Annotated in this window: 46 protein-coding genes (2 of these 46 only partly in view); 27 read left to right on the top strand and 19 right to left on the bottom strand. The window is 72.2% G+C overall.

Going from position 1 to position 57,671, the window contains the following annotated elements:
* The 5 genes from dgoD to IF28_RS0113850 all read left to right on the top strand — a co-directional run.
* Window positions 1–1,048, top strand: partial view of a galactonate dehydratase gene (dgoD, locus tag IF28_RS0113870; protein ID WP_030218807.1) — the 3' portion only. The gene continues 98 nt to the left of window position 1, outside the view; 1,048 of the gene's 1,146 nt are visible here — the last part of the coding sequence; its start codon lies beyond the left edge, outside the window; it ends in the stop codon at window positions 1,046–1,048.
* Window positions 1,042–1,869, top strand: coding sequence for a hypothetical protein (locus IF28_RS0113865; protein WP_030218804.1), 828 nt, complete (start codon window positions 1,042–1,044; stop codon window positions 1,867–1,869). Before dgoD ends, IF28_RS0113865 begins: the two co-directional genes overlap by 7 nt.
* 26 nt (window positions 1,870–1,895) lie before the next feature.
* Entirely contained in the window at window positions 1,896–2,528 is a 633-nt protein-coding gene (locus tag IF28_RS0113860) for a bifunctional 4-hydroxy-2-oxoglutarate aldolase/2-dehydro-3-deoxy-phosphogluconate aldolase (protein ID WP_030218801.1), read from the top strand.
* 76 nt (window positions 2,529–2,604) lie between these two features.
* A complete protein-coding gene (locus tag IF28_RS0113855; protein WP_037893196.1) occupies window positions 2,605–3,486 on the top strand; it encodes an SMP-30/gluconolactonase/LRE family protein in 882 nt (293 codons plus the stop codon).
* The gene (locus tag IF28_RS0113850; protein WP_030218797.1) at window positions 3,483–4,466 is read left to right on the top strand and encodes a sugar kinase; all 984 of its coding nucleotides are present in this window, start codon (window positions 3,483–3,485) and stop codon (window positions 4,464–4,466) included. Before IF28_RS0113855 ends, IF28_RS0113850 begins: the two co-directional genes overlap by 4 nt.
* Before the next feature lie 6 nt (window positions 4,467–4,472).
* Here the strand turns inward: IF28_RS0113850 and IF28_RS0113845 are convergent, their stop codons facing one another.
* Both IF28_RS0113845 and mgrA read right to left on the bottom strand, forming a co-directional pair.
* Window positions 4,473–4,955 carry an MSMEG_6728 family protein gene (locus IF28_RS0113845; protein ID WP_030218795.1) on the bottom strand — a complete coding sequence of 161 codons (483 nt, stop codon included), beginning with the start codon at window positions 4,953–4,955 and terminating at the stop codon, window positions 4,473–4,475.
* Between the two features lie 54 nt (window positions 4,956–5,009).
* A complete protein-coding gene (gene mgrA, locus IF28_RS0113840) occupies window positions 5,010–6,053 on the bottom strand; it encodes an L-glyceraldehyde 3-phosphate reductase (protein WP_030218793.1) in 1,044 nt (347 codons plus the stop codon).
* A 226-nt stretch (window positions 6,054–6,279) separates the two neighbouring features.
* On the opposite strand from mgrA, the gene IF28_RS0113835 reads away from it, so the two are divergent.
* A complete protein-coding gene (locus IF28_RS0113835) occupies window positions 6,280–6,828 on the top strand; it encodes a snapalysin family zinc-dependent metalloprotease (protein WP_030218789.1) in 549 nt (182 codons plus the stop codon).
* Between the two features lie 209 nt (window positions 6,829–7,037).
* Here IF28_RS0113835 and IF28_RS0113830 read toward each other — a convergent pair whose 3' ends face one another.
* The 4 genes from IF28_RS0113830 to IF28_RS0113815 all read right to left on the bottom strand — a co-directional run bounded on the left by IF28_RS0113830 (window position 7,038) and on the right by IF28_RS0113815 (window position 11,597).
* On the bottom strand, window positions 7,038–8,360 hold the full coding sequence (locus IF28_RS0113830; protein WP_030218786.1) for a lipase family protein: 1,323 nt from the start codon (window positions 8,358–8,360) through the stop codon (window positions 7,038–7,040).
* Between the two features lie 165 nt (window positions 8,361–8,525).
* A complete protein-coding gene (locus tag IF28_RS0113825; RefSeq protein ID WP_030218783.1) occupies window positions 8,526–9,701 on the bottom strand; it encodes a S1 family peptidase in 1,176 nt (391 codons plus the stop codon).
* Window positions 9,702–9,841: 140 nt separating this feature from the next.
* Complete coding sequence (locus IF28_RS0113820; protein WP_030218780.1) at window positions 9,842–10,891, bottom strand: hypothetical protein; 1,050 nt, start codon at window positions 10,889–10,891, stop codon at window positions 9,842–9,844.
* Between the two features lie 43 nt (window positions 10,892–10,934).
* Entirely contained in the window at window positions 10,935–11,597 is a 663-nt protein-coding gene (locus IF28_RS0113815; protein WP_199808990.1) for a TetR/AcrR family transcriptional regulator, read from the bottom strand.
* Window positions 11,598–11,889: 292 nt separating this feature from the next.
* Here IF28_RS0113815 and IF28_RS0113810 point away from each other — a divergent pair, with 292 nt between their 5' ends.
* Both IF28_RS0113810 and IF28_RS0113805 read left to right on the top strand, forming a co-directional pair.
* Window positions 11,890–13,716, top strand: a complete 1,827-nt coding sequence (locus IF28_RS0113810) for an RICIN domain-containing protein (protein WP_030218775.1) — start codon at window positions 11,890–11,892, stop codon at window positions 13,714–13,716.
* Between the two features lie 61 nt (window positions 13,717–13,777).
* A complete protein-coding gene (locus IF28_RS0113805; RefSeq protein WP_199808989.1) occupies window positions 13,778–14,344 on the top strand; it encodes a DUF2269 family protein in 567 nt (188 codons plus the stop codon).
* Window positions 14,345–14,367: 23 nt separating this feature from the next.
* Here the strand turns inward: IF28_RS0113805 and htpG are convergent, their stop codons facing one another.
* The gene (gene htpG / locus IF28_RS0113800; protein ID WP_030218768.1) at window positions 14,368–16,269 is read right to left on the bottom strand and encodes a molecular chaperone HtpG; all 1,902 of its coding nucleotides are present in this window, start codon (window positions 16,267–16,269) and stop codon (window positions 14,368–14,370) included.
* Between the two features lie 201 nt (window positions 16,270–16,470).
* Here htpG and IF28_RS0113795 point away from each other — a divergent pair, with 201 nt between their 5' ends.
* A complete protein-coding gene (locus IF28_RS0113795) occupies window positions 16,471–16,914 on the top strand; it encodes an ATP-binding protein (protein WP_030218765.1) in 444 nt (147 codons plus the stop codon).
* A 33-nt stretch (window positions 16,915–16,947) separates the two neighbouring features.
* Here IF28_RS0113795 and IF28_RS0113790 read toward each other — a convergent pair whose 3' ends face one another.
* Both IF28_RS0113790 and IF28_RS0113785 read right to left on the bottom strand, forming a co-directional pair.
* Window positions 16,948–19,614, bottom strand: coding sequence for a SpoIIE family protein phosphatase/ATP-binding protein (locus IF28_RS0113790; protein ID WP_030218761.1), 2,667 nt, complete (start codon window positions 19,612–19,614; stop codon window positions 16,948–16,950).
* A gap of 167 nt (window positions 19,615–19,781) precedes the next feature.
* Window positions 19,782–20,603: a phosphotransferase family protein gene (locus IF28_RS0113785; protein WP_051713742.1), complete on the bottom strand. Its 822-nt coding sequence runs from the start codon at window positions 20,601–20,603 to the stop codon at window positions 19,782–19,784.
* An 87-nt stretch (window positions 20,604–20,690) separates the two neighbouring features.
* On the opposite strand from IF28_RS0113785, the gene msrA reads away from it, so the two are divergent.
* Window positions 20,691–21,203, top strand: a complete 513-nt coding sequence (msrA, locus tag IF28_RS0113780) for a peptide-methionine (S)-S-oxide reductase MsrA (RefSeq protein WP_030218755.1) — start codon at window positions 20,691–20,693, stop codon at window positions 21,201–21,203.
* Window positions 21,204–21,273: 70 nt separating this feature from the next.
* On the opposite strand, the gene IF28_RS0113775 is transcribed toward msrA, so the two are convergent.
* Window positions 21,274–21,747, bottom strand: coding sequence for a carboxymuconolactone decarboxylase family protein (locus tag IF28_RS0113775; RefSeq protein ID WP_030218752.1), 474 nt, complete (start codon window positions 21,745–21,747; stop codon window positions 21,274–21,276).
* Window positions 21,748–21,923: 176 nt separating this feature from the next.
* Here IF28_RS0113775 and IF28_RS0113770 point away from each other — a divergent pair, with 176 nt between their 5' ends.
* On the top strand, window positions 21,924–22,148 hold the full coding sequence (locus IF28_RS0113770; protein ID WP_030218749.1) for a hypothetical protein: 225 nt from the start codon (window positions 21,924–21,926) through the stop codon (window positions 22,146–22,148).
* A gap of 24 nt (window positions 22,149–22,172) precedes the next feature.
* On the opposite strand, the gene IF28_RS0113765 is transcribed toward IF28_RS0113770, so the two are convergent.
* Window positions 22,173–24,752, bottom strand: a complete 2,580-nt coding sequence (locus tag IF28_RS0113765) for a discoidin domain-containing protein (protein WP_234325152.1) — start codon at window positions 24,750–24,752, stop codon at window positions 22,173–22,175.
* A 453-nt stretch (window positions 24,753–25,205) separates the two neighbouring features.
* Between IF28_RS0113765 and IF28_RS0113760 the strand changes: the two genes are divergently transcribed.
* The 8 genes from IF28_RS0113760 to IF28_RS0113725 all read left to right on the top strand — a co-directional run bounded on the left by IF28_RS0113760 (window position 25,206) and on the right by IF28_RS0113725 (window position 37,112).
* On the top strand, window positions 25,206–27,479 hold the full coding sequence (locus tag IF28_RS0113760) for a catalase (protein WP_030218743.1): 2,274 nt from the start codon (window positions 25,206–25,208) through the stop codon (window positions 27,477–27,479).
* Window positions 27,480–27,673: 194 nt separating this feature from the next.
* Window positions 27,674–28,855: a spore photoproduct lyase family protein gene (locus IF28_RS0113755; protein ID WP_030218740.1), complete on the top strand. Its 1,182-nt coding sequence runs from the start codon at window positions 27,674–27,676 to the stop codon at window positions 28,853–28,855.
* A 79-nt stretch (window positions 28,856–28,934) separates the two neighbouring features.
* Entirely contained in the window at window positions 28,935–29,789 is an 855-nt protein-coding gene (locus tag IF28_RS0113750) for an ABC transporter ATP-binding protein (RefSeq protein WP_078621139.1), read from the top strand.
* On the top strand, window positions 29,786–30,772 hold the full coding sequence (locus tag IF28_RS0113745; protein ID WP_030218734.1) for an iron-siderophore ABC transporter substrate-binding protein: 987 nt from the start codon (window positions 29,786–29,788) through the stop codon (window positions 30,770–30,772). Before IF28_RS0113750 ends, IF28_RS0113745 begins: the two co-directional genes overlap by 4 nt.
* A gap of 4 nt (window positions 30,773–30,776) precedes the next feature.
* Window positions 30,777–32,843 carry an iron ABC transporter permease gene (locus tag IF28_RS0113740; RefSeq protein WP_030218731.1) on the top strand — a complete coding sequence of 689 codons (2,067 nt, stop codon included), beginning with the start codon at window positions 30,777–30,779 and terminating at the stop codon, window positions 32,841–32,843.
* Window positions 32,844–33,070: 227 nt separating this feature from the next.
* Window positions 33,071–34,432, top strand: a complete 1,362-nt coding sequence (locus tag IF28_RS0113735; protein WP_030218728.1) for a hypothetical protein — start codon at window positions 33,071–33,073, stop codon at window positions 34,430–34,432.
* Window positions 34,433–34,617: 185 nt separating this feature from the next.
* Window positions 34,618–35,841 carry an AAA family ATPase gene (locus IF28_RS0113730; protein ID WP_030218727.1) on the top strand — a complete coding sequence of 408 codons (1,224 nt, stop codon included), beginning with the start codon at window positions 34,618–34,620 and terminating at the stop codon, window positions 35,839–35,841.
* Window positions 35,838–37,112 (top strand): DUF2201 family putative metallopeptidase, encoded by a 1,275-nt coding sequence (locus IF28_RS0113725; protein WP_030218725.1) that lies wholly within the window; start codon window positions 35,838–35,840, stop codon window positions 37,110–37,112. The genes IF28_RS0113730 and IF28_RS0113725 overlap by 4 nt, the downstream gene beginning before the upstream one ends.
* A gap of 17 nt (window positions 37,113–37,129) precedes the next feature.
* Here IF28_RS0113725 and IF28_RS0113720 read toward each other — a convergent pair whose 3' ends face one another.
* From IF28_RS0113720 to IF28_RS0113695, 6 genes are all read right to left on the bottom strand, one after another.
* The gene (locus IF28_RS0113720) at window positions 37,130–37,723 is read right to left on the bottom strand and encodes a sugar O-acetyltransferase (RefSeq protein WP_051713749.1); all 594 of its coding nucleotides are present in this window, start codon (window positions 37,721–37,723) and stop codon (window positions 37,130–37,132) included.
* Between the two features lie 121 nt (window positions 37,724–37,844).
* A complete protein-coding gene (locus IF28_RS0113715; RefSeq protein ID WP_030218720.1) occupies window positions 37,845–39,887 on the bottom strand; it encodes an RICIN domain-containing protein in 2,043 nt (680 codons plus the stop codon).
* 125 nt (window positions 39,888–40,012) lie between these two features.
* Complete coding sequence (locus IF28_RS0113710; RefSeq protein ID WP_030218716.1) at window positions 40,013–42,055, bottom strand: beta-galactosidase; 2,043 nt, start codon at window positions 42,053–42,055, stop codon at window positions 40,013–40,015.
* Between the two features lie 59 nt (window positions 42,056–42,114).
* On the bottom strand, window positions 42,115–43,452 hold the full coding sequence (locus IF28_RS0113705; protein WP_030218715.1) for an ABC transporter substrate-binding protein: 1,338 nt from the start codon (window positions 43,450–43,452) through the stop codon (window positions 42,115–42,117).
* Window positions 43,453–43,541: 89 nt separating this feature from the next.
* Window positions 43,542–44,483 carry a carbohydrate ABC transporter permease gene (locus IF28_RS0113700; RefSeq protein ID WP_030218712.1) on the bottom strand — a complete coding sequence of 314 codons (942 nt, stop codon included), beginning with the start codon at window positions 44,481–44,483 and terminating at the stop codon, window positions 43,542–43,544.
* Between the two features lie 4 nt (window positions 44,484–44,487).
* The gene (locus tag IF28_RS0113695; protein WP_030218709.1) at window positions 44,488–45,414 is read right to left on the bottom strand and encodes a carbohydrate ABC transporter permease; all 927 of its coding nucleotides are present in this window, start codon (window positions 45,412–45,414) and stop codon (window positions 44,488–44,490) included.
* 322 nt (window positions 45,415–45,736) lie between these two features.
* On the opposite strand from IF28_RS0113695, the gene IF28_RS0113690 reads away from it, so the two are divergent.
* From IF28_RS0113690 to IF28_RS0113670, 5 genes are all read left to right on the top strand, one after another.
* Window positions 45,737–46,723 (top strand): LacI family DNA-binding transcriptional regulator, encoded by a 987-nt coding sequence (locus IF28_RS0113690; RefSeq protein WP_030218707.1) that lies wholly within the window; start codon window positions 45,737–45,739, stop codon window positions 46,721–46,723.
* Between the two features lie 97 nt (window positions 46,724–46,820).
* Window positions 46,821–47,612, top strand: coding sequence for an SAM-dependent methyltransferase (locus IF28_RS0113685; RefSeq protein ID WP_030218704.1), 792 nt, complete (start codon window positions 46,821–46,823; stop codon window positions 47,610–47,612).
* A gap of 68 nt (window positions 47,613–47,680) precedes the next feature.
* Window positions 47,681–49,276, top strand: coding sequence for an MFS transporter (locus tag IF28_RS0113680; protein ID WP_051713741.1), 1,596 nt, complete (start codon window positions 47,681–47,683; stop codon window positions 49,274–49,276).
* A gap of 139 nt (window positions 49,277–49,415) precedes the next feature.
* A complete protein-coding gene (locus tag IF28_RS0113675) occupies window positions 49,416–50,177 on the top strand; it encodes a sulfite exporter TauE/SafE family protein (protein WP_030218701.1) in 762 nt (253 codons plus the stop codon).
* A gap of 103 nt (window positions 50,178–50,280) precedes the next feature.
* Entirely contained in the window at window positions 50,281–51,312 is a 1,032-nt protein-coding gene (locus IF28_RS0113670; protein WP_030218698.1) for a glycoside hydrolase family 5 protein, read from the top strand.
* Between the two features lie 36 nt (window positions 51,313–51,348).
* Here the strand turns inward: IF28_RS0113670 and IF28_RS0113665 are convergent, their stop codons facing one another.
* The gene (locus tag IF28_RS0113665) at window positions 51,349–52,143 is read right to left on the bottom strand and encodes an SDR family NAD(P)-dependent oxidoreductase (protein ID WP_030218695.1); all 795 of its coding nucleotides are present in this window, start codon (window positions 52,141–52,143) and stop codon (window positions 51,349–51,351) included.
* 132 nt (window positions 52,144–52,275) lie between these two features.
* On the opposite strand from IF28_RS0113665, the gene ppk2 reads away from it, so the two are divergent.
* Window positions 52,276–53,241 carry a polyphosphate kinase 2 gene (ppk2, locus tag IF28_RS0113660; RefSeq protein WP_030218692.1) on the top strand — a complete coding sequence of 322 codons (966 nt, stop codon included), beginning with the start codon at window positions 52,276–52,278 and terminating at the stop codon, window positions 53,239–53,241.
* A 412-nt stretch (window positions 53,242–53,653) separates the two neighbouring features.
* On the opposite strand, the gene yicI is transcribed toward ppk2, so the two are convergent.
* Complete coding sequence (gene yicI / locus IF28_RS0113655; RefSeq protein ID WP_030218689.1) at window positions 53,654–55,924, bottom strand: alpha-xylosidase; 2,271 nt, start codon at window positions 55,922–55,924, stop codon at window positions 53,654–53,656.
* 294 nt (window positions 55,925–56,218) lie between these two features.
* On the opposite strand from yicI, the gene IF28_RS0113650 reads away from it, so the two are divergent.
* Together IF28_RS0113650 and IF28_RS0113645 are read left to right on the top strand one after the other, a co-directional pair.
* Entirely contained in the window at window positions 56,219–57,478 is a 1,260-nt protein-coding gene (locus tag IF28_RS0113650) for an ABC transporter substrate-binding protein (protein ID WP_030218686.1), read from the top strand.
* Window positions 57,479–57,488: 10 nt separating this feature from the next.
* Window positions 57,489–57,671, top strand: the 5' end (the start) of a protein-coding gene (locus tag IF28_RS0113645) for a carbohydrate ABC transporter permease (protein WP_030218684.1). 771 nt of this gene lie beyond the right edge of the window; 183 of the gene's 954 nt are visible here — the first part of the coding sequence; it begins with the start codon at window positions 57,489–57,491; the stop codon falls past the right edge of the window.

Raw genomic sequence — 57,671 nt, 5'->3', positions numbered from 1 at the left:
CGTCGAGGGCCGTGCCGAGGTGGTGCGCGGCGCCGTCGAGGTGCTCTCCGAACTCCTGGTCGGCCAGGACCCGTTGCGCATCGAGGACCACTGGCAGGTGCTCACCAGGGGCGGCTTCTACCGGGGCGGCCCCGTGCTCTCCAGCGCCGTCGCCGGACTCGACCAGGCCCTGTGGGACATCGCCGGACAGGCCTACGGCGCCCCCGTGCACGCCCTGCTCGGCGGCCCCGTACGGGACACCGTCCGGGTGTACGCCTGGGTCGGCGGCGACGAACCGAGCCGGCTGCGCGAGCAGATCACCGCCCAGGTCGAGGCCGGTTTCACGGCGGTGAAGATGAACGCGGCCGGCGCCACCTCTCCCGTCGCCACCGCCGCCGAGACCGCCGCCGTCGTCGCCCGGGTGGCCGCCGCCCGCGAGGTCCTGGGCCCGGACCGGGACGTCGCCGTCGACTTCCACGGCCGCTTCACCGCGGCGTCCGCCCGCCGGGTCCTCGGCGAACTCGCCCCGCTGCACCCACTGTTCGTGGAGGAACCCGTCGTCCCGGAGCAGAGCCATCTGCTGCCCGGACTGGTCACCACGAGCCCGGTGCCGCTCGCCACCGGTGAACGCCTGTACTCGCGCGCCGAGTTCCTGCCCGTACTCACCGCCGGGGTCGCCGTCGCGCAGCCCGATCTGTCCCACGCGGGCGGCATCTCCGAGGTGCGCCGCATCGCCTCCCTCGCGGAGACGTTCGGCGCGCTGCTCGCCCCGCACTGCCCGCTCGGCCCGATCGCCCTCGCGGCCAGTCTCCAGATCGCCTTCGCGACACCGAACTTCCTCATCCAGGAGCAGAGCCGCGGCATCCACTACAACAAGGACACCGACCTGCTGTCCTACGTCGTCGACCCCGAGCCCTTCCGGTTCGTGGACGGACACGCGCGACGCGGCGACCGGCCCGGTCTCGGCATCACCGTCGACGAGGCCGCCGTACGTGCCGCCGACCGCACCGGGCACGCCTGGCGCAACCCGGTGTGGCGGCACCCTGACGGCTCCTTCGCCGAATGGTGAGCGTGCCGCCCCCGCGGATCGTCACCGACCCGGCGCACGGCGGCCGTTGGACCTCGCTGACCGCGGGCGGACGGGAGTGGCTCTGGCACCGGGAGGCGCCCGAACGGGCCGAAGCCGCCCTGGGCGACGCGTTCGTGGACGCCGGCGGACTGGAGGAGTGCGTGCCCACCGTCCGGGGCACACCCGACCACGGCGACGCCTGGGCGCGGCGCTGGCACCGGGACGGCGACGTGGAACGCGTGGACTGCGACCGCTTCGGCCTGGCCCGCGTCATCCGGGTCACCGGTGAGGCCGCCGAGGTCCACTACACTCTCACCGCCGATCCGGGCTTCCGCTTCGTCTGGGCGGCCCACGCGCTGCTCGACCTCTCACCGGACGCGGTGCTGCGTCTGGCCCACGGGGCACGCACCCGCCTCCACCCCGAGGCGGCACCACTGCTGGACCGCCCCTGGCCCACGGACGCGCCCTGGGCCGAGGGCGTCTGGCCCGAACCCCTCGGACTGCGCCTCGACCGGTTCGGACCCGACGACGGCACCGCTGTCGGCGCCGTCGTCGACACCGGCCACGCCTGCGTCCACGACGGCCCCGCGGACCGGCTGGCCCTGTCCGTCGAGGCCGACGGGCAGCCGGTGTCCGTCGCCCTGTGGCGCAACCTCGGCGGCTTCCCCGCGGACCGCCCCTACCGCAGTACGGGCGTCGAACCGATGCTCGGGCGGGTCTTCGGGCTCGCCGACGCGGGCCCGGACGACGCCGCGCGCGTACCCGCGTCGGGCGAGGTCCACTGGCGGCTCACGCTGACCGCCCACTGCCGCTGCCCCTGAGCACTTCCAGGAAGGAACCCCCAGTCGTGGATCTCCAGGCCGCACTGGCCGCCCACCGTCTCGTCGCCATCGTGCGCGGCACCGACGCCGACGCCGCCCTGCGCACCGTGCTGACGCTGGCCGACGAGGGCGTCGAACTCATCGAGGTGTCGCTCACCGGGACGGACGCCCTGTCCGTCATCGCACGCGCCCGCGCCGCCCTCGGCCCCGGCCGGCCGCTCGGCGCGGGCACCGTCCTCACCGCCGGCGACGCCCGCGCCGCCCACGACGCGGGGGCGGACTTCGCCGTCACCCCGGCGCTCGGAGAGGGCGTGAGCGCCGCGCTCGAGCTCGGACTGCCGGTGCTGGCCGGGGTGTTCACCCCGACCGAGATCGTCGCCGCGAGGTCCCTCGGCGCCACCGCCCTGAAGCTGTTCCCCGCCGCACAGGCCGGGGGACCGGCCTATGTGAAGGCGCTGCGCGCCCCCTTCCCGCACGAGCCGCTCGTCCCGGTCGGCGGCGTCGACGAACAGGCCGCCCGCGCCTACCTCACGGCCGGCGCGACCGCCGTGGGCGTCGGCTCCCCCCTCGTCGGGGACGCGGCCGACGGCGGCAGCCTCACCGCCCTGCGCGCACGGGCGCACGCGTTCACCACGGCCGTACGGGAGGCGGCGCGATGACCACCGGACTCCGCCCCACCCGCCCCGACCCCGGCCCCCGCGCCGCGCCGTTCGTATCCGTACCGGAGGCCGCACGATGACGCGCACGACCACCGACGAGCTCCTTCCCACCCGCCCCGACCGTCTCGAACTCGGCGAGGGCATCCGCTTCACCGGCGGCCGGCTGGTCCTCGTCGACCTCCTCGCCGGGCGTCTCCTCGCCGCCCCCGACGATCCCGCCGCGCCCCTGGAGACCCTGCTCCGGCTGCCCGTGCCGCTGGGTGCCGTGGCGCCCGTGGAAGGGCGGCCCGGGCACTGGATCGCCGCGGCCGGCACCGGCGTCTGCCTGCTCGCCCCCGACGGCACCACCGACCGGCTTGCGTGCCCGGAGGGCGACGGCATGCGGATGAACGACGCCTGCGCCGACCCGTCCGGCCGCTTCTGGGCGGGCAGCATGGGCTACGACGCCGCCGACGGCGCCGGTTCGCTGTACCGGGTCGACCGCGACGGCACGGTCCACCGGGTCCTGGACGGCATCACCGTGCCCAACGGGCCGGCCTTCACCCCCGACGGCCGCCACATGTACCTCGCCGACAGCGCGCGCGGGATCGTCCGCCGCTACCCGGTCGACCCCGCGACGGCCGCGCTCGGCACCCCCGAGCCGTTCCTCACCGTGGACGACGGCAGCCCCGACGGCATGACCGTCGACGAGGAGGGCGCGGTGTGGATCGCCGTCTGGGGCACCGGCACCGTCCGCCGCCACCTCCCCGACGGCCGCCTCGACCGCGTCCTGCGCCTCCCCGCGGGGCAGCCGGCCGGCGTGTGCCTCGCGGGCGACGTACTGCACATCACCTCGGCCCGTGTGGGCCTCGACCGTCCCGGCCCGTACGACGGCGCCCTCTTCAGCACCCGCGTCGATGTACCGGGCGCACCCGCCGCCCCCTACCGGCCGTCGGCCTCCGCAGCGGAGGCGGTATGACCCCCGCTCTCCCGCCCGCCGGGGGCCGTGTGGTCTGTGTCGGCGAGACGATGGCGGCCCTCGCCCCCGACCCGCCCGCACCACTGGAGCACGCCGGACGGCTGCGGCTCGCGGTGGCCGGTGCCGAGTCCAACGTGGCCATGTACCTGGCCGACCACGGCATCCCCGCCGTATGGCTCTCCGCCCTCGGCGACGACCCCCTCGGCCGCCGCGTCCGTGCCGCGGTCTCCGCCGCCGGCGTCGACGTGTCGTACGTCCACACCGATCCCCACCGCCCCACCGGACTGATGCTGAAGGACCCCGGCCCCGACGGCACCCGCGTCCACTACCACCGGGCCTGCTCGGCCGCCTCGGCGCTCGGCCCCGGCCTGCTGGACCGGGAACCCGTGACCTCGGCCCGGCTGCTGCACTTCACCGGCATCACCCCCGCCCTGTCCGCGTCCTGCCGCGCCCTGGTCACCCGGGCCCTCGGAACACCGGCCGGCGCCCGCCCGTACGCGATCGGCTTCGACGTGAACCACCGGGCCGCGCTCTGGCCCGAGGGAACCGCCGCCCCCCTGCTCCGGGAGCTGGCGGACCGCGCGGACATCGTCTTCGTCGGCCTCGACGAGGCACAGGACCTGTGGGGCGCGGACCTCACCACCGAGGACGTACGGACGCTGCTGCCCGGCCCCCGCGTCCTCGTCGTCAAGGACGGCGCCCGCGCCGCGACCGCCCTCACCCGCGACGGCACGCACACGGTGCCCGCACTGCGGACGACGGTGGTGGAACCCGTGGGCGCCGGTGACGCCTTCGCGGCCGGATTCCTCGCGGGGCTGCTCCGGGGCACGACGGTGACGCGCGCGCTGCGCCTCGGACACCTCACCGCGGTCTCCGCCCTCCAGGTGACGGGCGACCACGGACCGCTGCCCGGCGCGGGGGAGAGGGAACGGCTGCTGGGACTCCCGGAGGGGGAGTGGGCGGCACTCGCCACCGGGTGAGTGCCGTCAGCCGCCGACCGCCTCCGGATCGCGGTCGGACGACGGCCACACATACGGCAGATCGTCCGGCTCCCCGGCGAAGACCTCGCCGTAGGCCTCCGGATCCTTGTGGACCAGCGCCGAACGATGACTGCGGTGCATCGCGTCGTCGCCCAGCCACGGCGGCAGCTCACCGGCTTCGGCCAGCTCCTCCTGGCCGCGCACCGGCGCCCCCGGCCGCACTTTGGCGAGGTCGGCGACCAGCGTGGCGGCGCAGCTGTCCTGATGGCCCCGGTCCCGCCAGACCCGGCAGACCTCTAGGCCGTACCGCACCAGGGCCTCCTCGTAGCCGGTCCACATGCGCACCGCCGGATGCCGGCGCCACCCGTACCCCGGGACGATCAGACCGCGCAGCACCTGGATCGCCTCGACCCGCTGCTTGCCGAGCCGGCGCCGGTCGAGGACCAGCGCCGACTCGCGGAAACCGGGATACGGCAGAAAGGTCTGCATGGGACACCCCGGTTCCCCCGTTCCCGGCGACGCACACCCGCGGCCCGCGCACGCTCAGCCCATCGTGCCCAGACGCGCCTCGCGCCACAGGTCGACGCCGCTCTCGGTGGCGTGCTCGTCGATCTCGGCCAGCTCCTCGGCGGCGAAGTCGAGGTTCTCCAGCGCGGCGACGTTCTGCTCCAGCTGCTCCGTGCGGGACGCGCCGATGACCAGCGAGGTCACCCGCGGATCGCGCAGCGCCCAGGCCAGCGCCATCTGCGCGAGCGTCTGCCCGCGCCGGGCCGCGATGGCGTTCAGGGCCCGCAGGCGGCGCAGCATCCCGTCCGTCAGCCAGCCGGTGTCGAACGACGTGCCCGCCGCCGCCCGCGAGTCCCGCGGCACGCCGTCCAGGTAGCGCCCGGTCAGCATCCCCTGCGCGAGCGCGGTGAAGCCGATGACCCCGAAGCCCTCCTCCTGCGCCACGTCCAGCAGACCGTCCGTCTCGATCCAGCGGTTCAGCATGTTGTACGACGGCTGGTGGATCAGCAGCGGCGTCCCGAGGTCCCGCAGGACGGCCACGGCTTCCCGGCTGCGCTCGGCGTCGTACGAGGAGATGCCGACGTAGAGCGCCTTGCCCTGCCGTACCGCCGTGTCGAGGGCGCCCATCGTCTCCTCCAGCGGAGTGGTGGCGTCCAGGCGGTGCGAGTAGAAGATGTCGACGTAGTCCAGGCCCGTCCGCCGCAGGGACTGGTCCAGCGACGCCAGCATGTACTTGCGCGAGCCGCCCCCCTGGCCGTACGGGCCGGGCCACATGTCCCAGCCGGCCTTGGTGGAGACCACCAGCTCGTCCCGGTACGGCGCCAGATCCCCGCGCATCAGCCGGCCGAAGTTGACCTCGGCGGCGCCGTACGGCGGGCCGTAGTTGTTCGCCAGATCATGGTGGGTGATGCCCAGGTCGAAGGCGCGCAGGGCGATCTCGCGCTGCGTCTCGAACGGCCTGTCGTCGCCGAAGTTGTGCCAGTAGCCCAGGGACAGCAGCGGGAGGTCGAGTCCCGAGCGGCCGGTGCGCCGGTAGCGCATGGTGCCGTCGTAGCGCTCGGGGCGGGCGATGTGGTTCATCGGCAGGTCTCCGGTGGTGCGAGCGGGGGTGTCCCGTGCGATGGTGTGGATTCCTTGCCACAGTGCCCCCGCGTGATCGGGAAGTCCAACCGATCTCCTCCATGGCATTCAGCAGTACGGCTTCTGAATCGGCGGGCGGCCGCGACGACGGAATGGAGTCCGTGCCGGCGGGCAGGCGGAAGCGGCGGCATGAGTACCGCGCGCTCCCCCCACAAGGAGGTCGACCATGAGAGTCCGTACGCTGACCGGCGGCCTGGCCGCGGTTCTCGTCCTGGCCGGACCGTTGCTGAACGGTCCCGCCGAGGCCGTCCCGTCCGCCGGCACCGCCCCGCGCCAGGTGGCCGTCGACGTGCTCACCTACGACGCGAGCCGCGCCGGCGAGTTCAAGGCCGCGGTGGACCGGGGCGCGGCGATCTGGAACGAGAGCGTCGAGTCCGTCGAACTGCGTCCGGCCGGCTCGGGGGAGTCCGCCGACGTCCGGATCGTGGCGGACGACGGCTGGCCGCGCTCCGTCCCCTCCTCGCAGGGCGGCGGAACGGTCTACCTCGGGCGCGAGGCCATGGACCAGGGCTACTACGCGATCCGCGTCGCGGCCCACGAGCTCGGCCACATGCTGGGCCTGCCGGACCGCAAGCCCGGTCCCTGCTCCGACCTGATGTCGGGTGCCAGCGCCGGCCTCTCGTGCACCAACCCCTACCCGAGCGCCGCGGAGAAGGCGCAGGTCGAGAGGAACTTCGAGGGAGCCCCCGCCGGGGCACTCCTGGGACGGTCGTGACCCGATGTGACTCCTGGGGCGATCGCCGCTATGGTTGACCCAGGTCAAGGCGACGGGAACTCCCGGAGTCCGACCGTGCGTTGGTGGTCCAAGGAAAGACGCCCCGCTTCCTGCGGGGAGATGCAGGTGCAAGGCCTGCCCGGCGCTCCTCTCGCACGAGCCCCGTCCCGGTCATCCGGGACGGGGTTCGCGGCGTTCCCGGTGGCGTTTCAGGGCTGGACCGGCATGGTGCGGCAGTTCGACACCGCCGGTTCGCCCTTCAGCCGGTCCGTCAGCCACGCCACCGCGTCGCCCTGGTCGGTGAGGAGCGGCGCCAGGTGGTTCGTCAGCAGCTTGTCACCCAGGTTGGGCAGCCGTACCGCCTTGTAGGTGACGTCACCGCCCTTGGCGCACCAGTCCACCGCCAACTGCCGTGCCTGCGCGTGCGGGACGATGTCGTCCCGCACGCCGGTGACCAGCCGGACCGGCCCGGTCGGCCGCGTCGTGCCGAGACGCTGCTCGTCGAGTACGGCCTGGGCGGCGGGTTCCCCGGCGATGACCGCCGCGATGGACTCGCCGCTCTTCGTCCACTTGGTGCTCTTGGTGAAGCCGTAGCCGAGGATCGCGTCGCCCACGCAGGTGGTGGAGATGTCCTCGAGGGCGGCCCGCCCGGTGGCGTTGATGTTCTCCTCGACGACCGCGCGCAGTTCCGGCTCCGCCTGGGCGAAGCCGTTGATCGACCAGCCCAGCGCGCCGGCCAGGGCGCTGCCCTCGATGCCCTTCATCACCTCGGTCAGATCGGCGGGTGGCGCCCCGCTGTAGGTGCCGACGAGCGGGACCTCGGGCGCGTAGGCGCGCTGCAGCTCGGCCGCTGCGGCACTGGCGCCGCCGCCCTGGCTGTAGCCGTACATGGCCACCCGGGACGCCCCGGTCACGGAAGCGCCCGGTACCCCGTGCGCGGCGCGGGCGGCGTCGAGCATGGCGTGCCCCTCGTCCACACGGTTGACGTAGGTGTGGAGCCGGTCGGTCGCGCCGAGTCCGACGTAGTCGGTGACGACGACGGCCGCCCCGGTGGCCAGGAGCCGGTAGACCGCCAGATCCTCGTACCCCAGCGACACCGTCCGCCCGTTGAAGGTGAGCGGGTGCTGCAGGGCGAGGGAGGGCGCACACTGGTCGCCCTGCCCCATGGTCCCCGAGCCGACGACCACCAGCGGCCGGGGTCCGTCGCCCTTCCAGCGGGCGGACGGCTCGATGTAGGCGCCGGTGACGGCGACCGGCTGCCCGTTCGAGTCGGTGGACGTGTACATCAGGCGGGTCGCCGTGCCGGGCAGGGTACGGCCGTCCAGGCCCGGCAGGCTCAGCCCCAGCGGCAGTGGCTCGTGGCGGACCAGCACACCGTTGCCCGCGGGCAGTTCGGCAGGCGGCGTGTAGAAGGCGGGGATGGTGACGCCCCGCGACACCACGGGGTCGCTCGCGGCGGCGGACGGCGCCGACACGCACACACAGGCGGTGGTGGCGACGACGGTGGTCAGCACGGTGCTGATACGGCTCACGGCTCACTCCTCGCTCTGCTCCAGGAAGGTGAACCGGAAACTAGCAGCGCTTACTTACCGCCGGTAACCCATGAATAAGTTACGTCAGGGTAACTTTTGTGGGCGCGCACGCGAGAGCGGGCCCCGCCGGTTGTCCGGCGGGGCCCGCTCCCGGTCGTCGGCCCGTCAGGCCGTGTGCAACGTCAGCCCGTAACGGTTGAGGATCTCGTTGATGGGCTGGAACCAGGTCTCGCCCCCGCCGGAGCAGTTGCCCCAGCCGCCGGAGGTGACGCCCTGCGCCTGGTCACCGCTGATGAACGAGCCGCCCGAGTCGCCCGGCTCGGCGCAGACGCTGGTCTTCGTCATCTGATGGACCGCGCCCTGGCTGTAGTTGACCGTCTCGTTCTTGGCCAGCACATTGCCGCAGTGCCAGTGGGTCGTGGAACCGGAGCGGCAGATCGAGGCGCCGACGGGAGCCGCCGCCGAGCCGCGCACCAGCTGGTCCGACACCGTGCCCCAGCCGAGCACCACCGGCACGGTCCACCAGCCGCTGCCCACGTTCACCCAGGCGTAGTCGTTGTCAGGGAACGAGGAGCCCTGGAAGTTGCCGATGTACGAGCCGTCCCAGCCCCTGACCTGCTGCCCGGCCCCGCCGCAGTGCCCGGCGGTGACGAATCCGCCGTGCACCGAGAAGCCGATGGAACAGCGGACGTTGCCGGTGTAGTACGGGTCGCCGCCGACCGTTCCGGCGGCGAAGGTCTCGGCCTGCGCCGCCACGGTCCGCACGGTGACCGGGCCGGCCTCGCGGGCCTTGTCCACGAAGGCGCGGACATCGTTGTCAGCCCGCTCGCCCGTGACCACGTTCACGACGACCGTGTTGGCGGTCGGGTCGACGGCCCAGCTGCTCACGCCCGAGGGCGCGTCGAGGCGGTCGATCCGGGACTTGGCGGCGTCGAGCTGCCGGGCCGTGTGCTCGACGGTGCGGACGGCGGCGCCGGACGCGCGCAGGGACCGTACCGTCGCGGCGTCGGCGTCCGCGGTGACGGCCACCGTCAGCTTCTCGCTCCTGGCGTCGAACCAGGCGCCGCCGTAGGCCGATCCGGCGGTCCTGCGCGCCTTCGGGGCGAGGTCGGTGGCGTCGCGCTCGGCGGCCAGCCGGGTCTCGGCCTCGGCGCGGGTCAGCCCGAAGTCCCGCTGCATGGCCTCCAGCAGACCCGCGGAGGCGGGTGCGGAGTCGGCGGGGCGGGCGGTGGGGGAGTCGGGGGCGTCCTGCGCCGAGGCGGGCAGCGTGCCGGCCGCGGTCCAGCTGCCGATCATGAGCAGGGCGGCTATACCGGCATGCGTGAGTCTGGTACGTCTCATGGAAGGTGAGCCCTTCGTCGTTCCAGCAAGGTGGGGGTGGAACTGCCGCGGTCTGAGAGCGCTCTCATTCCCGGGTGGGCAGAGCTTAGCGAGCCCGACGGTGTCAGGTCTATGCCAATGCAGGGCCCTTTTCCGGTGGGTCACCGCACGGCTTTCGCCGCCTTCTCCGCCTCACGGGCCGCCGCTCTCGCCTCCCGCTCGGCGCGGGCGAGGGCGTGCGCGGCGGTTCGGTGCCGTTGCCCGGCCTCCCGTTGCTCCCGGTCGGCCCGCTCCCACTCCGTGCGGGCCTCCCGGAGTCGCTCTTCCGCCGCCGACACCCGTTCCCCGGCCTCCCGCCGGCGTTCACGTGCCCGCTCCAGTGAGGCGTCGGCCTCGTCCTGCTCCGTGCGCAGCTCCCGTACGCGTGCTTCGGTGGTCCGGGCCGCCTCCCGGGCGCGCTCGAGCCGCTTCCGCCGTTCGGCACGCCGCTCGGCCAGTTCGTCCTGGCGCCGCGCGGTGGCCGACGGCGTACGAGAGGGCTTGCGAGGGGGAGCCTGTGCGCCGCTGGTCTCCCCGTGGGCCGGCTCTCGTGCCGTGGCCTGCGCGCCGGTCCTCCTTGCGCGGGGTGCCTCGCGAGCGGGAGTCCGCGTGCCGCCCGTCTCCGCGCGAGGCGCCCCCCGTGCCGGGGTCGCACCGGCCGTCTCCGCACCGAAGCCCGTCGGCGGCGTGAGTGCGGTCTCCGTGCGGCCCGTGTCCCACAGGCGGGCGGCCTCCGGGTCCGCGAGCACCGCGCGCAGCGTCGTCTCCACGTCCCGCTGGGCCGAGCCCGACAGCGGATACCCGGCCTCCCGCGCCAACAGCGCCGCCTGGCGCGACAGTTCGGAGACGATGCGCCGGCGCTGCGCGGACAGTTCCTTCAGCGCGCCAGGATCCAGCCCGGCGTACGCCTCCCGCAGTGCCCGCCCCAGCTCCAGGAACTGCTCGGCCTCGTCCGGCCGCGAGTGCCGCAGCAGGTTCGCCGCCCACGCGGCGAGCGTCGGCCGGCGGGCCGCGTGGATACGGCGGGCGTCGCCGGCCCGCCGGGCCGTCCGCGCGGCGGCGGCCCGTTCCTCGCGCCGGGCGACGAAGTCGGACGGCGGCAGCGCGTACAGCTCGTCGAGGACCGCCTCCACCTCGCCGTCCCCGCCGTCCGGTACGTCCTCACGCCGCATGATCCCCAGACTCCACCGGACGCGAGGCGGCCGCACATCGGACTCAGCCGTCCCGGCCGGTGAACCGGTCCGGGGCCAGCGTGGTCAGCAGCGAGGTGATCACCAGGTCCGTCGAGGCGGCCATGTCCACGGAACCGGGGTCCAGCAGCCACTGGACCTGCAGCCCGTCCATCACGGCGATGACCGCGCAGGCCGCGTCACGCGCCCGCCCCCGGTCGGCCTCGGACAGCCCGCACGCCTCGACCAGCGCGTCGGTGACGAAGTCGCGCAGCCCGGTGTACCGGTCCCGGAAGTAGGTCTGTGCCGGGTGGTCGTCGGTGACGGACTCCGCCGACAGGACGGCGTACAGCCGCACGATGCCCTCGCGTTCGGCGTTGCGCCGGGCGGTGTCGACGAGATGCCGCAGAAAGGCGAGCCCCTGCGGGCGTTCGGCCCCGAGCTGCTCGATGTCGGTGCGGTCACGCAGCTCGAGGACGCTGGTGAGCAGCAGCGCCTTGGAGCGGAAGTAGTGCAGCACGCCGGCCTGGGTCAGCCCCGCGCGCTCGGCGATCTCCGCGAGCGAGGCGTTGTTGTAACCGCGCGCGGCAAACGTGTCCATGGCGATGTCGAGGATGTCCCGCTGCCGCCGCCGGGCCTCCGGACTGCGGGGTGTACGGGGCTTCGGCTCGGCCCTGCGGGCGGGCCGGCCCACCGACTGGTCACTCATCCGCGACAGCTTACGGCCGTGATGATCCGTTGGTCGTCGATCTGCGCCCACCCCACGATCGTGTGATGCAAACCACTTACTAACCACTTAGTAGGTGTGCTTTCATGGCGCCGTCATTCCGACGGAACGCCGCCGTCCCGGCGCGCAGGACAGCTCTGAAGCCGGACGGCGTACCCCATGCGTCACCCGACGAAGGAGAGCCGCACCCGTGTCATCCCTCCCGTCCCGCAGAACCGGATCAGGCACCCGCCCGCGTCCCCCGCGCGCCCGCGTCCTCGCCCTCGCGCTCGGCCTGGCCGCCACCGGAATCGGTCTCGCCGGCGCCGGCACCGCGCAGGCCGCCGACCCCGTCGCCCAGGTGTGGGTCACCACCCCCGACGGCGCCAGGAAGCTCAGCGCCGAGGGCGACGTCCCGTTCACCTCGGCCCCGCAGCCCGTCGACATCCGCGTCGACGCGGGCAGCAGGGGCCAGCGCTTCACCGGCGCCGGGGCCTCCGTCACCGGCGCCTCGGCCCACCTCATCCAGGGCCTGCCGCAGGACCGCCGCGCCGAGCTGATGCGCTCGCTGTTCTCCACCGCCGGCGACGGCATCGGCCTCAACTATCTGCGCCAGCCGCTCGGCAGCAGCGACTTCGACGCCACCGACGACCCGCACTCCTACGAGGACACCCCCGGCCGGTTCTCCATCGACCGGGACCGCGCCGAGATCCTCCCCGTCCTCAAGCAGGCCACCGCCGTCAACCCGGCCATCCGCTTCATGGGCTCCCCGTGGTCCCCGCCCGCCTGGATGAAGACCGGCAACTCCCTGAACGGCGGCAGCCTCAGAACCGATCAGTACGGGGCGTACGCCGACTACCTGGTCAAGACGATCAAGGCGTACGGGCAGGAGGGCATCACCCTCACCGACCTCACCGTGCAGAACGAACCGGAGTTCGCCACCAGTTACCCGTCGACGTCGATGACCTCCGCCCAGCAGGCGGACTTCCTGAAGGTCCTCGACCCGAAGCTGACCGCGGCCGGGCTGCCGACCAACATCCTCGCCTTCGACCACAACTGGGACCACCCGAACTACCCGTTGGACGTGTTCTCCCGCACCGCGGGCATCAACCGGATCATCGGCGCCGCCTTCCACTGCTACGGCGGCCAGGCCGGCGCCCAGCGGCAGGTCGCCGACGCCGGCAAGCGCGTCTTCTTCACCGAGTGCTCCGGCACCGACAGTGCCGACACCGCCGCCACCTTCGGCGACACCCTGCGCTGGCACGCCGAGAACCTCGTCGTGCAGAACATGCGCAACGGCGGCGAGACCGTGGTCAACTGGAACCTCGCCCTCGACCGGAACGGCGGCCCCCACCAGGGCCACTGCACCAACCGCTGCAACGGCGTCGTCGAGATCGCCGGGGGCGACGTCACCCGCAACGCCGAGTTCTACGTGCTCGGCCATGTCACCAAGTTCATCAAGCCCGGTGCCGTCCGCCTCGGTTCGACCAGTCAGGGCGCCGGTGGCGTGCAGAACGTCGTCTTCCAGAACCCCGACGGCTCCCGCGCCGCCTACGTCGTCAACACCTCCGGGAGCGCACAGCGGTTCTCCCTCACCGACAACGGCCGGTCCCTCGCCCACACCCTGCCCGCCGGCGCCGTGGCCACCCTCACCTGGAACGGCACCGGCGACCCGGCCGGCCCGATCGACCCCGCCGCCTGGTACCGGGTCGCGGGCGCGGGCAGCGGCAAGTGCCTCGACGCCGCCGACTGGGGCACCGGCGACGGCACCGCGCTCCAGCAGTGGGCCTGCGGCACCGGAGCCAACCAGTCCTGGCAGTTCCGGCCCACCGCCGACGGCCACTACCAGGTCGTCAACCGGCACAACAACAAGGTCTGGGACGTCGACGGCGGCACCGGCGCCACCGCCGACGGCACCAAGGTCCACCTGTGGAGCTATGCGGGCGGCACCAATCAGCAGTGGCGCGCCGAGAGCGCCGGCACCGACGGCCGCTACCGGTTCGTCGCCCGGCACAGCGGCAAGTGCCTGACCGTCGACAACGCCTCCACCGCCGACGGGGCACACCTGTCCCAGCAGCCCTGCACCGGCTCGGCCGCCCAGACCTTCACCCTCACCGGCTGAACCACCGGTCCACGAGGGCGCGTACGCCGACGTCGGTACGCCGGGATACTCCCGCCGTCAGATGTCCGTACCGTCCGGGCCCGGCACCGTGGGCGGGGTGAAACTCAGCCGACCCGCACGCCGGGCCCACCTCGTCGTCCATGTCGTCGCCTCCGCCGGCTGGCTCGGACTCACCGTCGGGCTGCTCGCCCTCGGCATCACCGCGAACACCACCGGGTCCGCGGCGATGGTGGAGGTGTCCGTCCGGGCCATGAAACTCTTCACCGACCGGCTCCTGCTGCCGGTCGCCTTCCTCACGCTCGGCAGCGGCCTCGTGCTGTCCCTCGGCACCCCCTGGGGGCTGGCGAGGCACCGCTGGGTGTGGGCCAAGTTCTGGCTGACCCTGGCCACCGCCACCGCGACGGCCCTCGTGCTGCGGCCCGGCGTGAGCGCGGCCGCGGCCGCCGTCTCCGCCGGGCAGCCCCTGCCCGACGGGAACGACGTCCTGATGGGGCCGATCGTCTCGCTCACCGCCTATGTCTTCATGACGGTGATCTCCATCCTCAAGCCCTGGGGCCCGACCCGCCGCGGCCGGCGCCTGCGGGAGGCGGCCCGCAGGCCGCGGACCGCCGGGCCGGCCGGTGTCTGATCACGGCCCGGCGCACCTCCGGGTCACAGGGTGCGCTCCAGCCGGTCCGCCATCAGCCGCACGAAACGCGCCGGGTCCTTCGGGCGGCCGCCCTCCGCCAACACGGCCAGCGCGTAGAGCAGTTCGGCGGTGTCGGTGAGGTCCGAGCGGTCCTCGCGCTCGCCGTACGCCTCGTTGAGGCCCTTCACCAGCGCGTGGTCCGCGTTGAGTTCGAGGATGCGCCGGGTGGCCGGCACCTCCTGGCCCATGGCCCGGTACATGCTCTCCAGCGCCGGGGTGAGATCGTTCGCGTCGGCCACGAGACAGGCCGGGGACACGGTCAGCCGCGTCGACAGCCGCACCTCCTTGACGTCCTCCGCCAGCCGCTCCCCCATCCAGCCGAGCAGACCCGCGTACTCCTCGGCCTGCTTCTCCCGCTCCTCGTCGCCGCGGTCGTCCTCCCGCGCGCCGAGGTCGACCTCGCCCTTGGCGATCGACCGCAGCGGCCTGCCCTCGTACTCGGACACCGCGTCGACCCACACCTCGTCGACGGGGTCGGTGAGCAGCAGCACCTCGATGCCGCGCTCGCGGAACGCCTCCATGTGCGGCGAGTCGCCGACGCTCTCCCGGGACTCGCCGGTGATGTACCAGACGGCCTCCTGTCCCTCCGGCATCCGCTCCACGTACTGCCTCAGCGTGGCCGTGCCGCCGCCGTCCCCGTGCGTGGTCGCGAACGACGTCACCGCGAGGAGCGCGTCACGGTTGTCCGGGTCGGTGACCAGCCCCTCCTTCAGCACGGCGCCGAACTCCCGCCAGAACGTGGCGTACCGTCCCGTGTCGTCGGTCATCATGTCCTTGACCGACGACAGCACCTTTTTGGTGAGCCGGCGCTGCATCATCCGGATGTGCCGGTCCTGCTGGAGGATCTCGCGGGACACGTTCAGCGAGAGGTCCTGGGCGTCGACCACGCCCTTGACGAAGCGCAGATACGGCGGCAGCAGCGCCTCGCAGTCGTCCATGATGAAGACGCGCTTCACATACAGCTGCAGTCCGTGCCCGGATTCGCGCCGGAACAGGTCGTGCGGGGCGTGCGACGGGACGAACAGCAGGGCCTGGTACTCGAAGGTGCCCTCGGCCCGCAGCTGGATCGTCTCCAGCGGTTCGCGCCAGTCGTGGCCGATGTGCTTGTACAGCTCGTGGTACTCCTCCTCGGACACCTCCTCGCGCGAACGCGCCCACAGCGCCTTCATGGAGTTCAGGGTCTCCGGCCCGGCCGCCTCCCCGTCGTCGCCGCTCCCGCCGACGAGCCGGATCGGCCAGGTGATGAAGTCCGAGTAGCGCTTGACGATCTCCCTGACCGTCCACACCGAGGCGTAGTCGTGCAGCTGGTTCTCGGGGTCGGCCGGCTTGAGGTGCAGCACGACGGAGGTGCCCTGCGGGGCGTCGTCGACGGCCTCCAGCGTGTACGTGCCCTCGCCCCGCGACGTCCACCGGGTGCCCTTCGGCTCGCCCGTGCGCCGGGTGAGCAGGGTGACCTCGTCCGCGACCATGAACGCCGAGTAGAAGCCGACGCCGAACTGGCCGATCAGCCCCTCCGCGCCGCCCCCGTCCTGCGCCTCCCTCAGCTCCCGCAGGAATTCGGCGGTGCCCGAGTTGGCGATCGTGCCGATCAGCCGGCCGACCTCGTCGTACGACATGCCGACGCCGTTGTCCCGCACCGTCAGGGTGCGGGCGTCCTTGTCGATCTCGAGCTCGATGTGCAGATCGGAGACGTCGGCGTCCGGTGCCTCGTCCCGCAGCGCGGCCAGACGCAGCTTGTCGAGCGCGTCGGAGGCGTTGGAGACGAGTTCACGAAGGAAGACGTCCTTGTTCGAGTAGACCGAGTGGATCATCAGCTGGAGCAGCTGACGGGCCTCAACCTGGAACTCAAACGTTTCGGTCGGCATGATGCGCGATTACCTCACTCATTCACGGATCGCCGGATACTGGCCCGGATCACTCTAGTGAAAAGCGGGGCCGTCGGGCCGCGTTCGGCTTCCCCTCGCCCACGGCCCACCGATGTCACAGGCACCTGGCACACTTCAGTGGCGTGCGGGGGAGCGATGCGGGTAGTCGCGCGGTGTGATCGGTGAGTGAAGGCGGGCCGGATGGAACCAGTTCCAGTCGACGAGGGGGACACGGTGCCGGGCGCACCGCGGCTGCGGGCGTCGTACGCCCTGGACGACGACGGCACGTGGATAGCGCAGGCACGTCATCTCGCCGCCGCGTTCCTGACCCGAGCCCGGGCCGAGGACGGCCTGCCGGTGTCGACCCGCGCGGTGGAGATCACGCAGCTCGTGGTCAGCGAACTCGTCACCAACGCCCGCAAGTACGCGCCGGGCCCCGTCGGCCTCGACCTGCGCGTCGCCGGCGACGCCGTCGAGGTGATCGTCCGGGACGGCAATCCCGCGCCCCCGGTGGCCCGGGACGCGGACCCCGGACGGGTGGGCCAGCACGGACTGGAGATCGTGATGGCCGTCGCCCAGGCCCTGGACGTACGGCAGGAGCCGGCCGGCAAGAGCATCACGGCCCGTATCTCACTCCTCGCCTGAGCGGGCCCGGGCCGTCGGCAGGCCCTCGCGGGCTCACTCGCCGGCTCCGGCGGGCAACGGCTGCTCCGTCCAGATGACCTTGCCGTTCGCCGTGTACCGCGTGCCCCAGCGTTCTGCGAACTGGGCGACGAGGAACAGTCCGCGGCCGCCCTCGTCCGTGATCGCCGCCCGGCGCAGATGCGGGGACGTGCTGCTGCCGTCGGACACCTCGCAGATGAGGGCGCGGTCCCGGATCAGCCGTACCCGGATCGGCGGCGAGGCGTGCCGGACCGCGTTCGTCACCAGCTCACTGATGATCAGCTCCGTGACGAACGCCTCCTCCTCCAGCCCCCACCCGGCCATCGTGCGGGTGACCGCCGAGCGCACCGAGGCCACCGCGGACGGATCGGACGGCACGTCCCACACGGCGGTGTGGTCCTCGTCCAGCGCGCGCGTGCGGGCGATCAGCAGCGCGACGTCGTCGCGGGGCCGTTCCGGCAGCAGCCGGCGCAGCACCGTGTCGCAGGCCTCCTCCGGGTCCCCGGCGCCCTCCAGGGCCCGCCGCAGCAGCTCCAGCCCCTCGTCGATGTCCCGGTGGCGGTCCTCCACCAGCCCGTCGGTGTAGAGCGCCAGGCTGCTGCCGGGCGCGAGCAGCAGCTCGGCGGTCTCGAACGGCAGCCCGCCCAGCCCGAGCGGCGGACCCGCGGGCACGTCGACGAACCCGGCCCGGCCGTCCGGACCGACGACGGCCGGCTGCAGATGCCCGGCGCGGGCCAGCGTGCACCGGCGGGTCGACGGATCGTAGATGACGTACAGACACGTCGCCCCTGTGACCTGCGCGGCCTCACCGTCCCCGCCCTCGTCCTGGTCGATCCGGGTGACCAGCTCGTCCATGTGCCACAACAGCTCGTCCGGAGGCAGGTCCAGAGTGGAGAAGTTGTGCACCGCCGTACGCAGCCGGCCCATGGTGGCGGCCGCGTGCAGCCCGTGACCGACCACGTCGCCGACCACGAGCGCCACCCGGGCGCCCGGCAGCGGGATGACGTCGAACCAGTCGCCGCCGACCCCGCCGCGCCCCGCCTGCGCCGGCAGATAGCGGTGCGCGACGTCCAGCGCGTTCTGCTCCTGCAGCGCGCGCGGCAGCAGACTGCGCTGCAGCGTGCCCGCCATGGCGTGCTCACGGGTGTAGCGGCGGGCGTTGTCGATGCTGACCGCCGCACGGGCCGCCAGCTCCTCGCCCAGCGCCACGTCGTCCTCCTCGAACGGCCCCGGCTTGCGCGAACGCCAGAACGTGACCACGCCCAGGACGACACCGCGTGCCCGCAACGGCACCGCGACCATCGAGTGGATACCGGCCTCGACGACCTTCCGGGCCCGCTCGGGGGCCGGCTCCTGCCACCCGGAGAAGCTCGTCATGTCGGCCTCCAGGACCGGCCGGCCCGAGCGGAAACCGGCGCCCTGCGGCGTGGCGGGACCGTACGGGATCAGCTCACCGACCGGCAGGAACGGGACGTCGTCCCGGACTCCCCGGAACGCGACCCGGCACAGCGCCGCGTCCCGCTGCGACGGCTCCTCGCCCCGCAGCACGGCCTCCGCCAGTTCCACGGCGACGAAGTCGGCGAACCGCGGCACGGCGAAGTCCGCCAGCTCCTGCGAGGTGTGCACCACGTCGAGCCGGCTGCCGATGCGCAGGCCCGCGTCGTAGAGCAGCCGCAGCCGCTGCCGCGCCACATCGGCCCTGCCCTCCAGGGCCTGCAGTTCGGTGGTGTCCCGCAGTGTCGCGACGGCCCCGGAGGGCCCGCCGTCCCGGTCGGTCGGACGCTGGCTCACGGCCAGCAGCCGGCCCCGGGCGATGTACACCTCGTCGGTGGCCGGGCGGCCCTCGGCGAGCAGCCCGGCCAGGGCCGCGTCGATCCCGGCCCCGGCCGCCGTACGGCCCTCCGCGTCCGCGGGGAGGTCGAGCAGCCTGCGCGCCTCGTCGTTGGCCAGGGCCAGCCGGGCCTCACCGTCGACGATGATCACGCCCTCGCGTACCGCGTGCAGCACGGCGTCGTGATGTTCATACATCCGGGTCATCTCGGCCGGCTCCAGCCCGTGGGTCTGCTGCCGCAGACGGCGGCTGACCAGGGCCGTGCCCAGCACCGACAGACCGAGGGCGGCGGCCGTCGCGCCGAGCAGCAGCGGTACCTGGTGGTTGGCGGTCTCACTCACGCGTTCGAGCGTGATGCCGGCGGCGACCAGCCCGGCCACGGTGCCGTCCGGGTCGGTGACCGGCACCACGGCACGCGTGGACGGCCCGAGTGTGCCCGTGACGGTCTCCCGGACGATGCCGCCCTGCGCGGCGGGCTCGATGGCGCCGATGTAGTGACGGCCGATCTCGGCCGGATTGGGGTGGGTGTAGCGGATGCCGTCCGTGGTCATCACGACGATGAAGTCCACGTCGGAGGCCTTGCGCGCGGCCTGCGCGCGAGGCTGCAGCACCGCGCTGGGATCGTCGGACGCCAGCGCCGCCCGCATCCCCGGCGCCTGGGCGAAGGTCCGCGCCACCGCGAGCGCCCTGTTGCGGGCCTCCCGCTCGGTGTCGGCGCGCGCCTGCAGCACGAGGGCCGTCGCCGCGGCGAGCGCGAGGAACAGCACGATCACCACTTGCAGGGCGAACACCTGGTGGGCGAGGGGACGCGCGGTCACCACCGGGCGAAGGCGGCCCAGGAAACCGGCCATGCCCCATTTCTAGCACCGCCCCACGCCCCGTGCGCGAAGGATCCCCCAAGATCCTCCCCGGGCCGCCGACCCGCCGACCCGCGGGGAGTCCCGTATCCCCGGTGCCCTGAGGACGCACCGGTTCGCCCGGTCCCGCCCCGCACACGCCCTGCGGGTGGCCGCGCCCCTCAGCCGTAGCGCTCGAGGAGCGCCTGGAGATATCCCTCCAGCCTCTCCGTCAGCACCTCCGGCGTCAGATCCGTACGGCCCAGCTCCCGCCAGGGAACGGCGACCTTCTCCGCGTCGGGCGCGAACGCCAGCGCGTCGAGAAGCTGCCAGTACACGTGGGCGCCCGGATCCCCGTCCAGGCTCCCACCAGCGGCCGCGTAACGGCCGGCGAAGGCCATTCCGGCGGGGACGCCGTGGAGCAGGGCCAGGGCCGTCGAGCAGTGGGCGACGTCCAGATCGGCCGGGCCCCATGAGGTCTCCACCCAGTCGACGACGCCACTGATCCGCAGCCCGGGGCCGGCACCCGAGAAGAGGACGTTGCCGGGATGGAAGTCCCGGTGCAGGAAGCACCCCCGGTGCTCCGGCGGCTCGCGGCGGATGACATCGACGGCACGCCGCCACAGCTCCGGCCGCCGGGTGTGTTCCGGCGGCGTCACCCGCTCGGGAGAGGTCCACGCCTGGTAGGCACGGGGCCGTACGGCGGGCCGCACGGCGTGGATCCGCGACAGCTCCCGGGCCAGCGGCCCGGCACGTTCCCCGGCGCCCGCGTCGTCCACCCGTACGGCGCCGGGCAGCAGGGACATCAGCAGCGAGGGATGCGCGCAGTGCCGGGCCGACGCGTCCACCGCGACGAGCGTCGCGGCGGGGAGCCCGCGGTCCGCGAGCAGCGACAGGACGTCCGCCTCACGTGTCAGCAGCCCTTCCGCGTGCCGTACGAAGAACGGCTTGACGAAGGACCGCAGGACCAGGGACCGCCGTCCGTCCGGCCCGCCGTACGCCATCGGCGGCGTGGCCGGAACAATGGGGGAGCCGGTGGGGTTCTCACTGGTGGAAGCCGTAGGGCATGTGGGAGAAGGGCGACATTCGAGATGACGAGGAACGAGGAGAGGGCGCTGCTCGCCGGCGGCTGCTTCTGGGGCATGGAAGAGCTGATCCGCACGTTCCCGGGTGTGCTGACCACGCGGGTGGGCTACAGCGGCGGCGACGTGCCGAACGCGACCTACCGCAACCACGGCACGCACGCCGAGGCGATCGAGATCACCTACGACCCGGCCGTCACCGACTACCGCACGATCCTGGAGTACTTCTTCCAGATCCACGACCCGAGCACGAAGAACCGGCAGGGCAACGACATCGGCACGAGCTACCGCTCGGCGATCTTCTACCTCGACGACGAGCAGAAGCGCGTCGCCGAGGACACCATCGCCGACGTCGACGCGTCGGGGCTGTGGCCGGGCAAGGTCGTGACCGAGGTGACCGCGGCCGGACCCTTCTGGGAGGCCGAGCCGGAGCACCAGGACTATCTGCAGCGCTACCCGGACGGCTACACCTGCCACTTCGTACGTCCCGGCTGGCGGCTGCCGAAGCGCACCGGGGCCTGACACCCGTACGGACGAGGGGGCGCTCCCGCTTCGCGGGCGCGCCCCCTCGTCATGGGCCGAAACGGTTCCGTCAGCCGAACTGGCCCGGCCGGTAGGCGCCGGCGGGCTGGCGGTTGATGACGTTGATGCGGTTGTAGGCGTTGATGACGGCGATCATCGAGATCAGGGCGACGAGCTGGTCCTCGTCGTAGTGTTTGGCGGCGTTCGCCCAGGCGTCGTCACTCACCCCGCCGGACGCGTCGGCGAGCCGGGTGCCCTGCTCCGTCAGCTCCAGCGCCGCGCGCTCGGCCTCCGTGAAGACGGTGGCCTCCCGCCAGGCGGCGACGAGGTTGAGCCGGACCGCGGTCTCCCCGGCCGCCGCCGCGTCCTTGGTGTGCATGTCGGTGCAGAAGCCGCAGCCGTTGATCTGGCTGGCACGGATCTTCACCAGCTCCAGGGTGGCGTGCGGCAGACCGGCGTCCGTCACCGCCTTGCCCGCGGAGTTGATGTGCTTCAGCACCTTGGCCGCGAGGGGGTTGGAGAAGAAGTCGAGACGCGCTTCCATGGGGAGCTCCTTGGTCGGCTGTCGTGGATACACCGCACTGACGGAGGAGCTCCGGCTGATGTGACCGAACGCGGATGTGACCTACGTCTCCTCGCCGGACGGGGCGGTCCGATGTGTCGTCCGCGCGGCGGCGCACGACCGATAACCTGGCCGGATGGACGGGGAGCGGAGCGTCGGTGAGTGAGCGTCGGGAGCGCGACTGGGCGGACATGACGCCCCAGGACTTCGATCTCGACGCTCCGCTGTTCCTCAGTGTGGGAACCGGCCCCGTCGTGGTGCCGGCCGAGCCGGACGAGTACGGTACGGCGCCGCTGTTCGGTGAGGAGACCCCGGTACGACGGCCGGGGCCGCGGCGTGTCCCGCGCCGGGCCGCCCCCGATGAGCAGGGGCGGCTGTTCTGAATCCGGCGCGGGACGCCGTCACGCTCAGGGGAACTGGGTGACCTTGGACGGGACGGTGTCCGTCCCCGACGTCGGGGCGCCCGTGTCGTTGATGACGTGGCGGTACTGCCCCTTGCCGCCGAGCGAGATCACCTGCAGATTCCGCATCTTGATGCCGGGCTTCACCGGCACCTGGAATCCGTGGTGCTGCACGATGGTGTCGTCGGACGTGTAGTTGCAGTAACTGCCCAGCGCCCACGCCTCGTGGACGTTCACCGAGTCGGCGACCTTGTAGGCCGCGTAGCCGACGATGCCGTCATGGGTGATGGCGGCCTCGTTGGGGGCGTCGTACGCCTTCTCGTTCTGGAAGAAGATCGTGCGGCCCCGTTCGCCGCTCCAGAACACGTCGTACTTGTTGAAGTGTTCGACGAAGAGACCCGTGGTGAGGACGTCGTCGCCGTTGACGCGCAGTCCGTAGTCGGCGCGGTTGGTCTCCCAGCCGACGCCCTCGCCGTGGTCGGCACGCCAGATCCAGGTGTGGTCGATGATCACGTCGTCGCTGTTGACGACCACGGAGTCGGTGGCACGGCCCGGACCGGCACCGCCGATACGGACGAACACGTCCTGCATGGTGGTCGGGTTGGCGGCGTGGTCCGCGGCGGAGCCCGGCTCGCCGATCCGCAGCAGGGTGTCCGACTTGACCGGGCCGGCGTCGATCAGGAAGCCGGCCAGCCGGACACCGTCGACGTCCGCCACGTGCATGGCGTCGACCCCGTTGTCCGGGATGATCGTCGCCAGGCCGAGGCCGAGCACGACCGTGTTGGCGCGGTCGACCTCGATGGTCCGGTCCAGATGGTAGACACCGGGCGTGAACAGCAGGTTGAGGCCCTGGTCGAGCGCGGCGTTGATGGTCGCGGCCGTCGCGCCGGGCTTCACCACGTAGAACCGGTCGAGCGGAAGGGACGTACCGCCCGCGTTGGCCGGCCAGGAGACCCCGCGCGCGTTGGTGCGCTTGGCGGGCACGAACACCTTGTACTGATTGCCGTCCAGGTAGAGGAACGGCTTCTCGCGGGAGACCGGCGTGGTGTCGAACGTGGTGTACGGGCCGGTCTCGAAGTTGCTCGCCGGAGCGCCCTGGACACCCGTGAACGTCATGTTCCACACGCCGTTGGTCCAGCCGCCGACGGAACTGTCGCGCGTGTACCACTGCTGCTGGGAGTAGGGGCCGACGGTGCCGTCGATTGTCGAGTCGGCGATATAGCCGCCGGAGGCCCAGCCGTAGCCGTTCGGGGCGAGGTTGAGGCCGCCCTTGACGTGGATCCGGCGGAACGGAGCGGCCTGCGCGACCGCCCAGCGGTCGGTGCCGTTCACGGGGTTGATGGCGAGGTTCTCCGCCGAACGCCAGAAGTTCTGGGTGGCGTTGCCGTTGAACCAGCCGGCGTCCACGGTGATGTCACCGTTGATCTGCACGTCGTCGGGGTTGAGGCCGAGGCCCGAGACCGAGGTGTAGAAACCGAGTTGGGCGTTGATGTTGTTGTACGCGCCCGGCTTCAGCAGGAACTGGTAGCGGCCGCTGCCGAACTGGTTGCTCTCCTGCTGCGCGAAGACCTGGTCGAACTTCTGCTGCAGGTTCGGCGTCGACGGGTCCACGACGATGACGTTCGGACCGAGATCGCCGCCGCCCTCGATCGGACCGGTGCCGCCGTCGTCGGACGTGGTGTGCACGGCGACCTCCCACAGGGAGTAGCCGTAGCCGGTCCCGCGGGCCGTGCCGAGGACGCGCACATAGCGGCCCGAGCCGCTCACCTCGTAGGAGGACCGGCCGCCGGTCGCCCCGGTGACGGACTTCAGGGTGTTCCAGTTCTGCCCGTCGGTGGACGCCTCGATCCGGAAGTCCTTGCCGTAGGCGGCCTCCCAATCGAGGTCCACCCCGCACAGATCGCGTACGGCGCCCAGGTCGACGCGCACCCACTGCGGGTCGGCTGCCTGGCTCGACCAGCGGGTGCCGGCGTCACCGTCGAACGCGGCGGATGCGGGGGTGCCCGCGTTCTCCGTGGACGAGGCCGAAGCGGGCCTGCCCTGGGCGGCGTTGGCCGTGCCGCAGGAGGCGGGCGGGTTGGAGCCGGTGGTGCCGAAGACCTGGAACTCCCACAGCGAGTAGCCCCACTCGGTGGCCCGGTCCAGGCCCTGCATACGGACGTAGCGGGCCTGCCCCGACACCTCCACGGTGTCGACGCCGCCGTCGCTCCCGGTCACGGTGCGGGCGTCGGTCCAGCCGCTGCCGTTCCCGGAGAACTGGATCTTGTAGTCCTTGCCGTAGGCGGCCTCCCAGTTCAGGACGACCCGGGTGACCGACGCCGTGGCGCCGAGGTCGACCTGGAGCCACTGGTCGTCGCTCGTGGCCGAGGACCACCGGGTGCCCGTGTCGCCGTCCACCGCGCCGCTCGCGGGCGTGCCCGCGTTCTCGGCCGTGGAGGCGGTGGCCGTCCTGCCCTGGGACAGCGGGGTCTCGGCCGCGGCGGCCGGGGCCTGGGCGGCGGGCAGGGTGACGAGCGCCGCCGTGGCGGCGAGCGCGGTACCCAGGGCTCCGCGTCTGAGGCGGCTCGAATGCTTCATCTGTCTCATGCGTCAGCCTTCTGCTGGGGCGATGTGGGGATGCGGGCGAGCCCGCGTGCGCGCAGGCCTGACCGTCCGGCCGGCCGGTGGCGCTGTGCCGCGGCTCTCTGTGCGTGTGGGCATGCCGGAGGACGAACACGGCTGCGCGGCCGCTTAGTTCAGGCTTTGATTTAAGTGGTGAGACATCGCCCCGGCAAGCCCTCGGACGTGAATTGGTGAAGCGGATGCCCGCCGCGGGGCGGCTCGCCGGGCCGAATCCGCATGCCTTGACCGCCCGGCCCGGGGTACGCGGCCGGGGCGGTTCACCCCTTCGGGGGGCGCCCGCTGCGGGGGTGCTCCCGGCGTGAGACGTTGACAGCGCCTGCTGCCCTTTTCAGACGCTATGTCCTGTCGGGCCGCCCGCATCGCAACTGAACGCGCGGCCACCGTCCGTGGCCGGTCCGAAGCGGAGGAGTGTCACCCATGAGCGAGGCCAACCCCGTCAAGCGGGCGGCGAAGAAGATCGCGGAAAGCCTGCGGGACGACGGATCGGCACCGTCCGACGGCATTCCCGGCCGGCCCGGACCCCTGCCGCCCACCGTGGCCGAGCCGACCCGGCCCCGTGAACCGCTGCCGGCCAAGCCGGACCAGAGCGGCCCGGCCACCGTGTCGCCCACCGGCCAGCCGACCGGCGCCGACCAGGCGAGGGTGGCGCAGTCCGGCAACTACCTGACCAACGCCCAGGGCACCCGGCTGTACGACACCGACCACTCGCTCAAGGCGGGCCCGCGCGGCCCCGTACTGCTCCAGGACCACCATCTGCGCGAGAAGGTCATGCACTTCGACCACGAGCGCATCCCGGAGCGCGTGGTCCACGCGCGCGGCGCCGGCGCGCACGGGGTGTTCCAGAGCTACGGCACGGCGGCCGCCGTGACCAAGGCCGGGTTCCTCGCGGCGGACGTCGAGACACCGGTGTTCGTACGGTTCTCCACCGTGGTCGGCTCGCGGGGATCCGCGGACACCGTGCGCGACACCCGCGGCTTCGCCACGAAGTTCTACACCAGCGAGGGCGTCTTCGACCTGGTCGGCAACAACATCCCGGTCTTCTTCATCCAGGACGCCATCAAGTTCCCCGACGTCGTCCACGCCGTGAAGCCGCACCCGGACAGGGAGATCCCGCAGGCGCAGAGCGCGCACGACACGTTCTGGGACTTCGTCTCCCTGCACACCGAGGCGACCCACCACACGATCTTCTTCATGGGCGACCGCGGCATCCCGCGCTCCTACCGCATGATGGAGGGCTTCGGCGTCCACACCTTCCGGCTGGTGAACGCCGAGGGCGGCACGACACTGGTGAAGTTCCACTGGAAGCCCAAGCTGGGCGTGCACTCCCTGGTGTGGGACGAGGCGCTGACGATCAACGGCGTCGACCCGGACTTCCACCGGCGGGACCTCGCCGACGCCATCGAGGCGGGCGCGTACCCGCAGTGGGAGCTGGGCATCCAGACCTTCCCCGACACCCCCGAGCAGACCTTCGAGGGCATCGACCTGCTGGACCCGACGAACATCGTGCCGGAGGAACTCGCCCCGGTGCGTCCGGTCGGGCTGATGACCCTCAACCGCAATCCGTCCAACTTCTTCGCCGAGACGGAGCAGGTCGCCTTCCACGTCGGCCACCTCGTGCCCGGGATCGACGTCACCGACGATCCGCTGCTCGCGGGACGGCTCTTCTCGTACCTGGACACCCAGATCACCCGCCTGGGCGGCCCCAACTTCCCGCAGTTGCCCATCAACCGGCCGCAGGCACCGGTCAACGACATGCTGCGCGACGGCATGCACCAGACCGCCGTGCACCGGGGCGTGGCCCCCTACCGGCCCAACTCCCTCGACGGGGGCTGCCCGTTCACCGCCGGCGCGGACACGAGCGCGTTCATCGAGGCGCCGGTGCGCATCCCGGAGGCGTCGAAGGTGCGCGAGGCGCCGGAGTCGTTCGCGGACCACTTCAGCCAGCCACGCCGGTTCTGGCTCAGCATGAGCCCCGTGGAGCGCGAGCACATCGTCGGCGCCTACACCTTCGAGCTGGGCAAGTGCTACGAGCAGGCCATCAGGGAGCGGACGCTGCAGGTGCTGGCCAACATCGACCCCGAGCTGTGCGCCGGTGTCGCCGCGGGGCTCGGCCTGCCGGCGCCCGGGCCCACCGTGCCGCTCGCCGACGTGGCGCCGAGCCCCGCCCTCTCGCAGATCGGGGGGACCTGGCCCGTCGACGGCCGCGTCATCGGGATCCTCGCCGGTCCGGACGGCGACCTCGACGGGGTCCACGCGGTACGCGACGCCGTGCTCGAGGCGGGCATGGTCCCGCTGGTCGTGGCGCCGACGGCCGGCACGCTCGGCTCGGGTGAGCCGGCCCTGACGGTACAGCGCAGCTATGTCACCGCGCGGTCCGTCGAGTACGACGCCGTACTGCTGGCCGGGCCGCCGGCCCCGGGCGACGACGCGGCCGGCGCGCGCGACGGCAAGGGCGCGCCGGCCGGGCGGCGTACGGCGGCCGACCCGCGGGTCGGACAGCTGCTGACCGAGGCGTTCCGGCACGGCAAGGCGATCGGCGCGTGGGCGGGTGGCGAGGCCGCCCTCGAAGCGGTGGGTATCCCCTCCGACGCCCCCGGCGTCGTGGTCGCCGACTCCGGGCCCGCGGTCCTCGACCAGGTCCGCGCCCTGCTGGCCTCCCACCGCGTCTGGGAGCGCTTCGCGCCCGCGTGAAGACGCGATCCGGGTGGGAACCCCGTCCACCCGGTTCCGGGCGCACCGGCTCCGCACGCCGTGGGTGGGGGCAAGGATCCCGTGGGGTGCGGTCCCGCCGCCGTACAGTGGAGGAGGCCGTGGCCGTCCGGGTTCCGTGGAATCCGGACGGCGGTCATTCCGTATCGTCTCCGCGTCGAGAAGCCGATCTGCACATGCGCCACCACCCCTCCTCGTCCCCCGGCTCCCAGGAGCCGCTCTTCGGCCTCGACGCGATGGCGGCGGCGTCGGGGGACGCGCCGTCCCTGTCCGCCCCCGGCTTCTGGGACTCCGCGCAGGCGCGCCGGCTGCTCGCGATCCGGGAGATCCACGCCGAACCGGCCGCCGCCGCCTCGCCGCGCGGCCGGCAGATCCTCGCCCGGTTCCCCGACGCCAAGCTGATCGAGGTGGACTCCCACTGGCGCATCCCCGAGCTGCACGGCAACGAGGGCAGCGCCGACCGCTGGATGCGGATCAAGCGCGAGACCCTCGTGCTCGGCGTCAAGAAGACACTCACCACCCGGCCCAACGGCCGTTCCGCCGACTGGATCGCACCCGGCCCGTCCAACGGCTGCGCCCTGTCCTGCGTGTACTGCTACGTCCCCCGCCGCAAGGGCTTCGCCAACCCCATCACCCTCTTCACCAACATCGACGGGATCATCGCCCACCTCGGCCGCCATGTCGCGGCCCAGGGCCCCAAGACCGAACCGAACCAGTGCGACCCCGGGGCATGGGTGTACGACATCGGCGAGAACGGTGACTGCTCCGTGGACGCCCTCGTCTGCGACAACACCGCCGACCTGGTGCGCGCGTTCCGCGACTGGCCCACCGCGAAAGCGTCCTTCGCGACCAAGTTCGTCAACCCCGACCTGCTGGAACTCGACCCGCGCGGCCGGACCCGTATCCGCTTCTCGCTGATGCCGGCCGACGACTCACGCCTGCTGGACCTGCGCACCAGTCCGGTCGACCGGCGCATCGCCGCCGCCGCGGACTTCCTCGACGCCGGGTACGAGGTGCACTTCAACCTCTCACCCGTCGTCCTCCGCCCCGGCTGGCAGGACGCCTGGGCCGAACTGCTGCGGCACATGGACGACGTACTGCCGCCGCGCGTCAGACAACAGGCGCGCTGCGAGGTCATCATGCTCACCCACAACGCGGACCTGCACGAGGTCAACCTCCGCTGGCATCCGCGCGGCGAGGACGCGCTGTGGAAGCCCGCCGCACAGGAGACCAAGCGCTCCCAGAACGGCGCCCTCAACCTCCGCTACCGCGCCGGCGTCAAGCGGCGGGCCCTCGCGGAGCTGCGGGAACTGGTCGCCCGCCACGCGCCGTGGCTGGATATCCGCTACGCCTTCTGACGGGCCGGCAGAACCCGGTCCGGGCTTGTCGCAGGTCACCCCCTGATAACGGGAATTAAGGGTAGGCTAACCTTGCCTCGTGATCCCAGCTGAAGAGGCGACTTCAGGCCCGCGCGGCCATCAACTGTCCGCCACCGACGTGACCGTGGCGTACGACGGCGCCGACGTCGTGCACGACGCCGCGCTGACCCTGCGCCCAGGTGAAGTGACCGCCCTGGTGGGCCCGAACGGCAGCGGCAAGTCGACCCTGCTGCGCACCGTCGCCCGGCTGCAACGGCCGCGCAGCGCCACGCTCACCATCGACGCCGGCACCGACGCGCTCGCCCTCGGCCCCCGGGAGTTCTCCCGCCGCGTCGCCCTGCTGCTCCAGGGTCGCCCCACACCCAGCGGACTCACCGTGCGCGACGTCGTCGAGTTCGGCCGCTACCCGCACCGGGGCCGCTGGGGCGGAACGGACCCCGGCGGCCGCGCCGCGGTGGACCGCGCCCTCGCCCTCACCGGCGTCGCCGAACTCGCCGGCCGCGGAGCCGAACACCTCTCCGGCGGACAGCTCCAGCGAGTATGGCTGGCAGGCTGTCTCGCCCAGGAGACCGGCGTCCTCCTCCTCGACGAACCCACCACGTACCTCGACCTGCGCTACCAGGTCGAACTCCTCGACCTCATGCGCGACCTGGCCGACGAACACGGCATCGCCGTCGGCGTCGTCCTGCACGACCTCGACCAGGCGGCCGCCGTCGCCGACCGCATCGTGCTGCTCGCGGCCGGACGCGTCGTCGCCGAAGGCCTCCCCGAGGACGTCCTCACCCCGGAACGCCTGACCGAGGTCTACGGCATCCGCATCGAGGTCGACACCGACCTCCTCACCGGCCGGCTGCGCACCCGCGCCATCGGCCGTCACCACACCCGAAGCGAAAGGCTCGGCACCACCTCATGAGACGCCTCCTGCTCACCGCGCCCCTGGCCACCGCCGCCGCCCTCCTGCTGGCGGCCTGCGGCACCACCGAACCCGCGGCCGACGACGATGCGACCGCCAAGGAGTCCGCGCAGGCCATCACCCTCACCGACGCCACCGGCGCGAAGGTGGAACTCGACGGCCCCGCCAAGAAGGTCGTCGGCACCGAGTGGAACGTCGTCGAGCACCTGATCTCCCTCGGCGTCGACCCCGTGGGCGTCGCCGACGTCAAGGGCTACGGCACCTGGGACTCCGCCGTCCCGCTGAAGAACGAGCCCAAGGACATCGGCACCCGCGGCGAGCCCAGCATGGACACCATCGCCTCGCTCCAGCCCGACCTCATCGTCGCCACCACCGACCTGAAGCCCGACGCCGTCAAGCAGTTGCGCAAGGTCGCCCCGGTCCTGGAGGTGAAGTCCGCCGACGCCGCCGACCCGATCGGGCAGATGCTGAAGAACGTCGACCTCATCGCCGAGGCCACCGGCACCACCGACCGCGCCACCACCCTGAAGAAGGACTTCGACACCAAGCTCGCCGAAGGGCAGAAGGCCCTCACCGAAGCCGGCCTGGACGGCGCGGAGATCGCCTTCGCCGACGGCTACGTCAACGCGGGCCAGGTCTCCCTGCGCCCCTACACCTCCGGTTCGCTCATCGGCGCCGTCAACGAGCGGCTGGGACTGAAGAACGCCTGGAAGCTCGAGGGCGACGAGGCCTACGGCCTGGCCGCCACCGACGTCGAGGGCCTGACCGGCCTGGGCAAGGTCCAGTTCGCCTACATCGGCAACGACGACGACGCGACCAGCGACCCCTTCGGCAAGGAGCTCGCCGACAACTCCATATGGAAGTCCCTGCCGTTCGTGAAGTCCGGTGACGTCCACCGGCTGGACGACGGCATCTGGATGTTCGGCGGCACCGGCTCGATGGAGGCGTACACCGACGCCCTCGTCGCGTCGCTGACGAAGTAGCGCGATGGCCGTCACCGCCACCACCCCCATCGCCCGTCCGGAGACGGTGCCGTCCCGGACGGGCGCGGCCGCGGTGACGACCGCGCTCGTGCTCCTGGTCGCGGCCCTCGCCGTCGTCGACATCACCCAGGGCACCGCCGCCGTCGGCCCCGCCGAGGTCCTCAAGGCCCTCACCGGCCGGGCCGACACGGCAGACGCGTCCGTCGTCATCGCCTCACGGCTGCCCCGGATGACCGCCGGACTCCTCGTGGGCGCCGCCCTCGGCATGGCCGGCCTCGCCCTGCAGGCCGTCAGCCGCAACGTCCTGGCCTCCCCGGACACCCTCGCCGTCAACGCGGGCTCCTACCTCGCCCTCGGCGTCGCCGCCGTCACCGGAGTGTCCCTGCCGGTGCTCGCCTCCTCGGGCGTCGCCTTCGCCGGCGGACTCGCGGCGGCGGCCGTCGTCCTCGGACTGTCGGGCCTCGGCTCCGGCACCGTACGGCTCGTACTCGCCGGCACCGCGCTCGCCCTCGGCCTCACCGCCGTCACCGAGGGACTGCTCCTGCTGTTCCCGCAGGAGACCGAGGGCCTCTACCGGTGGAACCAGGGCAACATCGGCCAGAACGGCTTCGACGGCGTCCTCCAGATGCTGCCCGTCGCCGCCGTCGGACTCATCGGACTGCTGCTCATCGCCCGCCGCGTCGACGCCCTCGCCCTCGGTGACGACGCGGCCCGCGGACTCGGCGTCCCGGTGCGGGCCACCCGCGTCACCGCCGTCGTGCTGGCGACGCTGCTCTCCTCGGCGGCCGTCACCCTGGCCGGCCCGATCGGCTTCGTCGGCCTGTGCGCCCCGGCCCTGGTCCGCCCGCTCGCCCGCTGGGCCCGGGGCGTCCTGCGGCTGCGGACCGGCGTCCCGCTCGCCGGACTCGTCGGCGCCGCACTCGTGCTCGGCGCGGACGTGCTGCTGCGCGCCTTCGTCGACGCGGACACCGCCGTCGCCGTACCGACCGGAGTCGTCACGAGCCTCGTCGGCGCGGTGTTCCTGATCGTGATGGCCGCCCGGCTGCGCGACACCGCCGGCGCCGCCGCACCGGACAAGCTGCGCATCCGCAGCCACGCCGTCTTCGTCACCACACTCATCGTGCTGGCGGCCGCCGTGGCCGGCGTCACCGTCGCCGCCGTCCTGCTGGGCGACAGCAAGCTGCTGCTGGGCGACGTGGTCAACTGGGCGCAGGGCAGGGCGGGCAGGACGGTCACCTTCGTCCTGGACACCCGGATGCCCCGGGTGTTCGCCGCGCTCCTCGCGGGAGCGGCGCTCGCACTGGCCGGAACCCTGGTGCAGGCCGTCACCCGCAACCCGCTGGCGGAACCCGCGGTCCTGGGCGTCTCCGGCGGCGGCGCGCTCGGCGCGGTGATCCTCGTGACGACGGTCCCCGTCGTCGGGGGGTGGAGCGTCGCCGGAGCGGCCTTCGCGGGATCGGCGGTCACCGCGGTCGTCGTGTTCGGCCTCGCCGCGCGCGGGGGCTACCAGCAGAACCGGCTGGTGCTCGTCGGTATCGGCACCGCGACCGCGACGACGGCCCTGATCAGCCTGCTGATCGTGCTCACCGACCCGTTCAACGCGAACAAGGCCCTCACCTGGCTGTCGGGCTCCACGTACGGCCGGAACATGCCCGACGTCCTCCCCCTCGCGATCGTCCTCGCCGTCGGCATCACGCTGGCCGGCGTACGGCACCGGGAACTCGACCTGGTCTCCCTCGACGAGGACACCCCCCGGCTGCTCGGGCTCGACCTGGCGCGCGGACGACTGGGATTCCTCGTGCTGAGCGTGCTGCTCAGCGCCACCGCCGTCGCCGCCGCGGGCACCATCGGCTTCGTCGGCCTGGTCGCGCCCCACGCGGCGCGGGCCCTGGTCGGACGACGCCACACCCGCGTCCTGCCCGTCGCGCTGCTCCTCGGCGCCGTGCTGGTGTGCACGGCGGACCTGTTGGGCCGCACCGTGATCGCGCCCGCCCAGCTGGGCGCCGGTCTGATGACGGCCGTGATCGGGACGCCGTACTTCCTGTACGTACTGATGCGCGGGCGCCGGTAGTTCCGCGCCGACCCACCGCCGCCGGTCCGTCGGATGACCGGCGGCGGTCTCGTGCCCGGTGAACACCCGGTCCGGCCGAACGCTCGACCCGATCGCCGAACCGGAGGCCCGCCACCGCCGACCGCGGAAGCCACCTGACAGATCGTCGCGCGGCGGGCTATGCTCGCCGCGATGACCACTCACTCCGTCCTCGGAATGGGGGTCCCGTCCGCGCAAGGTGAGTGCTGATGCACCCACACATCGCGAACGGGAATCCCCGCCTTTCCCTCTGGCGGCGCGTACGGGAGTACGCCGTGCCGCCCTCCATGATCGAGACCGCCACCGCCCGCCGGCACGTCGGTGACTGGGCCGGTGCCTGTGCCGCGGCGGGTTTCGACGTCGACCTCCACCTGCGTACCCTGGCCCGCACCCACGGCCGCGACCTCGCGTCCCGAGTCAGGTCCGATCTGCGGCACCTGGCGCCCGATCTGCTGCGCTGGCACATGCCGAGAGTCGCCCCCGACGGACTGCTGCGCCCCGGACTCACCGTCGCCCTGGCCCGCTACGGCCATGAGGACCCGGTGCACCTCGTCGTCCGGACCCCGCCCGCGTGGGCGGACGGCGGCCAGCGCATCGGCCTCGCCCTGTGGGACACCGGCCGGCTCGGCGCCGCCGCCCGGCACCACCCGCATCCGCGTCCCGCTCCCCGGTTCCGCCTGGACCTGCACCGCCACCTGTGGGACGCCCGCAGAACCGGCGAACTACCGGCCCGCTCAGGCGCGGACCGGGAGGCGACCGGACCCGAACCACCCGGACTCCTCCCGCCAGGACACCACTGCGCCGTGGACCGCTGGGCAGACGAGGCCCGTATCGTCCTGCGCGACGCCGGGCGTACGGCCGGGACCCTCACCGTCCGGATCGGCGCCGCACACCGGCTGCTGCTGACCGTCCCCGACGACGGCGGTGACACGACGCTGCGCTCCGCACCCGCCGCCCCTGCCGCGTCCGGCCCGCCCCTGCCCGTCCTCCCCGACGCGGCCACCCATGTCCTGCCCGACCTCGACCTGCTCCGCACCGGAGCGATCGAGGCCGAGCGGCTGCATCCCCTGGTCGCAGCCGCACTCGTACCGGACCGTACGGCGACCGGTCCGCCCCCGGCACCCGGGCGGACCGGACAGCCCCACCTCGTGGAGTGCCGAGGCGCACGCCACCGGATCGGGCTGGTCGACGGCGTACTGGTCCCCCTGGACCATGCCCCGGACGAGATCCGGCGGGAGGAGTTGCTGGCCGAACTGACCGGCACCCCGCTGCCCTGCCTGCGGGTCATCGATCGCGCCCACCGGCGGCCGGACTGCCTCACGGGCGTCCGCGAACGCCTCGACCACGGCGACATCGCCGGGGCGCTCGCCGTCGTCGAGAACCTGCTCGGCCCGAACGCGCGCCTGCGAGGCGGGCCCCTGCGGGACGAACTCGAGGCGGCCGCACACCGGCGGATCACCTACGGGCTCTACCGGTCGGGTCTGAGCGGCCCCGCACCGGCATGGCTCTACCCGGCCCGCCCCCGCCCCGAAAACCGCCGCGCCCACCCACGCCACGCCACCGTCGACTGAGCTCAGGGGGACCCACCGCGCTCGACGGACCTCACGGTGACACCCGTCCCCGTCGACCAGACCCACCGGGGCCGACGCCCCGCCATGCTCGACCGACCTCACGGTGACACCCGTTCCCGTCACCGTCGACCCGACCCACCGGGACCCACGTCCCGCCCACCACGCACACCCACAGGTGATCACCCATGTCCTCGCACGCCCTCGCCACCCCTCCCTCCCGACTCGACGTCGCCGGTGAACTGCTCACCCTCCTGCGCGACACCTCCACCGAACCCCGCCCCGACACCCAGCTGGAGGCACTGACCCTGGCCGTCGCCGCCGACCTGCCCGTCCTGCTGTGGGGCGAGCCGGGGATCGGCAAGACCGCCGCCCTGAACCAACTGGCCGCGTCCCTGGACCTCCCCCTGACCACCGTGATCGCCAGCGTCCACGAGCCGTCCGACTTCTCCGGGCTGCCCATCGTCGGCGACGACCCCGCCGAACAGGGCGTCCCCATGGCCCCGCCGGACTGGGCCGTACGCCTGGTGAGGGCCGGCCGGGGCCTGCTCTTCCTCGACGAACTGTCCACCGCGCCGCCCGCCGTCCAGGCCGCCCTGCTGCGACTGGTGCTGGAACGCCGGATCGGTGCCCTCCGGCTGCCGCCCGGCGTACGGATCGTCGCCGCCGCCAACCCGCGCGCCTCGGCGGCCGACGGCTGGGAGCTCAGCCCGCCGCTGGCCAACCGGTTCGTGCACCTGAACTGGACCCACGACCCCGAGGTCGTCGTCCGCGGCCTCGGCGGAACCTGGCCCCGCGCCACCCTGCCCCGCCTCGACCCCGACCGGCTCGCCGCGGCCGTGGAGTTCGCCCGCCGTGCGGTGTGCGCGTTCCTCACCGCACGGCCCACGCTCGTGCACCGGCTGCCCGGCAGCGAGACCCGCCGGGGCGGCCCTTGGCCCTCCCCGCGCAGCTGGGACATGACCCTGACGCTGATCGCCTTCGCGACCGCCGCCGGCTCCGACCGCGACGTCCTTTCCCTGCTGGTCCGCGGCACCGTCGGCGACGGACCCGGCCTGGAACTCCTGGCCAGCCTCGACCGGCTGGACCTCCCCGACCCCGAACTGCTGCTCGCCGACCCGGCCGGCGCCGAACTGCCCCAGCGGGGCGATCTGCGCCAGGCCGTGCTCGACGCGGTGGTGGCCGCCGTGCGCGCCCGCCCCGAGCGGTCCCGCTGGGACGCCGCCTGGGCCCTCCTCGCCCGCGCCGCCGACACCGGCGCGCCCGACCTGGTCGTCGTCCCCGCCACCACCCTCGCCACGCTGCGCCGCGAGGAGTGGGACGTACCGCCGACCATCGAACGGCTCACCTCCGCCGTGGCCCTCTCCCGGCGCGCGGACCACGCCGCCGCCCGCATCACGGCCGGCCGATGACCACGCACCCGCCAAAGACACCGGCCGCCCCCGCCCCCGCCCTCGACCTGGACAAGCTGCTCGCCGCCCGGCTGCAGGCCGCCCGCGCCCGCCCCTACCTCGCCACCGCCCTGTTCGCACTGCACCCCGTCGAGTCCCGGCGCGTCCCCACGATGGCCGTCGACCGGCACTGGCGCTGCTATGTCTCACCGGCGTTCGTGGCCGCCACACCGGAGGAGGAACTGGCCGGCGTCTGGGTGCACGAGGTGTCGCATCTGCTGCGCGACCACCACGGACGCGGCGACCGCGTCGCCCGCGAACGCGGACTGCACGGCGCGGGGGAGCGGCTGCGGATGAACATCGCCGCCGACTGCGAGATCAACGACGACATCTACGGCGACGGGCTGGCCCGCCCCGGCGACGTGGTGCTGCCGAGCACCCTGGGGCTCACCGCAGGGGAGCTGATGGAGGACTATCTGCGCCAGTTCACGCTCGGCCCGTACACCCAGGGCATGGTCTGGCTGGACTGCGGCAGCGGTGCCGACGGACTCGAACGGGTCTGGGACCTGGGCCCGGACGGCGCGCACGGGCTCAGCGAGCAGGAGCGGGACGCCGTACGGTTCCGTGTGGCGCAGGGCATCAGAGCCCGGCCGGGCGACGCGCCGCAGGGTTGGCGGCGCTGGGCGGAGGAGGCGTTCCATCCACCGCAGCCCTGGCGGGAGTTGCTGGGCGCGGCACTGCGCGCGGCGGTCTCCGGCTCGGGCGCGGGCGACGACTACAGCTACGGACGGCCGGCCCGGCGCTCGGCCGGGGTGCCCGGCGCGGTGCTGCCGAGCCTGCGGCGTACGCCGCCCAGGGTGTCGGTCGTCATCGACACCTCGGGCTCGGTCAGCGACGCCGAACTGGGCAGCGCGTTGCTGGAGGTCACCGCGATCTCCCGGGCCGTGGGCGGCCGCCGCGACATGGTGTCCGTGGTGTCCTGCGACGCGGCGGCCGGCCGGGTGCACCGGCTGTGCCGCGGCGAGGGCATCCCCCTGACGGGCGGCGGCGGCACCGATCTGCGCGGTGGCTTCGCCAAGGCCCTCGCGTCCCGGCCCCGGCCGGACGTCGTCGTGGTCCTCACCGACGGACAGACGCCCTGGCCGGACTCCCGGCCGTCCTGCCGGACGGTGGTGGGCCTGTTCCCCCGGGTGGGGGCGTCCTGGGACGAGGACGACCCCGACTACGTGCCGGACACGCCGCCCGACTGGGCCCGCGTGGTGACCATCGGCGCCGAACCCGGAGCCCGGTGAACGGCGCCGCGCCCCGTTCAGCGGCGCGCGGTGCCCGGCGGCCGGTAGCTCCACTCCCGGTCCGCGTCGGTGATCGCCCGCAGTACACGGGCCGGGGTGCCGGCGACCACGGTCATCGGCGGCACATCGGCGGTCACCACACTGCCCGCGCCGACGACCGAGCCCCGCCCGACGGTCACCCCGGGCAGGAGCACCGCGCCGGCCCCGATCCACACGTCGTCCCCGATGCGCACCGGCGCCGAGAACTGGCTGCCGTCCCGCCGCAGTTCGGGGTGGACGGGATGGCCGGTGCTGGTGATCGTGACATGCGGTGCGAACATCACGCGGTCGCCGACGAAGACCTCGACGTCGTCGACCAGGGTGAGGCCGAAGTTGACGTACACGTCGTCGCCCAGGTGCGTGTTCGTTCCGTAGGCGACGTGCAGCGGCGGCTCGATCCACACACCGCGGCCGACCGAGCCGAGGAGCCGGCCCAGCAGGGCGTGGCGGGTCTCCTGGTCGCGCGGGCCGGTGGCGTTGTACTCGGCGGCGAGTTCCTTGCCGCGCAGCCGTTCCTCCTCGAGCCGTTCGAGGCCGGGTGCGGCGTCGGTATACAGCTCGTGGGCCGCCATACGGCGGCGCACCTCGCGCTCGGCGTCGTCGTCGTGTGCCACTGGTGTTCTCCAGAAGGTGTCGGGAAAGCGGTCCGGCCGCACCACCGGGCGGTGACGCGGCCGGATTCGGGAGCGGAGGTCAGCCCGTGACGTCCGTGACCGTCCAGCGCTGGTTGGCACCGGAGTTGGGCCCCCAGGTGGTGACGGCGGCGCCCTCGTGCGTGGCCTGGCCCCCGACTTCGAGGAGGCGCCCGGTGGCCGCGTTGACCAGCGTCCAGGTGCCGTCGCCGGTGGTCGACAGGAGCCACTCGGCGGCCGGGTCCCGCTTGCCGGTGCGGGGCTCGGCGACGGGCACGTCGTCCCGGACGGTCAGCCGCCCGCCGTTCACCGGATTGGTGAACTCGTAGCGACCGCGCACCCCGTCACCGGGGCGCACCGCGCTCAGCCGCCACCGCTGGGCGGCCGAGTCGTCACCGGTGCCGATGACGAGGTGCGTGCCGTCGTCCGCGACGGTGACCGCCTTGCCGCTCTGCACACCGGTCAGCGTGTAGGTGTGGCCCCTGCGCAGCGGCGAGGCGTCCTCCGCGACGCCGGAGACGCCCTTGACCTCGAAGGACGTCACCGACTGGGCCGGCACCGCGAACGTGGCCGCACGGTCGGTGACCTTGACGGCCCGGTGCCGCTCCAGCTTGCCGTCGGCGCTGGTCACGACGGGGGTGACGGTCGCGTTCCGGCCAATGTGCCGGAACCTGGACAGATCGACGGTGACCTTGCGCGCCTCGGTGGTGCTGTTGACGTGGACGACTGAGGCGCCCTTGCCGTTCTTGGTGACCGCGGCCGCGCTGGAGGTGTCGTCCACCTTGATCAGCCGGTCGCCCGGCTTGATGAAGTGGGTGAAGTTGCGGGCGGTGTCGAACTTGGTGTTCGTGTGGATGGGGCAGGTTTCGAGGGTGTCCTCATCGGTGCAGCTGAAGGGGAGCTGGATCTCACCCCAGTTGCCGCCCTTGGCGGACTCACCTCCCGGTCTCATGTTGTCGTAGTCCTCGACGGGCTGCCAGAACACCCAGGCGCGCGGCTCCAGTTCCCGCAGATCGTCCACGATGCGCTGGGCCAGCCCCAGACCGGGACGCATGTCGGTGAAGCTCTGTCCGTCGCCCCAGTCGCCCTCGACCTCGCTCATCCACAGCCGCTTGTCCTCGGCCTTGGCGATGTCCCGCACGGTGGTGCGCTGACCGGTGCCGTAGGTGTGGACGTTCATCTGGCCGACGAGGTCACGCGCTTCGGGCGAGTAGGCGTTCCAGTTCTGCGCGAAGATCGACGGGTTGGTCTCGTCCATGGCGGCGATTCCCGCCCTGGTCTTCGCCTTCTTCAGCGCCGGGGCGAGCGCGTGGAGGACCTTCTCCTGGAGTGCGGGGCCGATGTGGGCGCCCTCCTGACGTCCGCCGACGGGTTCGCCGTCCGCGCCGAGCCGGGTGCTCCAGTAGTTGGTGTTCGGCTCGTTGAAGGGGTCGACGGTGTCGACCTCGATGCCGTGCGCCTTCTCCAGCCGCTGGGTGGCGCCCGCCAGATAGGCGGCGAAGTCGTCGACCGACTCCGTCTTCAACTGGTCGGCGGTGGGGTCGAATCCGCCGGACACATAGCCGCTGACCGTCATGAACCAGGGCGGTGAGTTGCTGAAGGTCTCCCAGTGGGTGATGTCCTTCTTGACCCGGTCCACCCACCACCGCTGCGCGGCGTCGGCGTTCTCGTTCCAGTCGGCGGGGTCCTCGGCGTCCCACCAGCCGGTGTCCTCGCGGGTGGTGCCCTCGGGCGCCTTCCACCAGCCCTCGACCGCGCCTCCGGCCCGCAGATAGTCCCGAACGCCGGGCGCGTTGCCGCCGCCGACGTTGTAGCGGGCGATGTTCAGGGCGAGGCCGTCGTCGCCGAACAGCAGCCGGGCGAGCTTCTCGCGTATCTCGGGCGGGTAGTCGCCGGTCGCGTTCGCGAACCAGACCAGGCTGGTGCCCCAGCCCTCGAACTCCTCCTGCTGGTACGAGGGGTCCGGTCGTACGGTGACGGAGGGGAGGTCCGCGGCTCGGGCGGCGGCGGACGTCGGGCCGGGGATCAGGGCGGCCCCGGTGGCCAGGGCCGCGGTCAGCCCGGCGGCCGTGAGGAACCGTCTGTTGCGGGTACGGTGTGCCATCGTCAGTGCTCCCGACATTGAGGTGTGGTCGCGCTTCGGTGGACCCTCCCGCCGCACCGGAGACCGGCGGGAGGGGACGGCCCCCGGAACGGGCATGTGCCGTTCCGGGGGAGTGGTGGGGTGTGTCAGGCGGCCGGCTGCCGCAGTACGGCGACCGCGCGGGGCCCGAGCGTGAGGGCGCCCTCGGCGTCGGTGGTGCCGACGAGCACCTCTCCCTCGATGCCGGGGACCGGAACCGTGTCGTCGGTCCGGTTCACCAGGAACAGGAACCGGCCTCCGTCGCCGCGCCGGACGACCGGCTCGATCAGCCCCCGTACCCCGGCGGGCAGTTCGCTCTCCACGCCGGCCCGCTCGAGCAGCCGCGGCAGCAGCGAGGTCAGTCCCTCGACACCGAGCCGCGTGGACACGTACGCGGCGGAACCCGTGCCTGTCCCACGCCGGGTGACGGCGGGCCTGCCCGCCTGCTCGCCGCTGCGGTAGCGGGCCAGGACCTCGGTCCCGGCACCGGTCACGGTGATCCGGTCGGTCCACAGGGTGCCGGTCGTGCCGTCGTCGAGCTCCACGGTGTCACCGGCGAGCAGCGGACCGAACTCCTCGATACGGATGCCGAGCAGATCCCGCAGCGCGCCCGGATAGCCGCCGAGCCACACATGGTCGTGCTCGTCGACGACACCGGAGAAGTAGGTGGTGATCAGATGGCCGCCCTGTTCGGCGTACCGGGTCAGCGTCTTCGCCAGGTCGGCCGGGACCATGTGCAGCACGGGGGCGATCAGCACCTGGTGGCGGTGCAGATCGGCCCGGGTGGTGACGAGGTCGGCACGGATACCGAGCGCGAGCAGCGCCGAGTACCAGTCGAGCGCCTCCTGCCGGTAGTCGAGCAGCGCGGTCGGGTGGGAGTCCTGCTCGCTCGCCCACCACGACTCCCAGTCGTAGACGATGCCGACCCGGGCGGGCTCCCGCTCGGACCCGGCGACCGGGGCGAGCGTCTTCAGGCCGGCCCCGAGTTCGGCCACCGCGCGGAACAGGTCGCTGTCCGCACCGGCGTGCGGGACCATCGCCGAGTGGTACTTCTCGGCGCCCGCCGCAGACTGCCGCCACTGGAAGAAGCAGACCGCGTCGGCGCCGTGCGCCACATGCAGCAGCGAGTCACGGGCCAGGTCACCGGGGCGCTTGGCCACGTTGACCGGCTGCCAGTTGACGGCGCTGGTGGAGTGCTCCATCAGGAACCAGGGCCGCCCGCCGGCGATGCCGCTGGTGAGATTGGCGGAGAAGGACAGCTCGTCGCGGTCCTGCGGGCCGGGGTGCACGTAGTGGTCGTTGGAGACGAAGTCGATCTCGTCGGCCCAGTCGGAGTAGTTCATGCCCTTGGTGTTGCCCATCACCATGAAGTTGGTGGTGACGGGGACGTCCGGGGTGAGCTCCCGCAGGATCTCCCGCTCCGCGCGCAGATGGTCCTTGAGCGCGTCCGAGGAGAACCGCTTGAAGTCCAGCTGCTGCGTCGGGTTGGGATGCGAGGCGGCCAGCCGGGGCGGCAGGATCTGCTCCCAGTCGCTGTACCGCTGCGACCAGAACGCCGTTCCCCAGGCGCTGTTGAGCGCGTCCACCGTGGAGTAGCGGGCGCGCAGCCAGTCCCGGAAGGCGCGGGCCGCGTCGTCGGAGTAGTCGTAGACGTTGTGGCAGCCCAGCTCGTTGTTCACATGCCAGGCGACGAGCGCCGGATGCCCGGCGTAGCGGGTCGCCAGCTCGCGGACCAGGCGCAGGGCGTGGCGGCGGAAGACGGGCGAGGTGGGACGCCAGTGCTGGCGTGCCCCCGGCCACAGCGTCTCGCCGGTGGCCGTGACCGGAAGGATCTCCGGGTGGGCCGTGGTCAGCCAGGGCGGCGGGGAGGCGGTGGCGGTGGCCAGGTCGACCCCGATGCCACCCTTGTGCAGCAGGTCCATCACCTCGTCGAGCCAGGCGAAGTCCCAGGTGTCCTCGGACGGTTGCAGCCGCGCCCAGGAGAAGATCCCCACGGATACGAGGTTCACGCCGGCCTCGCGCATCAGCCGGACGTCCTCCTCCCACACGGTGCGGGGCCACTGCTCGGGGTTGTAGTCGGCGCCGTAGACGAGACGGGGGGCGGGGTCACCGTCCGCCCCGCCGGCGCGGGACAGGAGGGTGGAGATCATGGCGGTCCTTCCGGGTGGGGACACCGGGCGGCGCGGGGGTCCGCGCCGCCCGACGGGTGTTACTTCTCGACGGTGAAGCCCTGCTCCTCGGCGTACTTCACCGAGGCGTCCTGCCAGGTCTTCAGACCGTCCGCGAGCGTGGTGCCCGAGACATAGGCCTTGCCGACCGTGTCGTTGAAGATCGAGTTGGCGTACTGCTGGAACGGCAGGTACGACCAGTCGCTGGCGACGTTGGCGGCGGACTCGGCGAAGATCTTGTTCGCCTCCTGGCCGCCGAGGTACTCGAACTTGGTGCTCTGGAAGTCGGCGGACTGCAGTTCCGCCTTGGTGGCCGGGAAGGCGCCCTCCCCGACGCGGGTACCGACGCCCTCACCGGAGTTGGCGTACTCCACGAAGGCGTAGGCGAGTTCCTTGTTCTTGCCCAGCGCGGGCAGGGTCAGCGAGCTGCCGCCGTTCTCCGCGCTGCTCTTGTCGCCCTTGGCCCAGACCGGCATGGGGGCCGCGCGCCAGTCGCCGGCCGCGTTCGGCACGCCGCTGACGAAGTTGGCGGGCATCCAGGCACCGGTGGTCAGGGTGGCGATGGTGCCGTCGCCGAGGCCCTTGTACCACTCGTCGGTCCAGCCGTTGACCGGGGCGACAAGCTTCTCGTCGATCAGCTTCTGCCAGGTGTCCGTGTACTGCTTGGCCTTCGCGTCACTGAAGTCGATCTTCACATTGGTGCCGTCGACCTTGTAGGGACGCGAACCGGCCTGCCACAGCATGCTGGTGGTGAAGCCGGCGTCGCCCGCGTCGTTGGCGATGTAGACCTTGGGGTCGGCCTTGTGCAGCTTGCGCGCGGCGTCGACGTACTCGTCCCAGGTGGCGGGGACGGCGATGTCGTACTTGTCGAAGATCCGCTTGTTGTAGAACATCGCCATCGGGCCGGAGTCCATCGGCAGGCCGTAGACCGCCTTGTCCTGCGTCACGGCGTTCCACGGGCCGGGCGTGTACTTGTCGGCCAGCTTGTCGGCGCCGAAGGAGGCCAGGTCGGTCAGACCCTTGCCGAGGGCGTACTGGTTCACCGCGAAGTACTCGATCTGCGCGACGTCCGGGACGCCCTTCTCGGCCGACATCGCGTTCGACAGCGCGGTGTAGTGCTTGTCGCCCGACCGCTCGCTGACGAGGTTGATCTTGACCTTCGGGTACTTCTTCTGGAAATCGGCGGCGACCGACTTCAGCGTGGGCTCCCAGGACCACACCGTCACCGTGCCGCCCTTCTCGAGGGCCGCCTGGACGTCCGAGGCGGAGACCGCCTCGCCGGTGGAGTCGTCGTCGGAGCCGCCGCAGGCGGTGGCGCCCAGGGCCACCGCGGAGAGCAGGGCGATGCCGCGCAGCAGGCGGCCGGTGTTTCTGCGCATGTGAGTGCTTCCACTTCTTCGTGGGCGGGTCGTGGTGAGGGTGATGGTGCGGGGTGTGGGGTCTGGAGGGGTGGCCGGCAGCGGCCCGGTCATTCCTTGACGCTGCCCGCGGCGAGACCCGACTGCCAGTACTTCTGCAGCAGCAGGAACGCGACGATGAGCGGCAGGATGGTGAGCAGCGAACCGGTGATCACCAGGTTGAAGATGACCTCGCCGCCGATGGTCTCGGCCTGGGAGTTCCACGCGCTCAGACCGAGCGTCAGCGGATACCAGTCCGGGTCCTTGAGCATGATCAGCGGCAGGAAGTAGTTGTTCCAGGTGGCGACCGTGGTGAACAGCAGCACGGTCACGATGCCGGGGGCGAGCAGCGGCAGGGCGACGGTGAAGAAGGTGCGCGCCTCGCCGGCCCCGTCGATGCGGGCGGCCTCGAGGAGTTCGGTGGGGATCGCCTCGGTGGCGAACACCCACATCAGGTACAGACCGAACGGCGAGACCAGCGAGGGGATGATCACCGCCCACGGGGTGTCGGTCAGGCCCATCTTGCTGAACATCAGGAAGGTGGGCACCGCGAGGGCCGTACCGGGGACGGCCACCGCGCCGATGACCGTGGCGAAGACACCGCGCTTGCCGGGGAAGTCGAACTTCGCCAGCGCGTAACCGCCGAGGACCGCCAGGAAGGTGGCCCCGCCGGCGCCCAGCACCACGTACAGCAGGGTGTTCAGCAGCCAGCGCCCGAACACGCCGTCGTGGTACGTGAACGTGTCCCGGATGTTGTCCCACAGCGCGAAGTCGTCGGCGAACCACATCCCGGACGAGTCGGCCAGCCCCGTCTGTGTCTTGGTGGCGTTGATGACCAGCCAGACCAGCGGCACCACGGTGTAGAGGACGATCAGGGAGGTCAGCACGGTCAGCAGCACGCTGCGCCGGGGCTTGCCGGCGGTGCGCCGGCGCGTCGTGCGCAGCTTCGGCGCGCCGCGGCCGGGGACCTTGGCGGGAGCGGCCGGGGAGGCTGTGGTGAGAGGGGTGCTCATCGGGTCACGCTCCCTTGCGCATGCCGCGCAGCTGCACGACGTAGGCGATCACCATCGTGATCAGGCCCATGATGATGGCCACCGTCGCGGAGTAGTTGTGCTGCTGGCCGTTGAAGGACAGCGAGTACGTATAGAAGTTGGGCGTGTAGTCGGTGGTCAGGGCGTTGCGTGCGAGCGGGCGAAGGATGTTCGGCTCGTTGAACAACTGGAAACTGCCGATGATGGAGAAGATCGTCGCGATGACCAGCGCGCCCCGGATCGCGGGCAGTTTGATCGCGGTGATCACACGGAGCTGTCCGGCACCGTCGATCTCCGCCGCCTCGTACAGGGAGTTCGGGATGACACGCAGCGCCGAGTAGAAGATCAGCATGTTGTAGCCGACGAACTCCCAGGTGACGATGTTGCCGATGGAGGCAAGCACCAGGTCGGGGGAGAGCGGGTCGGGCAGTGTGACGCCGAACGCCCCGTTGATGTCGCCGACCAGGCCGTACTTCGTGCCGTACATGAAGCCCCACATGAGGGTGGCGACCACGGCGGGAACGGCGTAGGGCAGGAAGATCGTGATGCGGAAGAAGCTCTTGCCGTAGAGCCGGCCGCTGTCCAGGGCCAGGGCCGCCAGCAGTGCTATGCCGAGCATGATCGGCACCTGGACGCACAGGAAGAGCGTGACCCGGCCGAGGGCCGCCCAGAACCGCTCGTCCTGGAACGCCTGCTGGTAGTTGTCGAGCCCGACGAACGTGGTGCCGCCGATGAGCTGGTCACGGAAGAGGCTCAGATAGATCGAGTACACGATCGGCGCCAGGAAGACCAGGGCGAACACGGCCACGAACGGACCGATGAAGCCCCACCCGGTCCAGGACCGGCGGTCCCGTCTCGCCGCGGGTGGGGCCTGCCGGGGGCCTGTGGCCGCCGGCGGTTGCAGCGTCGTCATGTCGTTCCTCGCTCGTCACCGATCCGGACCGGCGCCGCCCGGCGTGTGAGCCGGACGGCACCCCCCCCTGCACATGATGTTTGCGTAAACACCGGAGGCCGTGAAGCGCTGCCCAGCTGCTATGTTTACGTAAACATCGGATGGCGGAATGTTTACACTGCCCTCTCAGGGCGGTCAAGGGTTTCCTGGGGAAACCGTGACGCGGACAACGGCAGGAAGGTGCTGACGGCGAGTGGACACGGCCGAAAGAACGCCCGCGAACGTACCCGGACCCGGCGGCGGCGCGCGCCGCACTCGGGGCGGCGCCCGGACCACGGCCTCCATGGCCGACGTGGCCCGCCTGGCGGGCGTCTCCTCCCAGACCGTCTCCCGCGTCTCCAACGGCTACGCCGGTGTGAACGAGGAGACGCGCCGTCAGGTGCTGGCCGCGATGAAGGAGCTCGGCTACCGGCCCAACAGCGCCGCCCGCGCCCTCAAACGCGGCGAGTTCCGCACCATCGGCGTCATCATCTTCACCCTGTCCACCACCGGCAACGTCCGTACCCTGGAGGCGATCGCCACCTCCGCCGCGCGCGAGGGCTACGCCGTGACGCTCCTGCCGGTGGCCGTGCCGACCCAGGACGAGGTGCGCGGGGCGTTCTCCCGGCTCGAGGAACTCGCCGTCGACGCCGTCATCGTCATCATGGAGGTCCACCTCCTGGACGCGGCGATGATCCAGCTCCCGCCGCACGTCCAGGTCGTCGTGGTGGTCGACTCCGACGCCGGCGACCACTACACGGTCGTCGACACCGACCAGGCGGGCGGCACCCGCGCCGCCGTCGAGCATCTGCTCGGCCTCGGCCACCGCACGGTCTGGCATCTCGGCGGCCCCGAGGACTCGTTCGCCGCCCAGCGCCGTACGGACGCCTGGCGCGCGGCACTCACCGAGGCCGGCCGGGTGCCGCCGCCGCTCGTCCGGGGCGACTGGTCCGCGGACTCCGGCTACCGGGCCGGCCTCGAACTCGCCGCCCGTCAGGAGTGCACGGCCGTCTTCGCCGCCAACGACCAGATGGCGCTGGGCCTGTTGCGCGCCCTGCACGAACGAGGCCGGCGCGTACCCGAGGACGTCAGTGTCGTCGGCTTCGACGACATCCCCGAGGCGTCCTCCTTCCTGCCCCCGCTGACCACCCTCCACCAGGACTTCGCCGAGGTGGGGCGGCTCTGTGTGCAGGCGGTGCTGAGCAAGGTGCGCCAGGACGGTCCCGAGCCGGGTACCACGCTCGTGCCGACCCGGCTGGTGGTGCGCGCCAGCACGGCACCGCCGCCGTGACCCGCCCGGGTCGAACTCCTGTCCTCCGTACACCCGTTGCTGTGCCAGACTTGATGATCGTCAGGCACCCTCGATCCACTCTGGGACGGACTTCGCCATGCCGACCGGCACACCCACCGACCCTCCGCACATAGACACCAGCAAGGCGCATCCGGCGCGGGTCTACGACTGGCTCCTCGGCGGCAAGGACAACTACCCGGTCGACGAGGCCGTGGGGGAGAAACTGCCGCCCGAGGCGCGGGACGCCGCCCGGCAGAACCGCCAGTTCATGCAGCGGGCGGCCGCCTGGCTGGCCGGACAGGGCATCGACCAGTTCCTCGACATCGGCACGGGCATCCCCACCGAGCCGAACCTGCACCAGATAGCGCAGGCCGTCGTCCCCACCGCGAAGGTCGTCTACACGGACAACGACCCGATCGTGCTGCGGCACGCCGAGGCCCTGCTGATCAGCAGCAGGGAAGGCGCCACGGACTACATCCAGGGCGATGTGCGCGACCCCGGCGAGATCATCCGGCACGCCCGCGGTGTGCTCGACTTCGAGCGCCCGATCGCGCTGTCCCTGATCGCCCTGCTGCACTTCCTCCCCGAGGACCAGGACCCGCTCGGCATCGTCGGCGAGCTGCGGTCCGCGCTGCCGAGTGGCAGCTACCTGGTGCTGTCGCACGCCGCCTCCGACCTCCACTCCGAGCTGGCCGCGCAGGTCACCGCCGAGTACGCCCGGGCCGGCATCCGCCTCGGCTTCCGCACCCGCGACGAGGTCGCCCGCTTCTTCGGCGGCCTGGACCTCGTCGAGCCCGGTCTGGTGACCGCGCCGGAGTGGTTCCGGACGACACCCGCTCCCGAGCCCGAGAGCAGCGGCATCTACGCGGGCGTCGCCCGGCTGCCCTGAGCGGTACGGACGTACTCCGTCCGTGAACCCGGGATGCGGGCCCCCGCGGCGGATCACAGACTGGGCGGATGAGCGACCGGACCCCAGGGCGCGAGGCGGCGCCGCGGCAGACCCTGGCGCTGGCCGCGATGCTGTTCGCGGTGGCGATGACGTTCATCGACCAGACGATCGTCGCCATCGCCGCGCCGGACATCGTCCACGAGCTGGGTCTGTCGTCCTCGGGCATGCAGTGGGTGGTCAACGCCTATCTGCTCGCACTGGCCGCCTTCTTCGCCCTCGGCGGCCGGCTCGCGGACCTGCTGGGCCCCCGCCGTGTGGTGATCGCCGGAACGCTGGTCTTCGTGATCTCGTCCGTGCTGTGCGGCTGCGTCCCGCGCGGGGACTTCGCCCAGACCTGGCTGATCGTCTTCCGAGCGACCCAGGGACTCGGAGCGGCCCTGCTCTTCCCCGCCGCCCTGGCCGTCGTCGTCGCCGTGTTCCCGGTCGAGCGGCGCGGCCGGGCCCTGGCCCTCTTCTTCGGGCTGTCCGGCGCCCTCACCGCGCTGGGGCCGCTGCTGGGCGGCTGGCTCACGGCGTGGACCTGGCGCGCCATCTTCTGGGTGAACGTCCCCGTCGCGATCGCCGCGCTGGTGCTCACCGCACTCGCGCACATCGCGGACCGGCGACGCCAGGAGTCCCTGGACGTCCGGGGCGCCGTACTGATCGCGGCCGGCATGGGGCTGAGCGTGCTGGGCTTCCAGCAGGCCTGGTCCTGGGGCTGGGACAGCGCGGCGACCTGGATCTGCGTGGCGGGCGGACTCGCCGTGCTCGTGGTGTTCGTACGGTACGAACGGCGCGCCCGTCATCCGCTGGTCGACATCCGGGTCTTCCGGGACCGGGCGTTCACGGTGGACGCGCTGGTGCTGTTCTTCGCGATGCTCGCGTTCGTCCCGCTGTTCTTCTTCGCCTCCGTCTACGCCCAGGTGTCACTGAGCGCCTCGCCCAACCAGGCCGCCCTGTTCCTGCTGTACTTCTTCGCCGGTTTCGCCCTCGCCTCCCAGTGGGGCGGCCGGATCCTGGACCGGCGCGGGGCCCGTCCCGCGCTGAAACTCGGCTCCGTGCTCGGCGCCGTCGGCTTCGCCCTGTGGGCGGGCGAGTTGACCGACCTCTCGATGCACGACCAGTGGCCGTACGCCGCCATGGCGGGCGCGGGCATCGGCCTCATCCTCGCCCCGGCCTCCACGGACGCCGTCAACCGTGCCATCGGCGCCTCCTACGGCGAGGTCACCGGCGTCACCCAGACCGTCCGCAACTACGCGGCGAGCGTCGGCCTGGCCGTGTTCGGCACCGTCCTCACGCATGTCACGACCGACAAGGTGGTGCACACGCTCCGGTCGCGCGGTGTGCCGTCGGACGAGGCCCGGGACGTCGCACGCCAGGTCACCGAGGCCGTCACGGGAAGCGGCGACACCCGTGTCCCCGAAGGCGGCGGCGCGGGAGCCACCGCCATGCGGGACGCGATGGCGGCGGTACGGATGGACTACGCCGAGGCGAATCAGTGGGTGTTCTACGGCATGGCCATCGCCCTGGGCATCGCCTACCTGTGCGCCCTGCGCCACCCGGGCGGCCGCGTGACGGAGTCCCCGCCGGACGAGACGGGGCGCACCCCGTCCACGGCGCCCTGACGCCCCCGGCGACCGCCGACGAGGACCCTTCGGCGATCGCCGAAACGGCCGCAGGCTAGCGTCCTCACATGAACGTTTCCTCCGAGCGGTGCCGGCACCGGGCGACAACGGACGCAGACGGCACGGCCGGAGCCGCGGCGTGACGCCCCTGGAGATGCTCGGCGTGTTCGCGGCGGGCGTCGGAGCCGGCGCCATGAACGCCGTCGTCGGCTCGGGCACGCTGGTCACCTTCCCCGTGCTGCTCGCCACCGGGCTGTCCCCCGTCACCGCCACGGTCTCCAACGCCCTCGGACTGATCCCCGGGTCCATCAGCGGCGCCATCGGCTACCGCAGGGAACTCGCGGGGCAGGGCCGGCGCGTCCGCAAGTTCGCCGTCGGCGCCGTGCTCGGCGGGTTCTGCGGCGCGGTGCTCCTCCTCGCGCTGCCCGCCGCGGCGTTCGAGGCCATCGTGCCCACCCTGGTGGGGCTCGCCCTCCTCCTCGTGGCCCTGCAGCCGCTGATCGCCAAGAAGGTGCGCGACCGCCGGGCCGAGGGCCACTCGGCCCGCCCCGACGGCGGCCGGCCGCTGTCCGCCGGACTCGCCCTGGCCAGCGTCTACGGCGGCTACTTCTCCGCCGCGCAGGGCATCATCTACATATCCCTGATGGGGCTGTTCCTCGACGAACCGCTGCAGCGCCTCAACGCGGTCAAGAACGTGCTGGCGGCCATCGTCAACACCGTCGCCGCCGCCTTCTTCCTGTTCGTCGCGGACTTCGACTGGACCGCCGTCGCGCTCATCGCGGCCGGGTCCGCCCTCGGCGGCCAGCTCGGCGCCAGGACCGGGCGCAAGTTCAGCCCCGCCGTGCTGCGCGGCCTCATCGTCGTCATCGGCACCCTCGCCCTCGTCCAGCTGATCGGCTGACCCCGGGCCAGTCTTGTCGTGCACCTTGCCAAGCGGGGCCGGCTGCAGTTCCATCGGTGACAGGAAACCTTCCTAACCATCCCGACGGACGGGAGCCCCCCACATGAGAACGGCACGACTCCAGCCACGTCCCGCCGCGAGCGCGACGGCCCTCGCCGCCTCCCTTCTCCTCGCCCTGACCGCCGCACCCTCGTCGTCCGCCGCGCCGGCCCCCACGCCGGTCTCCGCCCACGGACAGCTCACGGTCTGCGGCACCCGCCTCTGCGACGAGCACGGCAGCCCGGTCCAGCTGCGCGGCATGAGCACGCACGGCACCCAGTGGTACGCCCAGTGCCTCACCGACGGCTCGCTCGACGCCCTCGCTGGCGACTGGCGCGCCGACGTGCTCCGCGTCTCCACCTACGTCCAGGAAGGCGGCTACGAGACCGACCCGGAGCACTTCACCGGCCTCGCCGATTCCCTGATCCGGGAGGCGAGCGAGCGCGGCCTGTACGTGATCGTCGACTGGCACATGCTCGACCCCGGCGACCCCATGGCGAACCTCGACAACGCGCGGAGGTTCTTCACCGACATCGCGCGGCGCCACCAGGGCCGCGACAACATCCTCTACGAGATCGCCAACGAGCCCAGCGGCGTGAGCTGGCCGCGGATCAAGGAGTACGCGGAGCACATCATCCCGGTCGTCCGCGCCATCGACCCCGACGCGCCCGTGCTCGTCGGCACCCGTGCCTGGTCGTCGTTCGGCGTCTCGGAGGGCGCCGACGAGTCGGAGGTCGTCGACGATCCGGTCGACGCCTCCAACATCATGTACACGTTCCACTTCTACGCTGCTTCGCACCGGGACGAGTATCTGGCGGCGCTGTCCCGCGCGGCCGACCGGATCCCGGTGTTCGTCACCGAGTTCGGCACCCAGAACTACGCCGGCGAGGGCGCCGACGACTTCGCCATGTCCCAGCGCTATCTGGACCTGATGGCGGACAGGAAGATCAGCTGGGTCAACTGGAACTACTCCGACGATCACCGGTCCGGCGCCGTCTTCGAGCCGGGCACCTGCGACGACGACGGCCCCTGGGCGGGCACGTCGTCGCTGAAGCCCTCAGGTGTCTGGATCCGCGACCGCATCCGGGCCGGCTGACCCGCGCGGCCCTGAGCCGCCTTCGTGCGGGGCGGCTCAGGGCAGGATCGCGTCCACGTAACCGCCGTCGACCCGCAGCGCCCCGCCCGTCGTGGCGGAGGCCTGCTCCGAGCTGAGGTAGACGACCATGTTGGCGATCTCCTCCGGCTCGATCAGCCGCTGCAGCAGCGAGTGCGGCCGGTGCGCGCGCATGAAGGCCCGCTGCGCCTCGTCCCACGGCAGCTCGCGGTCCACCAACTCGTACACGAAGTCCTCCACACCGCCCGTGTGGGTGGGCCCGGCGATGACCGAGTTCACCGTGACACCCGTGCCCGCGGCCTGCTTGGCGAAGCCGCGGCCCACGGCGAGCAGCGCCGTCTTGGACATGCCGTAGTGGATCATCTCGGCGGGCGTGACGATCGCCGAGTCGCTGGCGATGTACTGGATCCGCCCCCAGCCGCGTTCGGCCATGCCCGGCAGCAGGAGCCGGGTCAGCCGTACGGCGGCCAGGACGTTCACCTCGAAGTAGCGCCGCCACTCGTCGTCGGTGATCTCCAGCGGGTTCGCCGAGCCGAAGATGCCGAGGTTGTTGACGAGGATGTCCACCCCCGGCAGGGCCTCGGCGACCTGCGCGGCGCCCGCCTCGGTGGTCACGTCCGCCGCGACCGGTACGACGTCGGCGCCGGGCACGTCCCGCTCCAGCGCGGCGGCGCTGTCCCGTACCCGCTCGGCGGAGCGCCCGTTGACCCCGACCCGGGCGCCCGCCCGCGCCAGCCCGGTGGCGATCGCCGCACCGATGCCCTGGGTGGAGCCGGTGACCAGTGCCGTACGGCCCTTCAGATCGATCTGCACGTCGTGCGTCCCTCCGCGTGAGTCCTGCCGTCCTGCCCCTTCCTGTTCCCCGGACCGCGGCCGAATCACCGCATAACGCCCCGCGGGCATACGCTTCGCGTAGCGCACTCGAAAGCGGCGGGAGACGACGTGATGGCCGAACACGCGGACGGCGGGACCGGCGACGGTCTTCTCGACGGTCTCGAGGTGGACGACCGGCGCCCGGAGCGGCCGGTGCTCCTCGACGCCGACGGCACCCCGATCGAGACCTGGCGCGAGAACCATCCCTACGACCGCCGGATCCGCAGGGGTGAGTACGACCGGACGAAACGCATCCTGCAGATCGAACTGCTGAAGATGCAGCGGTGGGTGAAGGACACCGGCCAGCGGATCGTGGTGCTCTGCGAGGGCCGGGACGCGGCCGGCAAGGGCGGCACCATCCAGCGGTTCATGGAACGCCTCAACCCCCGTGGCGCCCGCGTGGTCGCGCTGGAGAAGCCGACCGAGCGGGAGGCGGGGCAGTGGTACTTCCAGCGCTATGTGGCCCATCTGCCGTCCCGCGGCGAGATCGTCTTCTTCGACCGCTCCTGGTACAACCGCGCGGGCGTGGAACGGGTCATGGGCTTCTGTACGGAGGCCGAGTACCGCCAGTTCCTCGAGCAGGCGCCCATGTTCGAGCGGCTGCTCACCGACGACGGCATCCTGCTGGTGAAGTTCTGGTTCTCGGTGTCCCGGGCCGAGCAGCGGACCCGGTTCGCGATCCGCCAGGTCGATCCGGTGCGCCGCTGGAAGCTGTCGGGGATGGACCTCGCCTCGCTCGACCGCTGGGACGACTACACCGAGGCCAAGATCGAGATGTTCCGCGCCACGGACACCCCCCACGCGCCCTGGACGGTGGTGAAGAACAACGACAAACGCCGGGGCCGACTGGAAGCGATGCGCAGCCTCCTCGACCGCTGCGACTACGCGGCGAAGGACCGTGAGGCCCTGGGCACACCGGACCCACTGATCGTCGGCTCGGCGGACACCCTCCTGGAGGCAGGCGAAGAGGCCGCGGTCCTCTCCCCGACCCCCCTGGCCGGCCCGGGCCACGGTCCGGGCAGCCACCCGGGCACCTGACCGCCCCCCCACGGTCCCCGGCCCACCTTGCCCAGCACCCTGCCGCGAACGAGCGGGCGCCATGCACAGGGGCATCGCGGCAACGTCCCCTGCCGGCGGCGACTCCGGTCCTGTGGCCGGGCGCGGTGGGCGGCGCCGCCCACCGCGCCCGCACCCGCCGACGCCGAAGCCCGCCCCGTGCTCACGGTCACGACCGCCGGTTCCCGGGTGACGGCCGCCGCCTCGCCACGCTCACGATGACGGACCGGACGGGTGAGGCCGAGTACGCGCCCGGAGAGCCGAAGGGCACTCCCTGGCACCCGCGGTGTCGAGACCGTCACTCGTGTCTCTGCCGGGGCCGGCCCCCGCGCCCTCCTTCGCCCGCCGGGTGGGCACGGCGTGCCGTGCCCACCCCCGCGGCGGGCCCCGCCGCTCACCCCATCCGCAAGGTCACCTCGCCCGTGCCCCGGGCCTCCGTCCCGCCGGGGAGCCGCACCGTGAACGGGCGGTCGGTGTCCGACGCCGTGACGCGCAGGCTGTCGCCGTCCCGGCGGACCCGGAACGTCGCGGCCGGCAGGCCTGTCATGTCCGGGATCGTGACCTCGGCCGCGTAGTCGGACGCGGCCGGGGGGTGGACCAGCAGGACCGGAGCGGCGAGCCAGTCGGCGTCGGGGCGGGAGTCGTCGGCGGACAGGGCGAGTACGGCGCCCTCACGGATGTACAGCGGAAGACTGTCGTAGCCGTGCCGTTCGGTGCGCCAGCACGGGCCGGTGACGCGCTCGCCGCTCAGCAGATGCGTCCAGGTGCCCTCCGGGAGGTACACCTCCACCTCGCCGTCCTCGTCGAAGACCGGCGCGACCAGCAGATCCCCGCCCAGCATGTACTGGCGGTCGAGCGGGCGGCACGCCGGGTCCCCGGGGAACTCCAGCACCATCGGCCGCATCATCGGCACGCCGGTGCGCCGGGCCTCGGCGGCGGCGCCGTACAGGTACGGCATCAGGCGGTGCTTGAGCAGGGTGAACCGACGGGCGACGTCCACCGCCTCGTCGCCGAACTCCCACGGCACCCGGTACGACGTCGAGCCGTGCAGCCTGCTGTGCGAGGACAGCAGGCCGAAGGCCAGCCAGCGCTTGAAGACCGCCGGGTCGGGCGTGCCCTCGAAGCCGCCGATGTCGTGGCTCCAGAAGCCGAACCCGCTCAGCGACAGCGACAGACCGCCGCGCAGCGACTCGGCCATCGCCTCGAAGGACGACCAGCAGTCGCCGCCCCAGTGCACCGGGTACTGCTGACCGCCCGCGGTCGCGGACCGGGCGAACAGCACCGCCTCACCCTGCCCGCGCTCCTTCTCCAGAAGCTCGAACACGGTCCGGTTGTAGAGGTGGGTGTAGTAGTTGTGCATCCGCTCCGGGTCGGAGCCGTCGTGCCAGACGACATCGGTGGGGATGCGCTCGCCGAAGTCCGTCTTGAAGGTGTCGACGCCCTGGTCGAGCAGCGGCTTGAGCTTCGACTGGAACCACGCGCGCGCGTCCGGGCTGGTGAAGTCGACCAGCCCCATGCCCGCCTGCCACAGGTCCCACTGCCACACATCGCCGTTCGCCCGGCGCACCAGGTGGCCGAGGGCCGCTGCCTCGTCGAAGAGCGGGGACTTCTGCGCGATGTACGGGTTGATCCAGACGCTGATCCGCAGCCCCTTCTCCTTGAGGCGGGCCAGCATGCCCTCCGGATCGGGGAAGACGTCCGGGTCCCACTGGAAGTCGCACCACTGGTACTCGCGCATCCAGAAGCAGTCGAAGTGGAACACCGACAGCGGGATGCCCCGCTCGGCCATGCCGTCGACGAACGACGTCACCGTCGCCTCGTCGTACGACGTGGTGAAAGAGGTACTGAGCCACAGGCCGAACGACCAGGCCGGCGGCAGGGCCGGACGGCCGGTCAGGGCCGTGTAGCGGCCGAGGACCTCCTTCGGAGTCGGCCCGGCGATGACGTAGTACTCGAGCGCCTGGTCCTCGACGCTGAACTGCACCTGCCCGACGGACTCGGAGCCGACCTCGAAGGAGACGGCGCCCGGGTGGTTGACGAAGACGCCGTAGCCGCGCGAGGAGAGATAGAACGGGACGTTCTTGTACGCCTGTTCGCTGCTCGTGCCGCCGTCCGCCTGCCACACGTCGACGGTCTGGCCGTTCTTGACGAACGGCGTGAACCGCTCGCCCAGACCGTAGATCTGCTCACCGACACCCAGCGACAGCCGGCTCAGCACATGGTGGGCGCCCCCGTCGGTGGTGGCGAAGGCGGTGCTCTTGGCGCCGGCGCGGGTCAGTTCCCGCCCGTCCGCGTCATGGAAGGAGAGCCCGAAGGGACCGGACCCGTCCAGCCGCACGGTCAGGGGACCGCTGGTCAGCCCGGTGACGGAACCGTCCGCGCTCACCGCGCCCGCGCCGCCCTCGTCCCCGGTGAGGACGAAGTCGGGACCCGGCCGGTACTTGCCCGCGTGATGGGTGACCCGGACGCCGATCACACCCTCGGCGGGGGAGAAGCACTCGACCGTGATCAGCGGCGCGTTGAGGGTGTCGCCCCTGCGGGTCACTTTCTTCACCGCGGCATACCCGGTGAAGCGCTTCGATTCCGGGCGTACATCACGCACTTCGGTCGCGTACGAGATCTGGACGCCCTCGCGGATGCGCCAGAAACCGTCAGTGAATTTCATGATCTTCCTCGGAGGGGGAGGGCGGCAGAGGTACGGGAGGACTCCTCTGACCAGGAACTATGGCAGGAGACGCGGAACCTGTCACGCCTTGGCGCAAGCAGATCGTACCGTCGGGGGGCTAGCGCGACCGGCTCTCGCTGACGTATTAGTAATCAGGCAAAACAAATTACACCCGGTGCAGCGCCAGGCAACACCTCGGCGAGAGCCGCCACAAGTCGAAGCGCTTCACCACCCTCCCCACAGAGTCACCAGCTCAGCGCCCCGCTGAGCCGGTCCCACGCAAGGGCACCCACCGTGACAGCACATCCTCCGGCTGCCGCACACCGCGCGCTCGGACGCTCGCGCGGAGCCGTCACGTCGTTCGCCGCCGTCTCCGTCCTCATCGCCGGAGCGGCGCTGACCGGCTGCGCGGAGCAGCGCGACAGCGACGTGTACACCGTGATGAACTCCTCGACCGACGAGACCTACCACCGCTGGGACGCCGAGGCGATGGCCCGCTGCGGCGAGCGGCTGGGCGTCACCATCGAGCAGCAGAGCGTCCCCGCCTCACAGGTCATGACGAAGGCGCTGCGCATGGCGTCGTCGAAGTCGCTGCCGGACATCGTGCAGTTCGACGCCTCCGAGATGCCGACCTTCGCCGACGCCGGAGGGCTCGTCGACCTGCGCGCCCTGGGGCTCGCCACCGACGACATCCCCCAGGGCATCGTCGACTTCGGCTCCTACCGGGGCACGTACTACGGCGCGGCCCGCTCCGTGAACACGCTCGCGCTCTTCTACAACAAGGACATCCTCGACGAGGCGGGCGTACCGGTGCCCACCACCTGGGACGAGATGCGCGCGGCGGCGAAGAAGCTCACCGAGGGCAAGCGGTACGGCCTGGCGCTCAGCGCGGGCGGAGCCGAGGACGGCGTCTTCCAGTTCACTCCGTTCATGTGGTCCAACGGCGGCGACGAGTCGGACCTCGACGGCCCCCAGGTCGTGGAGGCGCTCGACTACTGGAAGGCGCTGCTGCAGGACGGGTCGCTGTCCAAGTCCACGGTCAACTGGACCCAGGCCGATGTGAACGACCAGTTCATGGCCGGGAACGCCGCGATGATGATCAACGGCCCGTGGCAGGTCGAGACCCTCAACACGGACAAGTCCCTGCACTGGGAGATCGCGCAGATCCCCGTCCCCGAGGCGGGCGCCGACTCGGTGGGCCCGCTGGGCGGCGCCGTCCTCACCGTGCCCAACACCGGCGACACCGGGCGCGAGAGGACGGCGGGACGGATCGTCGACTGTCTGGCGAGCGAGAAGGAACAGCTCACCTACGCCCTGAACAGCTGGATGGTCCCCGCCAACGAGAAGGCCGCCGCGAAGTGGCGCGCGAAGGTGCCCGAACTCGACGCGCTGGCCGACCAGGTCGCCGCCGCCCGGTCCCGCACCGCGAAGCTCGGTGCTGGCTGGTCGGGCGTCTCCCTCGCCCTGCAGAGCGCCTTCCAGTCCGCCCTCACCGGCCAGTCCAGCGAAACCGCCCTGCAACGCGCCCAGCAGCGCGCCACGAGCGGAAACTGAGGTACGCGCCATGACCACGTCCACCGTCACCGCCCCGGTGCCCGCGAAGACCTCCGGGAAGTCCGCCGGACCGGACCCGGCCCGGCAGCGCCTGCGCCGCAGACTGGCGCAGTGGGGCTTCGTCGCCCCCGCCGTCGTCTTCATGCTGCTGTTCTTCGGCTACCCGCTCGTCCGCAACATCGTGATGAGCTTC

The sequence above is a fragment of the Streptomyces sp. NRRL WC-3626 genome (assembly GCF_000718785.1).
GTDB classification, from domain to species: domain Bacteria; phylum Actinomycetota; class Actinomycetes; order Streptomycetales; family Streptomycetaceae; genus Streptomyces; species Streptomyces edwardsiae.
This window is presented reverse-complemented; position numbering and strand designations above follow the sequence as displayed.

Coding starts and splice junctions, on each gene's coding strand:
- IF28_RS0113865 (WP_030218804.1), top strand. CDS start 1,042: ATGGTGAGCGTGCCGCCCCCGCGGATCGTCACCGACCCGGCGCACGGC.
- IF28_RS0113855 (WP_037893196.1), top strand. CDS start 2,605: ATGACGCGCACGACCACCGACGAGCTCCTTCCCACCCGCCCCGACCGT.
- IF28_RS0113850 (WP_030218797.1), top strand. CDS start 3,483: ATGACCCCCGCTCTCCCGCCCGCCGGGGGCCGTGTGGTCTGTGTCGGC.
- IF28_RS0113845 (WP_030218795.1), bottom strand. CDS start 4,955: ATGCAGACCTTTCTGCCGTATCCCGGTTTCCGCGAGTCGGCGCTGGTC.
- mgrA (WP_030218793.1), bottom strand. CDS start 6,053: ATGAACCACATCGCCCGCCCCGAGCGCTACGACGGCACCATGCGCTAC.
- IF28_RS0113835 (WP_030218789.1), top strand. CDS start 6,280: ATGAGAGTCCGTACGCTGACCGGCGGCCTGGCCGCGGTTCTCGTCCTG.
- IF28_RS0113825 (WP_030218783.1), bottom strand. CDS start 9,701: ATGAGACGTACCAGACTCACGCATGCCGGTATAGCCGCCCTGCTCATG.
- IF28_RS0113820 (WP_030218780.1), bottom strand. CDS start 10,891: ATGCGGCGTGAGGACGTACCGGACGGCGGGGACGGCGAGGTGGAGGCG.
- IF28_RS0113815 (WP_199808990.1), bottom strand. CDS start 11,597: ATGAGTGACCAGTCGGTGGGCCGGCCCGCCCGCAGGGCCGAGCCGAAG.
- IF28_RS0113805 (WP_199808989.1), top strand. CDS start 13,778: ATGTCCGTACCGTCCGGGCCCGGCACCGTGGGCGGGGTGAAACTCAGC.
- htpG (WP_030218768.1), bottom strand. CDS start 16,269: ATGCCGACCGAAACGTTTGAGTTCCAGGTTGAGGCCCGTCAGCTGCTC.
- IF28_RS0113795 (WP_030218765.1), top strand. CDS start 16,471: ATGGAACCAGTTCCAGTCGACGAGGGGGACACGGTGCCGGGCGCACCG.
- IF28_RS0113790 (WP_030218761.1), bottom strand. CDS start 19,614: ATGGCCGGTTTCCTGGGCCGCCTTCGCCCGGTGGTGACCGCGCGTCCC.
- IF28_RS0113785 (WP_051713742.1), bottom strand. CDS start 20,603: ATGGCGTACGGCGGGCCGGACGGACGGCGGTCCCTGGTCCTGCGGTCC.
- msrA (WP_030218755.1), top strand. CDS start 20,691: ATGACGAGGAACGAGGAGAGGGCGCTGCTCGCCGGCGGCTGCTTCTGG.
- IF28_RS0113775 (WP_030218752.1), bottom strand. CDS start 21,747: ATGGAAGCGCGTCTCGACTTCTTCTCCAACCCCCTCGCGGCCAAGGTG.
- IF28_RS0113765 (WP_234325152.1), bottom strand. CDS start 24,752: ATGAGACAGATGAAGCATTCGAGCCGCCTCAGACGCGGAGCCCTGGGT.
- IF28_RS0113760 (WP_030218743.1), top strand. CDS start 25,206: ATGAGCGAGGCCAACCCCGTCAAGCGGGCGGCGAAGAAGATCGCGGAA.
- IF28_RS0113755 (WP_030218740.1), top strand. CDS start 27,674: ATGCGCCACCACCCCTCCTCGTCCCCCGGCTCCCAGGAGCCGCTCTTC.
- IF28_RS0113745 (WP_030218734.1), top strand. CDS start 29,786: ATGAGACGCCTCCTGCTCACCGCGCCCCTGGCCACCGCCGCCGCCCTC.
- IF28_RS0113740 (WP_030218731.1), top strand. CDS start 30,777: ATGGCCGTCACCGCCACCACCCCCATCGCCCGTCCGGAGACGGTGCCG.
- IF28_RS0113735 (WP_030218728.1), top strand. CDS start 33,071: ATGCACCCACACATCGCGAACGGGAATCCCCGCCTTTCCCTCTGGCGG.
- IF28_RS0113730 (WP_030218727.1), top strand. CDS start 34,618: ATGTCCTCGCACGCCCTCGCCACCCCTCCCTCCCGACTCGACGTCGCC.
- IF28_RS0113725 (WP_030218725.1), top strand. CDS start 35,838: ATGACCACGCACCCGCCAAAGACACCGGCCGCCCCCGCCCCCGCCCTC.
- IF28_RS0113720 (WP_051713749.1), bottom strand. CDS start 37,723: ATGGCGGCCCACGAGCTGTATACCGACGCCGCACCCGGCCTCGAACGG.
- IF28_RS0113715 (WP_030218720.1), bottom strand. CDS start 39,887: ATGGCACACCGTACCCGCAACAGACGGTTCCTCACGGCCGCCGGGCTG.
- IF28_RS0113710 (WP_030218716.1), bottom strand. CDS start 42,055: ATGATCTCCACCCTCCTGTCCCGCGCCGGCGGGGCGGACGGTGACCCC.
- IF28_RS0113705 (WP_030218715.1), bottom strand. CDS start 43,452: ATGCGCAGAAACACCGGCCGCCTGCTGCGCGGCATCGCCCTGCTCTCC.
- IF28_RS0113700 (WP_030218712.1), bottom strand. CDS start 44,483: ATGAGCACCCCTCTCACCACAGCCTCCCCGGCCGCTCCCGCCAAGGTC.
- IF28_RS0113695 (WP_030218709.1), bottom strand. CDS start 45,414: ATGACGACGCTGCAACCGCCGGCGGCCACAGGCCCCCGGCAGGCCCCA.
- IF28_RS0113690 (WP_030218707.1), top strand. CDS start 45,737: ATGGCCGACGTGGCCCGCCTGGCGGGCGTCTCCTCCCAGACCGTCTCC.
- IF28_RS0113685 (WP_030218704.1), top strand. CDS start 46,821: ATGCCGACCGGCACACCCACCGACCCTCCGCACATAGACACCAGCAAG.
- IF28_RS0113680 (WP_051713741.1), top strand. CDS start 47,681: ATGAGCGACCGGACCCCAGGGCGCGAGGCGGCGCCGCGGCAGACCCTG.
- IF28_RS0113670 (WP_030218698.1), top strand. CDS start 50,281: ATGAGAACGGCACGACTCCAGCCACGTCCCGCCGCGAGCGCGACGGCC.
- ppk2 (WP_030218692.1), top strand. CDS start 52,276: ATGGCCGAACACGCGGACGGCGGGACCGGCGACGGTCTTCTCGACGGT.
- yicI (WP_030218689.1), bottom strand. CDS start 55,924: ATGAAATTCACTGACGGTTTCTGGCGCATCCGCGAGGGCGTCCAGATC.